The following is a 56,288-nucleotide window of genomic DNA, read 5'->3' as shown; positions in this document are numbered from 1 at the left end:
CGTGGCCGGGCTGGAGCTTTCCCGGCTGTGGGGAGTGCCGCTGGTGCACACCATGCACACCATGGCCAAAGTCAAGAACCTCCTCCTGCAGTCCGGCGAGAAACCGGAACCGCGGCGGCGCGAGGACGGCGAACACCGCATCGTCGACGGCGCCACCCGGCTGATCGCGAACACCCCGGCCGAGGCTGCCGAACTCGTGTCGCATTACGATGCCGACTTCGACCACATCGACGTCGCTCCCCCGGGTGTGGACCTGAGTGTCTTTACACCCGCCTTCCGCCCCCGGTCCCGGGCACAGTTCGGGGTGCCCGCCGGCAAGTTCCACCTGCTGTTCGCCGGACGGATCCAACGGCTCAAGGGCCCGCAGGTCCTCGTCAAGGCAGCTGCCCTGCTCCGCTCGCGCCGCCCGGACATCGACCTCCAGGTGACCATCCTGGGGGCCTTGAGCGGGGCCAAGGATTTCGACCTGAAATCGCTGATCAGCGCTGCCGGAATGGACGACGTCGTCACCCACCACCCGCCGGTGAACGCACCGGAGCTGGCCGGCTGGTTCCGCTCGGCCGACGTCGTGGTGATGCCGTCCTACAGTGAATCCTTCGGCCTGGTGGCGCTGGAAGCCCAGGCGTGCGGAACTCCGGTAGTGGCAACCCGGGTGGGCGGACTGTCCCGCGCCATCTTCGACGGACGGACCGGGCTGCTGGTGGACGGGCACAAAGCCGCTGACTGGGCCGACGTCCTGGAAGCGCTCTATGACGACCCCGTCACCCGCGGGGACATGGGGCGGGCTGCAGCCCTGCACGCCCAGGGCTTCGGCTGGCAGCGGACTGCCGCCATCACGCTGGAAAGCTACCACGCCGCCGTCGACCAGTACATTGACAGTCACAGAATTCCGGTGGGCCACACGCCATAGCCGGGCAGCGCCGGGCGGGACCTCCAACCGGCTTTCCCTGAAGCCACGAACTGAAGGACAACGATGTCTGACAACAACGTCATGAGTGACCTGGAAATCGCCCAGCGCGCCACCATGCGGCCCATCGGCGATATCGCCGCCGCGGCAGGCATCAACGCCGACGCCCTGGAACTTTATGGCCGGTACAAGGCGAAGATCGATCCGGCGAAGCTTGTGGATCCGGCAGGCGCACCGGACCGCCTTCCGGGCAAGGTGGTGCTCGTCTCGGCGATGTCCCCCACTCCGGCGGGCGAGGGGAAGTCCACCACCACGGTGGGCCTGGCGGATTCCCTGGCCCGGGCGGGCCGGAAGGTGATGATCGCGCTGCGTGAGCCGTCCCTGGGTCCCGTCCTGGGCATGAAGGGTGGCGCCACCGGCGGGGGCTACTCCCAGGTGCTGCCCATGGAGGAAATCAACCTGCACTTCACCGGCGACTTCCACGCCATCACCTCGGCGAACAACGCACTCATGGCCCTGGTGGACAACCATATTTTCCAGGGCAACGAACTCAACATCGATCCCCGCCGGATGACGTTCAAACGGGTCCTGGACATGAACGACCGCTCCCTCCGCGAAGTGATCATAGGCCTCGGCGGACCGGCCCAGGGCGTCCCGCGGCAGGACGGCTTCGACATCACGGTGGCCTCGGAGATCATGGCGGTGTTCTGCCTGGCTACGGACATCGCCGATCTCCGGGCCCGGCTGGGCCGTATCACCTTCGGCTACACCTATGACCGTGAACCCGTCACGGTGGCGGACCTCGGCGTCCAGGGTGCCCTGACCATGCTGCTTAGGGATGCCATCAAGCCCAACCTGGTGCAGACCATCGCCGGCACTCCGGCCCTGGTGCATGGCGGCCCGTTTGCCAACATCGCGCACGGCTGCAACTCGCTGATCGCCACCCAGACCGCCCGCCGGCTCGCTGACATCGTGGTCACCGAAGCAGGTTTCGGCGCCGACCTGGGGGCCGAAAAGTTCATGGACATCAAGGCGAGGGTGGCAGACGTGGCACCGTCCGCCGTCGTGCTGGTGGCCACGGTGCGGGCCCTGAAAATGCACGGCGGGGTGGCCAAGGACCGGCTGAAGGAACCCAATGTGGAGGCGCTGGCTGCCGGAACTGCCAACCTCCGCCGGCATATTCAGAACGTGGAGAAGTTTGGAATCACGCCCGTGGTGGCCGTCAACAAGTTCGCCTCGGACGCCCAGGAAGAGCTGGACTGGCTGCTGGAGTGGTGCGCCGGCGAAGGGGTGCAGGCTGCCGTGGCCGACGTCTGGGGCCGGGGCGGCGGCGGGGACGGCGGTGACGATCTCGCGGCCAAGGTGCTCGCAGCGCTCGAGGCACCGCACAGCTTCCGGCACCTGTATCCGCTGGAGCTGTCTGTGGAGGACAAGATCCGCACGATCGTGCAGGAAATGTACGGGGCCGACGGCGTGGACTTCTCGGTCCCGGCGCTCAAACGCCTGGCCGACATCGAGAAGAACGGCTGGGCCGGCATGCCCGTCTGCATGGCCAAGACGCAGTACTCCTTCAGCGACGACGCCACGAAGCTGGGTGCGCCGAAAGGCTTCACGGTGCATGTGCGGGACCTCATCCCCAAGACCGGGGCGGGTTTCATCGTGGCGCTGACCGGCGCGGTGATGACCATGCCCGGGCTTCCCAAGGTCCCGGCTGCCCTGCGGATGGACGTGGACGATACCGGCAAGCCGCTGGGCCTCTTCTAGACGCTCTCTCACTTCCTGCCGGTTTTTCCCAGACGCTCTCTCACTTCCTGCCGGTTTTTCCCGGACGCTCTCTCACTCCCTGCCGCCTTTTCCCAGACGCTCTCTCACTCTCTGCCGACTTTTCCCAGACGCTCTCTCACTCCCTCTCGACTAAACAGCTGCCTGTGGATAACTTCTGCGGCGTTGTCCGGTTTCGGGTCACAATGCCAGCATGCAAAAGCGCACCGATCTACCTGCTCACCTGGCGGCGGCTCCATTCACGTTGGATTCAGCGCGGGCGTCCGGAGTTTCCAGGGCCAGGCTGCGGCGGAAAGATGTGGTTCATGTGGGCCGCGGACTCTACCGCCCGTCAGACTGGAACTTCGAACTGGAGGCCGCGGCAAGGGCGTTGTCCACCGCGTCGCCAGGGGCTTGGATATCCCACGTCACGGCAGCTCGGCTTCACTGCCAACTCCTGCCACCCTGGCTAGCTGACTCGACGGAGTTGCACTTGAGCAAGCCCCGGACCCTGCCCTCTGTGCGCCGCAACGGCGTTATCGGCCACACGGTGGTGGCCCTCGAGGACGAGATTGAATCGATCGATGGCCTCCGCGTCAGTACCCGTTCGCGGACCTGGCTGGATCTGGCGCGACGGCTGCCGGTGAGCGATCTGGTGTGCATGGGGGATCAACTAATCCGTGTCCCGCGAGTGGCGTTCGAGGGACGCACCCGGCCTTATGACACTTTGGACGGTCTCCGCACCTTAGTTGGCCGCCACCCAAACCTGCAGGGTGTAGTACGCGCCCGGGAGGCGCTGCACCTCATGCGGGTCGGTGCGGACTCCGCGCCTGAATCGCTTCTCCGCCTGGCGATGGCCGACGCCGGCCTCCCTGAGCCGGAGCTCCAGTTGGCGTTGCGCCCAACGGATGCCGTTTCGCCGACGGCCGATCTGGCCTACCGTCACCGGCGTCTCGCCATCCAGTATGACGGTGAACATCACCTTCTCGACGCCCAGATCTTCAGCGACCGACGGCGGGACAAAGCATTTGAATCGGCTGGCTGGACGGTCCTGATCCTCGGCAAGGACGATCTTGTTGATGGTTGCCGGCCGGCCGTCAGCAAGATCAAACGACTGCTGCGCACCGCATGGCTCGATCATCCCCAAGCGTCCGGTTTTGCCGACGCCGGGTGAGAGAGCGTTGCGCCAAAACCCGCCAAAAGTGAGAGAGGATCAACCTTAAACCTGCAGGGAGTGAGCGAGCGTTTGGTCCTTCACCTTGGCCCCCACCCCCGCACGGCCACCGCGCTTGAGCGAAACGAAGACCACCACGACGCTTAGCACCACCAGACCGGCAACGTACGCCGCGGTGGCGGGGTCCTCGGCAAGAAGTTGCGGGATCGCCCGTCCCGGGACGGCGACGGCAAAAATGAACGCCACGGCAATGCCGACGTAGCTGCCCACCATGTTGCCCAGGTGCGACGGAACGTTACGGCGAATTGCACTGACAAGGCCGAGGGTAACAGTCACGATGGTGAAGGCGGACAGCCCGTGCAACCAGCTGAAATGTCCTGCGGTCACAATCCAGAAACTACTGAAGCAGACGTAGTACATGGCCGCCACCCAGAGGTATCCCATGGTGCGGTGGATGCGGTCGCGGCGCCGTCGAAGAATCTGAAAGGGGCCAATCACAAGGACGAACAGCGCTGCGATCACATGGCTGACTAGCAGTACATTCCAGGGCTCCATAGCTTTAGGATAGAGGCACTATCCAGACTGTGTACATCAGGATAGTTGCCGCCGGACCCACTATCCAACGGACCCGGCTTCCGACCAAAGAAGGCGCGGATGCAGCTTAAGGAACTCAGCGAGCGGTCGGGAGTCTCGGCCGCCAGCATCAAGTACTACCTGCGCGAGGGCCTGTTGCCCGCCGGGGCCGCCGTCCACGCAACCCGCGCGCAGTATTCGGCGCGGCACGTCGAGCGGCTCGAATTGATCCAGGCGCTCCGCCGGATAGTCGGACTGAACATCGAACAGATCCGCGGCCTCCTCGGAATGGCCGACGACGGCGCACCGCGGCTCGACCTGCTGGCGGCAGTCCAGCGCGTGGTGCTGGAGCTGGACACCTCCGCCACAGCGGGTGGCAGCGTCGGCACACCGGCGGCTGACGCCGTCGTACGTCTTCGAGGCTGGCCCGATTACCCGAGTGACGCCCGGAACGCACTGAATGCCCACCTGGCGCTCATGGAAAGCCTCAACATCCGTGTCTCGCCTGAGGTGCTGGACACGTACAGCAAGGCTATGGATGACGTCGCCGGGATCGACATCGCGGCCACGACGGCCCCGGACAGCGTCGACCAGCTTATTCTCACGGCCGCAGTCGGGATGCACATGCACAGCCGGCTGCTGCTCAAGCTCCTTGCTTTCGCACAGGCCAGCCACGCCATCCGCCGATATGAGAATGACGTTTAAAGCGCGACGCTCCCCCACCAGAAGTGAGAGAGCATCGCGCCAAAACCGACCAAAAGTGAGAGAGCATCGCGCCAAAACCCACCACAAGTGAGAGAGCATCGCGCGGGGGAAACGGAAGAGCTTAGCGCTCCAGGTCTCCGCGGATGAAGGCCTCAACCTTTTCACGGGCGAGGTCGTCGTTGAACTGCTCCGGCGGGGACTTCATGAAGTAGCTGGACGCCGAGAGCAGCGGGCCGCCGATGCCGCGGTCCAGGCCGATCTTGGCCGCACGGATGGCGTCGATGATCACGCCGGCGGAGTTGGGTGAGTCCCACACTTCGAGCTTGTACTCCAAAGAAACGGGGGCGTCGCCGAAGTTGCGTCCTTCGAGGCGCACGAAGGCCCACTTGCGGTCATCGAGCCACTGGACGTAGTCGGACGGGCCGATGTGCACGTCCTTGGCAGCCAGTTCGGCTTCAACGTTGGAGGTCACGGCCTGGGTCTTGGAGATCTTCTTGGACTCCAGGCGGTCGCGCTCCAGCATGTTCTTGAAGTCCATGTTGCCGCCGACGTTGAGCTGGTAGGTGCGGTCCAGCGTGACGCCGCGGTCCTCGAAGAGCTTGGCCATGACGCGGTGCGTAATGGTGGCGCCGATCTGGCTCTTGATGTCGTCGCCCACGATCGGGACACCGGCGGCGGTGAACTTGTCCGCCCATTCCTTGGTTCCGGCGATGAAGACCGGCAGGGCGTTGACGAACGCCACGCCTGCATCGATTGCGGCCTGTGCGTAGAATTCGGCGGCTTCCTGCGATCCAACGGGCAGGTAGCAGACCATGACGTCAACCTTGGCGTCCTTCAGGGCCTGGACAACATCGACCGGCTCTTCCGGGGACTGCTCGATGGTCTCGAGGTAGTACTTGCCGAGGCCGTCCAGGGTGTGGCCGCGCTGGACCGTTACGCCGGTGGGGGGAACGTCGGCGATTTTGATGGTGTTGTTTTCGCTAGCCAGGATGGCGTCGGCCAGGTCAACGCCGACCTTCTTGCCGTCAACATCGAAGGCTGCAACGAATTCGACATCGTTGACGTGGTACTTGCCGAACTCCACGTGCATCAGACCGGGAATCGTGGCCTGGGGGTCGGCATCCCGGTAGTAGTGGACACCCTGGACCAGGGACGCGGCGCAGTTACCCACACCGACGATGGCAACACGAATCGGATTTGAAGACACGGAACTCCTTTGAGAACAAACTTCAGTGCCCGGCGCGGCAGCACTCTGATGAGCGACGGCGGCTGATGGGCACGGCGCCATTGGGCGCCCTTGCATTGTAGCCAACGCCGCCGGGGCCGGAGTTGTTCCCGGCCCCGGCTTTGTGACATAGACGGTTCTGTTGGGCGGCCCGGTTGGCCCGCTGGGTCCTGTTTAGGGGCGCGCTACTTCTGGGCCCAGAGGTTGATGTCGGACTCGACGGCGAACTCGTCGATCGCCTTCAGTTCCTCGTGCGTGAACGCCAGGTTGTTGATGGCGGACAAGGTGTCCTCCAGCTGTTTGACGCTGGACGCGCCGACCAGTGCGGACGTCACGGGTGAGCCCTTGGGCTGGTCGCGGAGGATCCAGGCGATGGCCATCTGCGCGAGCGACTGCCCGCGGCCGGCGGCGATGTTGTTGAGCCCGCGCACCCGGTCCAGCTTGTCCTCGGTGAGCGCCGACTCGGACAGGAACCGCTCCTTGGCTGCCCGCGAATCGGCCGGGATGCCGTTCAGGTAACGGTCCGTCAGCATGCCCTGCGCCAGCGGGGAGAATGCAATGGACCCCGCGCCCACCTGGTCCAGCGTCTCGTAGAGGTTCGGTGAACCGTCCTCGGTCCAGCGGTTCAGCATGGAGTAGCTGGGCTGGTGGATGAGCAGCGGGGTGCCGAGGTCCTTCAGGATCCGGGCGGCCTCGAGGGTCTGTTCCGGAGTGTACGAGGAGATGCCCGCGTACAGGGCCTTGCCGGAGCGCACGGCGTAGTCGAGCGCGCCCATGGTTTCCTCCATGGGCGTTTCCGGATCCGGACGGTGGCTGTAGAAGATGTCCACGTAGTCCAGGCCCATGCGCTGTAGCGACTGGTCCAGGCTGGAGATCAGGTATTTGCGGGAGCCCCACTCGCCGTACGGGCCGGGCCACATGTAGTAACCGGCCTTCGTGGAGATGACCAGTTCGTCGCGGTAGGGCTTGAAGTCGTCCTGCAGGTGGCGGCCGAAGTTGGTTTCTGCGGATCCGTCCGGCGGACCGTAGTTGTTGGCCAGGTCAAAGTGGTTGACGCCCAGGTCGAAGGCGCGGCGGAGGATGGCGCGCTGCTCGTCAAAGCGCTTGTCGTCACCGAAATTGTGCCAGAGCCCAAGGGAGATGGCCGGAAGTTTCAGGCCGCTGCGTCCGACGCGGCGGTAGGGCATGGATTCATAGCGGTTGTCCGCTGCAGAATAAGTCATACCTGCAATCCTGCCAGCTGTGACGCAGGCTACAGGCAACAAATCCGTTGTTACGCCGCGGGCTGACACAAACAGCCCGCGGCGCGGCAACAGCGGTCAAGTGGCCAAGCGGTCAGGCCTTCAGAATGGCAGCGCTCCACGGCGCCAGCATCAGCGAGCCGCCGTCGGGAACTGAGGCCTCGTCGGTGGAGAGCAGCAGCGTGCCGGCAGCGTCCTCGAGCTTGACCGATTGTTCGGAGAAGTTCAGTGCCACGTGCACGTCTCCGCGCCGGAACCGCAGCCAGCGGTCCTCTTCGCTGAACTCCACCGCGGTGTCCGTGAACCCGAGGCCTGCGAGTTCCGGGGTGGAACGGCGCAGCGCCGTCAGCGTCCGGTAGAGGTCCAGGAGCCGTGCGTGGTCACCCTCGGCGGCCTCGGCCCAGTTCAGTTTCGAACGGTTGAAGGTCTCCGGATCCTGGGGATCGGGCACGACGGCGGGATCCCACCCCATGCGCTCGAACTCCTTGATTCGTCCTTCCGCGGTCGCCTTGCCCAGCTCCGGCTCGGGGTGGGAGGTGAAGAACTGCCACGGCGTGGTGGCGCCGTATTCCTCCCCCATGAAGAGCATGGGCGTGAACGGGGACGTTAGCGTGAGGACGGCCGCCAGCGCCAACTGGCCGTAAGACAGCGACTGGGAGAGCCTGTCGCCGGTGGCGCGGTTGCCGATCTGGTCGTGGTTCTGGCTGCACACCACCAGGGCCGCGGGGTGCACCAGCCCGGTGTTGATGGGCCGGCCGTGGTGCCGGCCGCGGAAGCTGGAGTAGCTGCCGTCGTGGAAGAACCCGTCGCGCAGCACCTTGGCCAAGGCGCCCAGCGAATCGAAATCGCTATAGTACCCGTCCGTCTCGCCGCTGATGTTCACGTGGACGGCGTGGTGGAAGTCGTCGCTCCACTGGCCCTCCAGCCCGTACCCGTTGACGTCGCGGGGGTAGAGCAGGCGGGGGTTGTTGAGGTCCGACTCCGCGATCATGGTGATCGGCCGGCCGGTTTCCGCGGCAATCGTGTCGCCCAGGGCGCCGAACTCCTCGAGGAGGTGGACAGCGCGCTCGTCCTTGAAGGCGTGCACGGCGTCGATCCGCAGACCGTCAACGTGGTAGTCCCGGAGCCACATGGCAGCGTTGTCCAGGATGTAGCGGCGGACCTCGTCTGATCCGTTCCCGTCCAGGTTCACCGAGTCGCCCCAGGTGTTCCCTTCCCCTGACTTCAGGTAGGGCCCGAACTTCGGCAGATAGTTTCCGCTCGGACCGAGGTGGTTGTAGACGACGTCCTGGATGACCCCCAGGCCGGCGCCGTGGGCGGCGTCAACGAAGCGCTGGTACGCGGCAGGGCCGCCGTAGCCCTCATGGACGGCGTACCAGAGGACTCCGTCATAGCCCCAGTTATGGGTACCGTTGAAGCCGTTGACCGGGAGGAGTTCCACGAAGTCGACGCCGAGGTCCTTGAGGTAGCCCAGTTTTCCGGCTGCTGCCTCCAGGGTTCCTTCGGGCGTAAAGGTGCCGATGTGCAGTTCGTAGATGACAGCACCCTGAAGCTCCCGCCCGGCCCAGTCCCCGTCACCCCACTCATGGGCGGACGGGTCAAAGGTGCGGGACAGGGAGTGGACGCCTTCCGGCTGGCGGCGGGACCTGGGGTCCGGCAGCGGGGTGGTGTCCGTCCCGGGCAGGTAGCCGTAATCCACTTCTCCCCCGGCCGGGGCATCGGCTGCCGTCCACCAGCCCTCGCCGCGCTGGCTCATGGGGTATTCAGCGCCGTCTGCCAGCAAGGTGATGGCAGTGACCTCGGGGGCCCAGATGTCGAAGCGTCCGCTTCCGCTTGCGGGGTACGTCATCCGTGGTTCTCCGATCCGTGAGTGGGTACCAGCAAGGCAACCGGGTAGCTTGCCAGGATGTCCGCAACGTGCACCGGTCCGGGCCCGAAGCTGTTGCCGGTGAGTTCGTCCGTCATTGCCGCCGGCAATGCCACGGAAGTGTCCCGCCAGCCGCCGGACTGTTCCAGCCGGCGCGGCAGCCTGGTGGCCAGCGTCACGGCGCCGCCGGACTCACCGGCACCGCGGCTGAACGCCACGAGGTGCGCGGCCGCGGGACCGCTCGGCACGACTGCCGTGTAGCCGGTGAAGAGCTCGGGCCGGTCGCGCCGGAGCCTGAGCGCCCGCGAGGTCACCAGCAGTTTGGCGGCGTCGTCCTGGTACGACGCCGGACGCTCGCCGGAGTCGAGTTCGGCCAGCGCCTTCCGCCGCGCGGCAAAGTCGACAGTGCGGCGGTTGTCCGGATCGGTGAGGGAACGGTCCCAGAACTCGGTGCCCTGGTACACGTCCGGAACTCCCGGCATGGTCAGCTGCACGAGTTTCGCGGAGAGCGCGTTTGCCGCGCCGTAGGGTTGCAGGAGCGCCACGAAGGCCTCCAGTTCCGCCCGGACTTCCGGGTTGTCGAACGCGGCGTCGACGGCGGCAGCCAACTTCTGCTCGAACTCTTCGTTCGGGTCAAGCCAGTCGGTCGAATTGCCGGCCTCGCGGGCCGCCTTGGTGGCGTACTGCTGGAGCCGCTCACGGGACGCGGGCCACGCGCCGGCGATGGCCTGCCACAGAAGGCTGGCGAGCGGCCCGTCGGGCAGCGGAACCAGTTCCTGCAGCCTGGTCAGCACCTTGTCCCACTCCGCAACGAACTCGGAAATCACGGAGATCCGGGCCCGGGTGTCCTCGCTGCGTTTGGTGTCGTGCGTGCTCAGCGTGGTCATGGACAGCGGCAGTTCGGCTTCCCGCCGCGCCATCCGTTGGTGGAACTCCGCCGGGTCGAGGGCGAACTCGGTGGGATCGGCCCCCACTTCCGTCAGTGTGCCCAGCCGGGTGTAGCGGAAGAAGGCCGTGTCTTCCACGCCCTTGGCCATCACCATGCCGGAGGTCTGCTGGAACCGCTGTGCCAGCGCCGACCCGGCGTCCAGCAGCAGCGGCTGCAGCAGTTCAATGGCCGGAGCGAGGTCCCGCCGGTTCCGTGCGGCCAGGCTGCAAGCTTCCGTGAGGACTTCCTCGCCGTGCGGCAGGTAGGTCCGGTAGACGGGGAAGGAGGCGATGATCTCGGAGATGGCGTCGGCCGCGAGTTCAGCATCCAACGCCGTGCCGGCAAGCTCCGTCCCGGCCGGAACCAGCCTTCCCAGCCGAAGGATCTCGGAGTGCAGGATGCCGTCGGTGATCCGGCGTTTGGTTCCGCGGATCATTTCCTCATAGTCTGCGGGCTCTCCGCCGCGGAGCCTGCCGTCGAGCTGGTCCAGGGCCTTCTGCGCCGAGGCGTCGACGAAAAGTCGGTCCACGTCAGCCAGCGCGTCGTAGCCGGTGGTCCCTTCACACTCGAAGGACGCCGGTAGCTCCTCCCCCGGTTCCAGGATCTTCTCGATCAGCAGGTAGCTGCCGTCGGTCGCTTCGCGGAGCCGCCGGAGGTAGCCCTCCGGATCAGCCAGCCCGTCCGGGTGGTCGATCCGCAGCCCGTCCGCCAGCCCCTCGCGGAACCAGCGGAGCACTTCGGCATGGGCTTCGTCGAACACCCGGGGAACTTCCACCCGGACGCCGGCCAGCGTATTCACGGCGAAGAAGCGGCGGTAGTTGAGGTCCGTGTCCGCGCGTCGCCAGCCCACCAGTTCGTAGTTCTGGCGGGCATGGACGTCGCGGGGGTCATCGCCGTCGGCAAAGCTCCCCTCGGCCAGCGGGAACCGGTGGTCGTAGTAGCGGAGTTCGCCGTCGCGGATCTCCAGCTTGTCCAGGTCGTCGTCGGTCCCCAGCACAGGGAGCCGGACGCGTCCGTGGCCGAAGTCCCAGTCGACGTCGAACGCTTCGGCGTAAGGTGACTTCCGGCCTTCCTTGAGAAGTGACCACCACCAGGGGTTCTGGTACGGCGACGCGACTCCGACATGGTTAGGCACAATGTCCACGAGGACGCCCATGCCGGCGGCACGGGCAGCCCGGGACACCGCTTCCAGGCCCTCAGGGCCGCCGCGGTCGGCGTCCACCGTGGACGGGTCCGTGACGTCGTAGCCGTGGTCCGATCCCTTTTCCGCCGTCAGGATCGGGGACAGGTAGATCCAGTCCACGCCCAGCGACTTCAGGTAGGGCACCTCGGCGGCGGCGTCCTGGAGCGTGAAGGAGGGACGGATCTGCAGGCGGTACGTGGAGACCGGCGTCCTCATGAATCCTTGCCCTTCGACCTTGCCCTCGTTGACTGGGCGGGCTCGGCGATGGCCGGCGAGGTCAGCGCCGCTGTCTCGCTGGTGGCGGTCTGCGTTAGGGCCGCGAGCGATGCCGCCACGGAGTGGTCCGGCTCGGTTTCCGGAACGCTGTGGGCGCGGAGCACCACGAGGGACTTCGCGTCCACGGGGAGGACTCCGCCGGCTTCAACCGGTTCGGTGTCGGCGTTATGCCCTGCGGTGTCGATGATGATGTCCCAGGCGGGAGCATATTCGTCCGAGGGAAGCGTGAACTTGACCTCGTCGTCGTGCGCGTTGAAGTAGAGCACGAAGTTGACGTCGGTGATGCGGCGGCCGCGTTCGTCCCGGCCGCGGATGCCGTCGCCGTTGAGGAACATGCCCACCGAGCGGCCGAAGCCGCTGTCCCAGTCTTCCGGCTTCATCGTGGAGCCGTCCACGTCCAGCCATTCGATGTCCGGAAGCCGTTCACCCTCGCCACGCAGGACCGGCCTGCCGTCGAAGAAGCGGCTGCGCCGGAAAGTGGGGTGCTTGTGCCGTAGGGCATTGACGGCGGCGGTGAACTCCACCAGCGGCTGGTCCACGTTCTCCCAGTTGATCCAGGTCAGTTCGGAGTCCTGGCAGTAGCCGTTGTTGTTGCCCTGCTGCGTGCGGCCCATCTCGTCTCCGTGAAGCAGCATGGGCACGCCCTGCGAGAGCAGCAGCGAGGCGATGAAGTTGCGCTGCTGCCGGGCGCGGAGGCCCAGGACCTTGGGGTCGTCGGTGGGGCCTTCAGCGCCGCAGTTCCATGAACGGTTGTGCGATTCGCCGTCGTTGTTGCCTTCGCCGTTGGCGTCGTTGTGCTTCTCGTTGTAGGACACCAGGTCCTGCAGGGTGAAGCCGTCATGGGCGGTGACGAAGTTGATCGAGGCGACCGGACGGCGGCCGGAGTGCTCGTAGAGGTCGGCGGAGCCGGTGATCCTGGAGGCGAATTCGCCCAGGGTTGCCGGTTCTCCACGCCAGAAGTCGCGGACGGTGTCGCGGTATTTTCCGTTCCATTCCGTCCACTGCGGCGGGAAGTTGCCCACCTGGTAGCCGCCCGGGCCAACGTCCCACGGCTCGGCAATCAGCTTGACCTGGGACACTACCGGGTCCTGCTGGATGAGTTCGAAGAAGGTGGACAGCTTGTCCACGTCATAGAATTCGCGGGCCAGGGTGGAGGCGAGGTCGAACCGGAAGCCGTCCACGTGCATTTCGGTGACCCAGTAGCGCAGGGAGTCCATCAGGAGCTGCAGGGAGTGGGGGTGCCGGACGTTGAGCGAATTGCCGGTGCCCGTGTAGTCCATGTAGTGCTTCTCGTCGCCGTCCATGAGCCGGTAGTAGGCGGCGTTGTCGATGCCCTTGAAGGACAGGGTGGGGCCCAGGTGGTTGCCTTCGGCGGTGTGGTTGTACACGACGTCGAGGATCACTTCGATGCCCGCCTGGTGCAGGGAGCGGACCATGGCCTTGAAGTCCTGGACCTGCTGGCCGGTATCACCGGTGGAGCTGTAGGTGTTGTGCGGGGCAAAGAAGCCGATGGTGTTGTAACCCCAGTAATTGCTCAGGCCCTTGTCCTGCAGGATGCCGTCGTTGACGAACTGGTGCACCGGCATGAGTTCGATCGCGGTGACGCCCAGCTTCTGCAGGTGGGAGATGACCGAGGGGTGCGCAACGCCGGCATAGGTGCCGCGCTGGTCCTCGGGAACTTCGGGGTGCAGCTGCGTCAGGCCCTTGACGTGGGCCTCGTAGATGACGGACTTGTGGTACGGAATCCTGGGGTTGTGGTCGCCGTCCCAGTCGAAGAACGGGTTGATCACCACACCCATCATCATGTGCGGGGCGGAATCTGCGTCGTTGCGGGAATCGGGATCGCCCATGTTGTAGGAGAACAGCGCGGGGTCCCAGTCGATCTGGCCGTGCACGGCCTTGGCATAGGGATCCAGGAGCAGCTTGTTCGGGTTGAACCTGTTCCCGGAGTCGGGATCGTAGGCGCCGTGGACGCGGTATCCGTACTTCTGGCCGGGCTGGATGTGGGGCAGGTAGCAGTGCCACACATAGCCGTCTACTTCGAGGAGCTCGATGCGGGTTTCAACACCCTCGTCGTCGAAAAGGCACAGTTCCACCTTGTCCGCCCTTTCGCTGAACAGCGCAAAGTTCGTGCCAGTGCCGTTAAAGGTGGCTCCCAGCGGGTATGCCGATCCGGGCCAGACTTCCATGTGTACTCCTCGTGCGTAACGAATAAATCTCTAGACAGACTACTAGTAAGCAGGTTTAGTAATTGTTTGTTGCCGCGGTTTGCGCAGAATGATTACGAGGTGCGCATCACCTCGGGCAGGAATTGGGCGATCGCGCCGGCGGTCACCGGACCGCCGGCTGAGGCAAGCGTCCCGGCACGGCCGTGCAGGCTTGCCGCCATGGCACCGATGGCCGCCCAACGCTGGTCCGCGGAGATTCCGCAGGCCGCAAATCTTTCTTCGTCGTCCGAGTGCTGGGCCAGCAGGGACCCGAGCACCCCGGCCAGCACGTCACCGCTGCCGGCAGTGGCCATCCACGGCGTGGCTTCAGCCTGGCTGAAGACCGGGCCGTACGGCGCGGCCACCAACGTGGTGGCGCCCTTGAGCAGGACTGTGGCGCCGGTCCTTTCAGCCGCCTGGCGCACGGCGTCGAGGGTGGCACCGTCAACTCCCTGCCGCCCCAGGTCGATCCCGTAGCGCTGCAGGACGCGCGCCAGCTCCCCGCCGTGCGGTGTCAGCACCACATGGGGAGGCAGCGCATCCGGGAGGGCCGGCAGCGCACCGGCGTCGGCGGCCACGGGCAGCCCCGTCTCCACGGCGTCACGCACCCGCTGCAGCTGTTGGTCGTCACCGTCAGCGATCCCCGAACCGACCAGCCACGCCTGGACGTGCGCGTCAGCCACGTTGTCCGGTCCGCACACCACTTCCGGGCAGGCCTGGCGCACCAGCCGGGTCGGCTCGGGCGGACCGAGGTACCGGACCATCCCGGTGCCCGCTGCGAGGGCACCGCGGCAGGCGAGGACTGCAGCACCCGGATATTGTTGCGATCCCGCCACGACGCCGAGGACGCCCCGGGTGTATTTGTGGGAGCGTCGCGTCGGCGGGGGCAGCAGCCTGGCAAGGTCGGCCGCTTCCAGGCGCCGCAGCACCGGCGACGGCAGTTCGGTTTCCATGCCGATGGGGATGACCAGCACGCGCCCGGCATTGTCGGCACCGGGATCGGCAAGCAGGCCGGCCTTCGCCCCCCCGAACGTCACGGTGAGGTCGGCCGGCAGGACCGGGTCATAGGCCTCGCCGGTGTCGGCGTTCACGCCGCTGGGAATGTCGCACGCCACCACGAAGCCGTGGGCGGCGGCGCGCAGCTTCCCGACGAGGGAGGCCGCTGCGCCGCGGAGCCCGCCCTGGGCTCCGGTCCCCAGCACCGCGTCGATCACGACGTCGGCACTGGCGGCAGCCGCTGCAAGCTCGCCCGAGTTGTGGTCGGTAAGGGTCCGGGTGCGCCCGCCGGCCCGTTCAAAGGCAGCCAGACCGTCAGCGTGGGCCTCCCCGGCGGTGAGCACCGCCGTCGTACGCATTCCGCGGGCGGCCAGGAAGGCGGCGGCGAAGAGCCCGTCTCCCCCGTTGTTGCCCTTCCCGGCAAGAACCGCCACACTGGCGCCGTAGGGTCGGATTCCCCGGTCGACGAGTTCACGGACAACAGCGTTGGCAAGCCCGTAGGCAGCCCGCTGCATGAGGACAGCGCCCGCGTCAGGACTCAGGCTTGCCTGAAAAAAACGCTGTTCGGCCTCGCGAATCTGGGTGCCGGTGTAGGCGCTGATCATTGGTTCAGTCCAATCGGTGCTGGGTCCGCTGCTGGCCGTCAGGTGGGGAGTGCGCGCTTACCCTTCAGCGATGACGGTCGCCGTGGCGATTCCGCCGTCATGGCTCATCGACAAGTGCCAGCGTTTGACGCCCTTGGACTCGGCGACAGCCAGCACGGTGCCCTTGACCTGGATCGTGGGGCCGTTCTGGTCCAGGCCGATCCAGCAGTCCTGCCAGTTCATGCCGGCGGGAGCGCCCAGGACCTTGGCCACGGCTTCCTTGGCCGCAAAGCGCGCGGCCAGGGAGCGCGTGTTCAGCTCGCGCTCGGCAGGGACGAACAGCCTGTCCCTAAGCCCGGGGGTCCGTTCCAGCTGCCTGCCGAACCGTTCAATGTCTACGACGTCTACGCCAATGCCAACAATCATGCGGCTTATTCTACGGTCACGCTCTTGGCCAGGTTGCGTGGCTGGTCCACGTCGTATCCCTTGGCGGTGGCAAGTTCGAGGGCGAAGATCTGCAGCGGCACGGTGGCCAGCAGGGGCGCCAGGAGGGTGGGCGTTTCGGGGATGTAGAAGACGTGCTCGGCGTACGCCTTGACGGCTTCGTCCCCCTCTTCGGCGATCACGATGGTCTTCGCGCCGCGGGCCCGGACCTCCTGGATGTTGGAGACCACCTTGGCGTGCAGCGAGTTCCGGCCGCGCGGGGAGGGGACCACCACGAACACGGGCTGGCCTTCCTCGATCAGCGCGATCGGGCCGTGCTTCAGCTCACCGGCGGCGAAGCCTTCGGCGTGGATGTAGGCCAGCTCCTTGAGCTTGAGCGCGCCTTCCATGGCAACCGGGAACCCGACGTGGCGGCCCAGGAACAGCACCGATTTCGCGCCGGCCATGGAGCGCGCGAGTTCCTTGATCTCGTCCGCATGGTCCAGGATCTGCTGGATCTTGGCCGGGATCTTGCCGAGGTCGGCCAGGATGTCCTTGATCTCGCCCTGGAACTTGTTGCCGCGCAGCTGTGCCAAATAAAGGCCCAGCAGGTAGGCTGCGGCGATCTGCGCCAGGAACGCCTTGGTGGAGGCCACGGCGATCTCCGGACCGGCGTGCGTGTAGAGCACGGCGTCCGATTCGCGCGGGATGGTGGAGCCGTTGGTGTTGCAGATGGAGAGGGTCTTGGCGCCCTGTTCCTTGGCGTACCGGACGGCCATCAGGGTGTCCATGGTCTCGCCGGACTGGGAGATAGACACCACCAGGGTGTTCTCGTCCACGATCGGGTCGCGGTAGCGGAACTCGTGGGAGAGCTCCACCTCGGTGGCGATCCGGCACCAGTGCTCGATGGCGTACTTGGCCACCTGCCCGGCGTACGCGGATGTGCCGCAGGCGAGGACGATGATTTTGGTGATGTTCTTCAGGTGCTCGGGGTCGATGCGCATTTCATCGAGCGTGAGCTTGCCGTCCAGGTCATAGCGGCCCAGCAGGGTCTTGGCCACGGCGTCCGGCTGGTCATGGATTTCCTTCTCCATGAAGGACGGGTAACCGCCCTTCTCCGCCGACGCCGGATCCCAGTCCACGTGGTACTCCTTGCCGTGGGCAGGGGCGCCGAAGAAGTCGGTGATCGCCACGGTGTCCGCGGTGATGGTCACGATTTGATCCTGGCCCAGCTCCACGGCCCGGCGCGTGTAGTCGATAAAGCCGGAGACGTCAGAGCCGAGGAAGTTCTCCCCGTCGCCCAGCCCCACCACGAGCGGGGAGTTGCGGCGCGCGGCGACAACGACGTCGGGCTGGTCCGCGTGCACGGCCAGCAGCGTGAACGCGCCTTCGAGGCGCTGGCAGGCAAGCTGCATGGCCTTGGTCAGGCCGCCGTTGGAGGCGTCGCCGTTGAGCTGGTTCCGGAAGATGTCGCCCAGAAGCGCGGCAGCCACCTCGGTGTCCGTCTCGGAGGTGAACACGGTGCCCTTTTCGAGCAGTTCGAGCTTGAGCTCGGCAAAATTTTCAATGATGCCGTTGTGGATCAGTGCCAGCTTGCCGCCGTCGGAGAGGTGCGGGTGCGCATTCAGGTCCGTGGGTCCGCCGTGGGTGGCCCAGCGGGTGTGCCCGATTCCGGTGACGGCGTCAGGCAGCGGGGACTCGTCCAGTTCAGCGAGCAGGTTGCTCAGCTTTCCGGACTTCTTTCGGGAAGAAATGGTTCCGTCCGCCACCACGGCAACGCCTGCGGAGTCATACCCCCGGTATTCCAGGCGGCGAAGTCCCTCCAGGACAACGTCCAACGCGCTGTGGCCAACATTTACCCGGCCTGACGAATGACCTACGTATCCTACGATTCCGCACATAGAGCCAAGCTTATATGGCGGAGCGGTCCGCCGACGTAGTTGCAGCCGCCGCGCGGCTGCCGCCGGGCCCCGTTACAGCGGATGCGACGGCCTCCATTTCGCTCTCAGCGTCGCGGAGGGCAGAATCTCTAACGTGACTTTGCAACGCAACGAAGCGAATGGAGAGGGTGTCTCCCCGTTCGTGGAGCTGGACAGGCAGACCTGGTCCCGGCTCGCAGCCCAGATGGAACAGCCTCTGAATGAAGAGGACGTGGTCCGTCTCAGAGGGCTCGGCGATCCGCTGGACATGAAGGAAGTCCGCGAAGTCTACTTGCCGCTCTCACGGCTGCTTCACCTCTATGTGGAGGCCGCGGGCCAGCTGCACGCAGCCACCACCACCTTCCTCGGCGAACAGACGCAGCGCACACCCTTCGTGATCGGTGTGGCCGGTTCCGTGGCCGTTGGCAAGTCCACCATCGCCCGCGTGCTCCGCGAGATGCTCCGCCGCTGGCCCGGTACGCCCAATGTGGAGCTCATCACCACCGACGGTTTCCTGTACCCCCTGGCCGAACTGAAGCGCCGGCACCTCCTGGAGCGCAAGGGCTTTCCGGAGTCCTATGACCGCCGCGCGCTCCTTCGCTTTGTGAGTGAGATCAAGGGCGGCGCTGAAGAGGTGCGGGCGCCCTGGTACTCCCACGTCACGTATGACATCGTGCCGGGCAAGGAAGTGGTGGTCCGCCGGCCCGACGTGCTGATCGTGGAGGGGCTGAACGTGCTGGCTCCCGCCCGCCCCCGTCACGACGGGAAGCAGGGGCTGGCCCTGAGCGACTTCTTTGACTTCTCCATCTATGTGGACGCCAAGACGTCCTACATCGAGGAATGGTACGTGGACCGGTTCCGCAAGCTGCGTACAACCGCCTTCGCCCAGCCGGAATCCTACTTCCACCGCTATGCCACGCTGTCCGATGAGGAAGCCGAAAGCACCGCCCGCGATATCTGGAAGCGCATCAACGAGCCCAACCTCGAGGAAAACGTGCTCCCCACGCGGGGCCGGGCGCAACTGGTGCTCACCAAAGAGGCAGACCACTCGATCCGCCGCATGCTGCTGCGGAAGGTCTAGCACGCGTGTGCCAAAACTGTGCCGCCAAGGCCGCCGCCACGGCGCCGAGCAGGCGGTCTGTCGCCAGGTTCCTGGCCGCCGGCGCAGGGCTGACCGCCTTGGCAGCCTGCACGCCCGACGCCGGAACCCGTCCGCCGTCGTCGTCCTCCCCCGCCGCAACCAGCGCCTCCGCCTCGCAGGCGGCAACGCCGTCCACCACAGCGCCAGCGACGTCCACCGCTGCCGGTGAACCGAGTGCGGTGGCGACGCCGACTCCCACTTCCGCGCCGACACCCGCCTCGCCCGCGGCCGGCCTGCCCCAACAGCATTCGCTGACCGATCCGGCCAGCCCGTGGCTGGTAGTCAACAAGCACCGTCCGCTCTCCCCCGCCGACTACGTTCCGGCGGACCGGGTGCAGCCGAACGTCGCGCTGGCAGTTTCGGGCGAAGCTGCCCAGCTGAACGGCACGACGGCGGCGGCCGCGGAGCAGATGTTCGCCGCGGCAGCGCGGGACGGCGTCACCATGACCCTGGCGAGCGGCTACCGCTCCTACGCCACGCAAGTGGCGACGTACAACGGCTACGTAGCGTCCCGCGGGCAGGCAGAAGCGGATACCGCCTCGGCCAGGCCGGGCTTCTCGGAGCACCAGACCGGCTGGGCCTTTGACATCGGCGACGGCGGCGGAGCGTGCAGCTTCCAGCCGTGTTTCGCCGACCAGCCGGCTGCAGTGTGGGCCAAGGCCAACGGGCACCGCTTCGGTTTCGTGGTGCGGTACCCATGGATGTTCCACGAGATCACGGGTTACTACTACGAGTCCTGGCACCTGCGCTTCATCGGCGTGGAGGCGGCAACGGACATGTCCGCCAAGGGCATTGCGACGCTGGAGCAGTACTTCGGACTGGAAGCGGCACCGGGGTATTTGTAGGGCTGCGCCTCCATCCCGCTGACCGGCGACACACCTCCGGGAAATTACTTTGTTGTCACGCCGTGTTCACAAGCCGGCGCTAGTCTGGGTCGCATGTTGACCGGATTCAAGAATTTCATTATGAAGGGCAACGTCGTAGACCTTGCCGTCGCCGTCGTCATGGGTGCGGCGTTCGGCGCCGTCGTGACCTCAATCGTTGAAGGCCTGCTGACCCCGCTGATCGGCCGCCTGTTCAATGCCAAGGGCATTGAAGAGATGCAGTGGGAGGGGTTCATGTATGGCTCCGTCATCTCCTCCATCATTTCGTTCCTGCTGGTGGGCGCTTCCATCTACTTCGTGGTCGTCCTGCCGATGAACCACATGATCGAACGCCGCAACCGCCGGCTAGGAATTGGCACCGAGGTCAAGGAAGAGGCGGCCGAGGACCCGCAGATCGCGCTCCTCACCGAAATCCGCGACTCACTCCGGAGCGGCAGCCCCCGGGCGTAGTTCGTCAGCACAACGAAAAAGTGGTCCGCCTCCGGATGGGGGCGGACCACTTCTTTGTTAGTGAGGCTTGGCTCAGACCGCAGGCGCGACCGCCAGTCGTTCCTCCACCACGCCGGCGAGGTGCTTGCAGATGCGTTCGGCGGTGGGCATGTCCGCCGCCTCTACCATCACGCGGACCAGGGCTTCGGTTCCGGACGGGCGCAGGAGCACACGGCCGGACTCGCCGAGTTCCGCGGACGCTTCAGCCACGGCGGCCAGGACACCCTCGTCGGTGCCGGCCCGCGCCTTGTCCACGTTCTTGACGTTGATCATGAGCTGGGGAAGCTTGGTCATCACCGTGGCGAGTTCTTTCAAGGACTTGCCGGTGAGGGCCACTTGGGCGGCCAGCTGCAGTCCGGTCAGGAGGCCGTCGCCCGTGGTGGCGTGGTCTGCGAAGATCACGTGGCCGGACTGTTCGCCGCCGAGGTTATAGCCGCCGTCGCGCATTTCCTCGAGAACGTAGCGGTCCCCCACTGCCGTCTCTCGGATACTGATCCCGGCGCTGCGGAGGGCGATCTTCAGGCCGAGGTTGCTCATGACGGTGGCCACCAGGACGTTGTCCTTGAGCTTGCCGGACTCCTTCAGCGCCAGGGCGAGGATGGCCATGATCTGGTCACCGTCCACCTCGTTGCCCTCATGGTCGATGGCAAGGCACCGGTCGGCGTCGCCGTCGTGGGCAATGCCCAGGTCGGCGCCGTGCTCCACTACCGCCCGTTGGAGTGCCCCGAGGTGGGTCGAGCCCACGCCGTCGTTGATGTTCAGGCCGTCGGGTTCAGCGCCGATGACCACGATCTCGGCGCCGGCGTCGTTGAAGAGCTGCGGTGAACAGCCGCTGGCCGCACCGTGGGCGCAGTCCAGAACGATCTTCAACCCGTCGAGGCGGTGCGGCAGGGTCCCGAGCAAGTGGACGATGTAGCGGTCCTCGGCATCGGAGAAGGTCTGGATGCGGCCTACCTCGCTGCCTGTGGGCCTGACGGGATCCTTACCCATCTGCGCCTCGATGGCATCTTCCACCTCGTCAGGGAGCTTCTGGCCGCCCTTGGCGAAGAATTTGATGCCGTTGTCCGGGGCAGGGTTGTGGGAGGCGGAGATCATGACGCCAAAATCGGCGTTAAGGTCGGCCACCAGGTACGCGGCGGCGGGAGTCGGAAGGACGCCGGCGTCGTAAACGTCGATGCCGGAACTGGACAGTCCCGCCGAGACGGCTGCCGAGATGAACTCGCCACTGGCACGCGGATCGCGGGCCACCACGGCGCGCGGCCGGGAGCCGTTGGTGCTGCGGTCGTGGCCGAGGACGACGGCGGCCGCTTGCGCCAACTGCATCGCCAGCTCTGCTGTGAGCAGGCCGTTAGCCAGGCCCCGGACACCATCTGTTCCAAATAATCTAGACATCGGGTCAAGTTTAGACGATGGACCCGCGGGGGCTGTCTTTGGCTCGCACCGGGGCATTGGTTCACACCGCTGCGAGGCTGGCTTCACGTCCCCTGCCGAAACAGCACTTAACGGCCGAAGCCCGCCCCGCCGAATGGCGGGACGGGCTTCGGTAAGCGCCACAGGCGCTTGCAAGCGGATTTAGCGCTTGGAGTACTGCTGAGCCTTGCGGGCCTTCTTAAGACCGGCCTTCTTACGCTCGATGACGCGTGCGTCACGGGTGAGGTAGCCGGCCTTCTTCAGCGTGGCGCGGTTGTTCTCGACGTCGATCTCGTTCAGTGAACGGGCGATGCCGAGACGCAGTGCACCGGCCTGGCCGGAAGGGCCACCGCCGTGGATGCGGGCAATGACGTCGTAGGCGCCGTCAAGATCGAGGATCTTGAAGGGCTCGTTGACGTCCTGCTGGTGCAGCTTGTTCGGGAAGTAGTTCGCCAGCTCGCGGCCGTTGATGATCCACTTGCCGGAGCCCGGCACAACGCGAACGCGTGCAACGGCTTCCTTGCGGCGGCCAACAGCTGCGCCGGCAACGGTCAGTGCCGGGCGCTCCTTCTTCGGCGCAGCAGCTTCAGCAGCTCCGCTTTCCGAGGTGTAGCTGGTCAGGGTTTCCTCTGCCTCAACGGCTTCGGTGGTCTCTTCGTTCTGAGCCACGGTTCTCCTTGTATAGATAAGTTGTTTGGTGGCCAGGACTACTGGGCGACCTGGGAAATTTCGAAAGTCTTGGGCTGCTGGGCGGCGTGCGGGTGCTCTGCACCGCGGTAAACCTTCAGCTTGCCCAGCTGCTGTGCAGCGAGGGAGTTCTTCGGGAGCATGCCCTTGATGGCCTTCTCCACGGCGCGAACCGGGTTGGATTCCAGCAGCTCCGCGTAGTTGACGGAGGTCAGACCGCCCGGGTAGCCGGAGTGGCGGTAAGCGCGCTTCTGCTCGAGCTTGGCGCCGGTCAGGGCAACCTTCTCAGCGTTGATGATGATGACGAAGTCGCCCATGTCCATGTGGGGAGCAAAGGTGGCCTTGTGCTTGCCGCGCAGCAGGATTGCGGTCTGGCTGGCGAGACGACCAAGGACAACGTCGGTGGCGTCAATGACGTGCCACTGGCGGTTGATATCGCCGGGCTTCGGGGTGTACGTACGCACGGTGTTTGCCTCGTTCTTGTTCTGGCGTTCTTGTTTAGGTGTCACGTAAGCGTGTGCACCTACTATCTATGCGCTACCGGAACAGAGGTGAGGGCTCTATGAATCCAGTGGTCCAGAAGTCTCGAATGTGCCCGAGGAGTAGTTATCCTGCAACCGGATTCTCAGCGGGCACGCATCATCGAGAAAGGACACGCACAACGACTATCAAGAATAGCGGGTACAGAGGCCGCTGGTCAAAATAGGCTCTAGGTAGCCAGCCTGCGCCGGTCCCGATGCGACGCGGCCCCATTCGTCCCAGGAGTCTCAGTGTCTTTGTTTACTGATGCCGGAGCCACCCAGCCCCTGTTCGTCCTGGCGGCGGGCGTCCTTGGCATAGTGCTGGGGCTAGTAGCAGAGCAGGTCATCGCTTGGACTCTCCCCCGGTTGGGGAGCCGTCCGGCTGTTTGGGTAAGAATCACGACGGCGGCACTCACCGGGGCGCTTTCGGCCCTGCTTGCGTCGCGTTTTGGTATTTCCTGGGATTTGCCGGCGTATATCGTCTTGGCTGTCCTGGGCGTGCAGCTCTCCCGCATTGATATTGCACAGAAATTGCTACCCAACAGAATCGTTTTGTTCCTGCTGCTGGCCGGCACTACGTTGCTCTGTATCGCCGCAGCGGCCGCCCCAGAGTGGGGCGCCCTCCTTCGTGCCGTGGTTTCGGCCGCGATCCTGTTCGTTGTCTACCTGATTCTGGCGATTATTTCGCCAAACGGCATCGGAATGGGCGATGTAAAGCTGGCAGCGCCACTGGGACTGTACTTGGGCTACTTGGGCTGGACCCAGCTCTTCTATGGCGGCACCCTGGGATTCGTTGTGGGCGGCTTTGCCACGTTCGTCCTGATGCGCCTCAAAACCAAGGGAACGCTAAGCGAGGTGGCCTACGGACCCTCGATGCTGGCCGCCTGCCTCGGCGTCATTTTGTCGCTTCCGTAACAGGAGCCTCGACGTCAACAGGGCACCCAAAGGTAACCCGCAACCACACCCTTCTAAGTATCTCCCAAGGGTGTCTTCCAGAAACATGAGTACTCGGCCGTGAGCACTAAGTAGCATCCCGCTCACCCCTCACAAAAGTCGAGTACAGGTACGCATTGTCGCGGAATAATTCGCCATGCCAATGTTGTCCCAACGGAACTCCGGACTCTTAGCAAATAAGGGGGGCGCTGGGATTCCGTAACCGAATTCAAAACTCTGGAAAAGGAAAATTCAAATGACTTCTCTCATGGTCTCAATGATCGCTTTTGTCGCCGGCGTAAAAGATCGCCTTTCTTCCGAAAAGGGCGCGACGGCAACTGAGTATTCGCTGCTCATCGCATTCATCGCTTTTCTCATCATCGCCGGCGTAACAGCCTTCGGCGGCGCACTCAACACCTGGTTCTCCGATCTCGGCACGACCGTTAGCACCTGGAAGATCAAGCCGTAGGTAAACTCGTCGACTTGCAGCCAACTGAGAGTCCGTTTGGCTGCAACCTACGTAGCATCCGGTGTGCCGCGTCCGCTGAACGCGGAGGCGGCACACCTCTTTCATATCCGAGCTGCATCCACCCTGGGGGGATCCCTTGAAACGCAGCAATTCCCAAAAGCAGGAGCATTCCCGCGGGGCAGTGGCCGTCGAATTCGCCTTGGTAGCACCGATTCTGTTGGCACTTGTTGCCGGCATTGTGGAGTTCTCCTACACCTATAACCTTCAGATCTCGGTTACCCAGGCTGCTCGCGAAGCCGCTAGGACCATGGCCATTACAAATGATCAGACCCAAGCCCAGACGGCAGCGGCAGCCGGCGCCCCCGGCCTAAATGCCGGTTCATTCGTCTATACCTTCAACCCTGGGTCCTGCGCCGCTGACACCAACATGTCCGTTGGCATCTCGTATACGGCCAACACCATGACCGGGCTCTTCGGCAGTTCAGTAACCCTCCATGGAGTAGGAGCAATGCGATGCGGAGGCTAAAACGGCCCAATGACAAAGAACGCGGCGCCGCTGGCGTTCTCGTCGCGGTGATGATGCTGGTTCTCATCGGCGCGGGCGCAATGGCGGTGGATGTCGGCCAGATCTACGCCGAACGTGCACAGCTGCAAAACGCAGCCGACGCGGGCGCCATGGCCGCGGCGCACCAATGCCACAAGGCCGGTGGGTGCACCGTAACCCAAGCCACTGCTTGGGCCCAAGAGCTGGCCGGCCCAAACTCCAACGATGGAGCGACCGATATTGCTTCTGTGGATTTATCAGTCGCCAAACAGGTGACGGTGGCAACATCAACGCGTAGTGGCTCCAACGGATTCCTAACGAAGATGTTTGCCAGCGCGTTGAACGCTCCTCCGGTCACGGTCGGCGCCCATGCCACCGCTTCATTCTTCCCGCCCGGCGGGGGCTCCGGATTTCCGCTGGCCATTTCCGACCAGTGCTACAACCTCTCTGCAGCGAGTCCAACCGGAGTGGTTCAGAAAATTTCCTACAAGCCCGGTGGAACTTGCACCGGTCCCTCCGGAACGCAGATTCCAGGAGGATGGGGTTGGCTGGACCAGGATTCCCCATGTGAGGCGACAACTCAAACCGGCACCAATCTGATGGGATCAGATCCGGGCAACAATCCTCCTAGCGGATGCAAGGAGATCCTCGATGGATGGGCGGCCACGATTCTGGCCGGAGGGGAAGTCAATGTCGCATTTCCCATCTTCGACGATGCCACGAACAAGGGACAAAACGGCAATTACAACATCGTCGGCTACGCAACCTTTAAGATCTGGGGCTGGAAATTCGGCAACAACCACGTCTACGAGTTTCGAAACACCAAAGACGACCCCGGCATGAATAGTTCTCTGGCCTGTTCGGCAGGCAATGACCGCTGCATCATTGGTCAGTTCGTAAAGTACGAGTCCATCGAGTCCTATACCGGAACACCGGGGAAGGACTTTGGGACCGTCGCCATCCGTCTCATCAACTAGCAAATGCATTAACCATTTTCTAAGGGGATAAAAGTGAAAACACGCCTACTGGGAGGCATCGCCGCACTGCTTGTGGCTATTATCGGAACGGTTTTGCTCGTATCTTATGTTCAGAATGCCGATAAGCGCGCTTTGGCCGGCACTGAAACTGAAACTATTTACGTAGTGCAGCAGGCAATTCCGGCCGGTACTCCGGCCGACAAGATGGCCGCCTCCGTGACCAAGAAGGAAGTGCCGAAAGTGGCACTCGCGGACAACAATGTGACCGACCTTGGTTCTCTCGGTTCCAAGGTAACGGCCGTTGCTTTGGTGCCAGGCGAGCAACTCCTCACCAGCCGCATGGTGGACGAAAATGCGTTCCTTGGTCCGTCGCGGATTCAGGTACCTGCGGGACTTCAGGAAATCACACTGAAGCTACCCATTGAGCGTGTCGCAGGCGGGAAGGTCAACGCTGGGGACACAGTGGGCATCTTCCTTTCTTTGGAGGAAGCCACAACTACGGGGACGGATGGGCAGGCCGGCTCCAAGTCCAGCAAGACCCAGTTGAGCTTCCACAAGGTCCTCGTGACCGCCTCTCAGTTCAGTGACGGGGCAGCCGCACAGACCGAAAGCTCCACCACCTCTTCCGGAACAAGCCAAGTGTCATCCACCACGACTGCCAAGACGCAGACCGACGACATGTATTTGATTACGATCGCAAGGAACTCGGCGGATGCAGAGCGGATCGTTTATGCCGCAGAGTTCGGCAAGGTCTACATGTCCAAGGAACCATCCGACGCAGTCGAGGCCGGGGCAAGCTACGTGGACTCCTCAAGGTTGTTCCGATGAGCCGCTTCGTACTGATCACGCCGAACCCTGATTTCGAAAAGCTAGTCCGCCTGGCCACCACCGGAATTCACGGCGAACTACATGTCTTCCAAGTCGACTACCTGCCTGAGAGTCCCGGTGACATCCTTCGGCAGATGGTCGGCGAGCCACCAGAAGTCCTGATTCTGGGTCCTGGGTTGTCGGTGGAAGGATCTCTGAAGCTCGCAGCCGTCATGGACCTCCAATACCCGGAAATAAGTGTGGTCCTGGCCGTCCCGACAACTCCTGAAACTGTGCTGCAAGCAATGCGAGCCGGTGTCAGGGACCTGCTGGACCCCGGTGCCGATCCGGACACGATCCGGGTCATGTTGGAGCGCGCAAGCCTCGCAGCAGCAGGTCGGCGGCGTGGACTCGCACCACAGGCCACCGAACATGCCGATCATGGCGCGGGGCGGGTCATTGCGGTGATGTCACCCAAGGGAGGCGTAGGCAAGACGACTATCGCCACCAACCTCGCCGTCGGACTCGGAAAGACCGCCCCGATGAGCGTGGTGATTGTCGACCTCGACCTACAGTTCGGCGACGTGGCCAGCGGACTTCTGCTCAAACCCGAGTTCACCATCACGGACGCTGTCATGGGGGCTGCGAGCCAGGACTCCATGGTCCTCAAGACCTATCTCACCGTGCATCCGGCCGGCATCTATGCGTTATGCGCTCCGAGCACACCCATCGAGATGGACCAAATAAGCGCAGCCAACGTCTCGCATCTGCTGGAGCAACTGAGGCAAGAGTTCCGCTACGTAGTCGTAGACACTGCTCCAGGCTTGGGCGAACACGTTCTGGCCACCTTGGAACAGGCAACCGACGCAGTGTGGATCTGTGGGATGGACGTACCGAGCATTCGAGGAATGCGAACCGGATTCCACATCCTGGATGAACTGAACCTCGTTCCGGAACAACGCCACATCGTGCTCAACATGGCGGACCGCCGGGCAGGGTTGAGCCTGAAAGACGTAGAGGCCACGATCGGCGCACCAGTGGACGTGGTCCTGCCGCGCTCCAGGACTCTGCCCTTTTCAACCAACAAAGGTGTTCCTGTGCTGCAGGACAGCAGCCGCGACTCCGCAGTCAAAGGTCTCCGCCAACTCGTGGATCGCTTCAAGCCAGATTGGGAAGCAAGACCCCATAAGCAACTCCACAGAAGGGCGGTAGTCCAGTGAGTCTCACAGATCGTTTCCAGCAGCTGCGCGGAGGAGTGCCGCTCGCTCCGGAGAAAGACCAGCCAGTTAAGAGCGACGTCTTCGCGTCCCCTGTGCAGCCCGCAACGCTAGGGCGAATCCTGGAAGCAAAGACGGCGGCAGCCACGCAGACTGACTCGACGGATGTCCAGCAGACGGCGTCCATTGCGAGCGAGGCACTGAACTCGCTCAAAGAGCGTGCCAGCCAGGCACTTTTCGAGCGGCTGGGGTCGAGGATTACAGATTCCTCGATCGACGAGGCGGAGCTTCACCAGTCCGTCAAAGACGAGCTCAAAGCGGTAGTGGAAGCCGAGCAGATCCCCCTGACTTCGCTGGAACGCCAGCGTCTCGTTCGGGAGATCACCGACGACGTCCTCGGCCATGGTCCCATCCAGCGGTTCCTCGACGATCCCGCCGTCACGGAAGTCATGGTGAACCGCTACGACCAGATCTATGTAGAACGCCAAGGGCAGCTCCATCTGACCGACACGAAGTTCACGTCCGATGATGCACTCCGACGTGTGATCGAACGGATTGTCACCAACGTTGGCCGACGAATCGATGAATCCTCGCCTCTCGTGGATGCCCGACTTGCCGACGGGTCCCGCGTCAATGCCATCATTCCGCCGCTCGCTGTCAACGGGCCGGCTCTCACCATACGCAAGTTCGGCCGTGACCCGCTTACCGTTCACAACCTCATCTCGATGGGAAGCCTTTCTCCTGAGATGGCGGAGCTCTTGAACGCCTGTGTTCTGGCCCGGCTCAACATCATCGTCTCTGGCGGCACAGGCACCGGAAAAACGACTCTGCTCAATGTACTCTCCTCCTTCATCCCGAGCGATGACAGAATCGTCACAATTGAGGACGCTGTGGAACTGCAACTGCAGCAAGACCACGTCGTCCGCCTTGAGAGTCGCCCGCAAAACATCGAAGGAAAGGGCGAAGTCTCCATTCGCGATTTAGTGCGCAACTCACTGCGTATGCGGCCCGATCGGATCGTGGTCGGCGAAGTTCGCGGCGGCGAGTGCCTGGACATGCTTCAGGCGATGAACACCGGACACGACGGCTCCATATCCACGGTCCACGCGAACTCACCCCGCGACGCCATTGCACGATTGGAGACTTTGGTTCTCATGGCTGGCATGGACCTTCCACTACGGGCGGTCCGCGAGCAGGTGGCCTCGGCGGTAAACCTGATCGTTCACATTTCACGACTCCGCGACGGGACCCGGCGGGTTACGCACATCACGGAAGTCCAGGGGATGGAAGGAGACGTCGTCACGCTGCAGGATGCGTTCGTCTTCGACTACTCTGCGGGCGTTGATGCCAGTGGACGATTTCTGGGTAAACCGATCCCGACCGGTGTCCGCCCGCGGTTTACCGACCGGTTTGCTGAACTCGGAATTCCTATTTCTCCATCAGTGTTTGGCATGCAGCCGGTCAGGGGACGGTAGCCATGCCAATCGACCAGTCCCCTCTCGTATTTGTTGCAGGTCTTCTTCTGGCTTACCTCGCACTGGCAATCACCATCTCAATTGCGTTCAAGTCCAACGAATTGCCGTTGTCGAGGCGGCGCCCGGCAGAGACTCCGATCCATTCCTCGAACCTGACCAAGTTGACCAATCAAGCTGTCGACACCATTAACAAAGGCCTGCGCAGCCGCGGCTCTGCACTTCTTAGCCGTGAAAAGCTTGAAAATGCGGGACTGAAAAAACAACCGGGCGACTACCTCCTGACGGCAGGGTCCGTTACGTTCGTCGCCATGGTGCTTGGGTTCCTCCTGGGCGGCGTGCTTTTTGCCGCGCTGATGCTCATTCTGGCTCCGGTTGGGCTGATCCTGTTTCTCAATGTCCTGGTCGCACGGCGGCGGAAGAAATTCGATGAGCAGGTGCCAGACACTCTGCAGATGCTCGCCGGCGGTCTGAGGGCCGGGCACAGTCTCCTGCGCTCGATCGACGCGGCCGCCGAAGAGAGTGAAGCTCCGATAAAGGAGGAACTGAATCGCGTAGTCAACGAAACCCGGATCGGACGTGACCTTGGCGAGTCCCTGAACGAGGTGGCTCGACGCACGGCCAACGATGACTTTGCTTCCATAACCAGGGCCATCGATATTCACCGTGAAGTCGGCGGTGATCTGGCCCATGTACTAGACAACGTGAACGAAACCATCAGGGACCGGAATCAGATCCGGGGACAGATCCGGGCCCTGAGCGCTGAGGGCCGGATGTCCGCCATAGTACTCATGGCGCTGCCGATCGTCATGTTCATCGGTCTCACCCTCTTCAACCCGATGTACTCAAAGGTATTCCTTACCACCGTCCCGGGCTACCTGATGATCTTGGTTGCTATTTGCCTTCTGGTTGTCGGCGGATTCTGGCTCAACCGACTCATCAAACCAAAGTTCTAGGAAGCAGGGAGAGAACAATGCAGATAATTGCTTACGCCGCTATTCTGGCGGTGATCGCCCCGCTTTCAATCATGACTTGGTTGGTTGTCACCGGAGACCGGGTTGGACTCCGGAATATCCAGTCGAACCTTGGCCACATTTCCCGGCCCAGGGGGTCGTCGCTGGCAGCCAGCGGCCAACTCGAGGAACTAAGCAGGCGAGTTACGCCTAAGGGGTACGCTGCGTGGCTCGACAAGCAGCTGGCCGGAGCCGGCCGGCCGAAGGACTGGCCGCTGGGCAGGGTCATCATGCTGAAGCCGTTGCTTGCCCTCGCTGGCGCCATCATGGGCATCCTCCTTGTGATGGCTGATCCGTCCGGAATCAAAGTCCTTCTGATGGTAGGGATAACAGTTCTTTTGTACTTCGTGCCTGACATCCTGATTCGGAACTATGCCCAAAAGCGTCGGGAGAAGATCAAGCTGGAGCTCCCGGATGCGCTGGACCAAATGCTGATCTCAGTCCAAGCCGGCCTCGGCTTCGAAACGGCCATGGCCCGTGCCGGGCAAAACGGCAAGGGGCCGCTGGCCGAGGAGCTCATCAGGACCCTGCAGGACATTCAGGTGGGACGTTCCCGCAAGGAAGCGTACCTTGCCATGGCGGAGCGGGTTGACGTACCGGACCTTAGATCCTTCGTGCGGGCAGTTGTCCAAGCGGACACCTACGGAATTGCTATTGCCAACGTACTCAATTCCCAGGCAAAGGATATGAGGGTCAAGAGGCGTCAGCGCGCTGAGGAACATGCCATGAAAATGCCGGTCAAAATGCTGTTCCCGCTCATCTTCTTCATCCTCCCCACGCTGTTCGTCGTGGTTCTCGGACCCACGGTCATGAGCATCATGGAAGTTTTTGCCAGCAAATAACGCCCCGGGCTTCCCTAAGTCCCCAGGCCCAGTACCGGACCCCCTCAGAACCCAGAGCTGAGGGGGTCCTCTTGTGTGTCGGCGGCACGACAACCGCAGCGTATCCGCATGAAAGGCGCAGGCCCACCCCAGCCCGGACGCAAGACGGGCAGGCTTGGCGCAGGATGCTCAAAGTTCCGTCAAAAAGCCGGAGGGTAGTTGCTAGTTTTTTGGCAGAGCTGGTGCAGGACCAGCCACCCAAACTCGCTCAGGAGTCCCAATGCTTTCCGCACTCAAGTACCTCGCCTCCCGCCTCCGCCGTGAAGAAACAGGCGCCACCGCCGTCGAATACGGCATTATGGTTGCCCTCATTGCCGTCGTGATCATCGTTGCCGTCACTCTTCTTGGCGGAACTTTGACCGACATGTTCACTCAAGTGTCGTGCTCCGTTAGCAGCGGCACCTACGCCGCCGGAGCGGATGCGGGCGCTGGCACTTGCACGCCGAAGGTAGTCACCCCGTAACCCTCCCACACCCTCCCGACGCGCCCCTGGCACGTCACCAGGCAAAGTGGCGGCGGCATCCAAGCCGCCGCCACTTTGGCTGTCACCACCCCCGTCGGCCTGAACGAAAGGCACCACCATGTCCAGGGCATCCGAGCGCGGAGCCGTTGCGGTCGAGTTTGCGATCCTGGCGCCTGTCCTCGTCATGCTGCTCCTGGGCATCATGGAGTTCAGCCGGGCCTACAACGTTCAGGCTTCCCTCTCCGCAGCCGCCCGCGAAGGTGTGCGCGTCATGGCCATCTCCAACAGCGTCTCCGCTGCCAACAAGGCCGCGAAGGATACTGCGGTATCCCTTCAGCCCGTGCTGAAGGACACCGACATCAAGTTCAAGAATCTCGATACCGGCACCACCAGCTGCGCGCCGGGTAACCGCATGACCATCACCATCAGCTACAACCTCTCCACCATGACCGGCATCGCCGGCCCGTTCCCCATGACCGGCAAGGGAGCCATGCTGTGCGGCGGCTAGAAAAGCACGACGGCGAGCGCGGCGCCGTGAGCGTGATTGTGGCCATCATGCTTGTGGTGCTGTTGGGCTTCGGAGCGATAGCAGTGGACGTCGGGATGCTCTACGCCGAGCGGACCCAGCTTCGAAACGGCGCGGACGCGGCTGCCCTCGCCATAGCCCAAAAATGCGCAAAGAGCGCCACTGATCAAGACTGCTCCGCCACGTCCACCCTGGCAGCGACCCTCACCAACAGCAATGCCAACGACGGCCTCAGCCACATCAAATCCATAGCGCTCAGTACGACCAATCGCACCGTCACTGTCACGGCCGGCGCGCAGGAAGCCGGCAAAACTGCCAACGAAGTTTCCCTCTTCTTCGCCCGCGTCCTGGGCATGGACTCCGCCGAAGTCAATGCCCCTTCAACAGTGGTGTGGGGCAGCCCCGAAAAGGGGACGACTCCCTTTCCGATCACCGTATCCATCTGCCAGGTCCGCAACAACACGAACATCATGCAGCTACTCCAGTTGCACGGAAAAAACGCCAACATCGACTGCAATTACGGGCCATCGGGTGCATTCGTAGAGGGCGGCTTCGGGGGCCTTAAGCAGGATCCCGGTCAGTGCGGCGCCTTCATCGACGTCGCAAAGAGCACCGCCGGCGGAGATACCGGCAACAACGCGCCGCCAAACTGTGAGGCCACGCTGAACGGCTGGGCGGCGGACATGAACGCCGGCAAGGACGTCATCGTTTTGCTGCCGATCTTCAATTCAGTGACCGGAACCGGAACCAACGCCATCTACGGACTGACAACGTTCGCCGCGTTCAAGGTGGCCGGGTGGAAGGTCGGCAGCTCCGGGCTTCCCTACACCTTCCGCAACCGGACCCCGGACGTCCCGGCCAGTCTTGAGTGCAAGGAACCTTGCCGAGGAATCATCGGAACCTTCGTCAAGTACGTTTCCTTGGCCAATGGCTACACTCTCGGCCCCATAAACCCGGACGGCGCAACCGTCGTTGCGCTCAGCAAGTAGCTCATGAACCCCCACAATTCCCGCAAGCACAGGAGCAGTCAGTGAAGTCACGTTTGTTGGCAGGAGTGGTGGCAGTCCTCCTGGCCATCGTCGGGGCGGTCCTCGTCGTCACCTATGCCCAGGGCGCTGACCAGCGCGCCGTCAAGGACTTGGACCCGGTGGGCGTACTGGTGGTCACCAAGGCCGTCCCCGCCGGCGCAACCGTAGACACTGTCAAAGCATCGGTGGCCCTGGAACAGGTGCCGGGCACCGCCGTCGCAAAATCCGCGCTGGACACCCTCGACGAATCCGCCGGGAAGGTGGCCGCAGCAGACCTTGTCCCGGGCGAACAGCTGCTGGCGGAGAAGCTGGTCGCCCCCGAAGACCTCCAGACGTCCGGTTCGGTGAAAGTACCGGCCGGCCTCCAGGAAGTCTCCTTCCAGCTGGAGCCGCAGCGTGTGGTGGGCGGGCGCCTCCAGCCAGGCGACCACGTGGGCATCTTCATCTCGATGAAAGCCGGCGGCATCGAGGCAAAGGCTGACAAGGAAACCACACAGCTCTCCATCCACAAGGTCCTGGTCACCGCGGTCCAGCGCGCTCCCGAAGGAGCCGCCGCCAAACCGGCGCCGTCGGCGAGCGCCGGACCAGAACCCGACCCCCGGGACGTGAACCTCCCCACCGGTTCCCTGATGATCACGGTGGCGGTCAACGACGTCAACGCCGGCAAGATCGTGTTCGCGTCCGAGTTTGGCGACTCCATCTGGCTCAGCCGGGAACCGCTCGATGCCCAGGACAACGGTCCGCGCATCATGATCCGGCCGGACGTCTACAAATGAGCCGCTTCGTCCTCATCACGCCCGACGTCGACTTCGACGGCCGCCTCCGGCAGGCCGTTGCCGGGGGCCTCCAAGGAGGCGTGCAGACCTTCTTCACCAGCCTGCTCCCCGCCGACCCGAACGACCTGTTCGCCCACCTGAACCAGGAGCGGCCCGAGGTGCTCATCCTGGGTCCGGAGGTTCCCGTGGAGGAATCGCTCCGGCTCGCCACGGTCATGAACGTCCGGTTCCCTGAGCTCAGTGTCATCCTCGCCAGCGAACCGGACCCGGACTTCATCCTGCAAGCCATGCGCGCGGGCATCCGGGACATCCTCTCCCCCGGCTCCGACCCGGCGCAGATCCGGGTCCTCCTGGAGCGTGCCGGCCAGCAGTTCACCAATCGGCACCGCGTCCAGGCACCGCCGCCGATGACGGAAACCAACAAGGGCCTGGTCATCGGCGTTTTCTCCCCCAAGGGCGGGGTGGGCAAGACCACCATCGCCACCAACATCGCCATCGGCCTGGGCAAGATCGCCCCGATGAGCGTGGTGATCGTGGACCTGGACCTCCAGTTCGGCGACGTCGCCTCCGGGCTCTACCTGGACCCCCAGCACACCGTCACGGACGCCGTCTCCCCCGCCGCGAGCCAGGACTCCCTGGTCCTCAAGGCCTTCCTGACGGTCCACCCGGGAAGCATCTACGCACTGTGCGCTCCGCCAACGCCCGTCGACGCGGACGAGATCACTCCGGAACAGGTCAGCCGGCTGCTGGAACAGCTTTCCGAACAGTTCCAGTACGTGGTGGTGGACACCGCTCCCGGTCTTCCGGAAATAGGGCTCGCGGCCATGGAACAGTGCACGGACGTGGTGTGGGTCAGCGGCATGGACATCCCCAGCGTCCGCGGCCTGCGCTCCGGCCTGGACGTGCTGCGCCAGCTGGACATCCTCCCGGAATCCAGGCACGTGGTGCTCAACATGGCCGATTCCAAGCTGGGGCTCACCGTCCAAGACCTCGAGTCGACCATCGGCGCACCCGTCGACGTCAGCATTCCGCGGTCCCGCGCCGTGGCCCTGTCCACCAACCGCGGCATCCCCGTCCTGCAGGAGTCAGCCAAGGACCCGGCAACCAAGGGGCTGAACCAGCTCGTCAACCGGTTCAACCCCGCCTGGCGGGCAACATCGCAACGCAAACTGCACCGAAGGGTAGTGGTCTAGATGAAACTTTCAGAGCGCATCAGCGCAGCCCAGGCCAAAACGCAGTCGCGCACCCAGACCGTTGCGCCGCTGTCGCCGGTTTCCCGCAGCGCCACCGCCACACTCGAGCTGGATCGGCCGGAACCGCCCGCCCGGAAGCCGGAACCGTGGGCCCCGGCAATGCGGGAAAAGCGGACGACGACGGCGGCACCGGCTGCCGCCGTCGTCGCACCTTCAGCGGTGGCCGACCACGCCGACGAGGCTAAACCGAAAGCCCAGCAGCCTGTTGACGCTTTTGCCGCGTTGAAGGAGCGGGCCGCCACGGCGCTGTTCGAGCGCATGGGTGCCCGTTTCAATGACTCGGCCATCACCGAGCTGGAGCTGCGGACGTCCGCCCGCGAGGAGCTCACCCGCATCATCGACGCCGAGCAGGTGCCGCTGTCCACGGAGGAACGCACCCGCCTGGTGCAGGATGTCGCCGACGACGTGCTGGGCTACGGCCCCCTGCAGCGGCTGCTGGACGATCCCGCCGTCACGGAAATCATGGTCAACCGGATGGATCAGATCTATGTGGAGCGGAAAGGCCACCTCACGCTGGCGGATTCCCGGTTCAGCTCTGAAGAACACCTGCGGAAGGTGATCGAGCGCATTGTGTCCAAAGTGGGCCGCCGCATTGACGAGTCCTCTCCCCTGGTGGATGCCCGGCTGGAGGACGGTTCCCGTGTCAACGCGGTGATCCCGCCGCTGGCCGTCGGCGGATCGTCGCTGACCATCCGGAAGTTCAGCAAAGTCCCCCTCACCGTCCGGAACCTCATCGACTTCGGAACGCTGACCCCGGAGATGGCGGAGCTCCTCAACGCCTGCGTCAAAGCGAAGCTCAACATCATCGTCTCGGGCGGAACCGGAACAGGGAAGACCACCTTGCTGAACGTGCTCTCTTCCTTCCTGCCTTCGGACGAACGGATCGTCACCATCGAGGACGCCGTGGAGCTGCAGATCCAGCAGGAGCATGTGGTCCGGCTGGAGAGCCGTCCGCCCAACACTGAAGGAAAAGGCGAAGTGACCATCCGCGAACTGCTGCGGAACTCGCTGCGTATGCGGCCCGACCGCATCGTGGTGGGTGAGGTCCGCGGCGGCGAGTCGCTGGACATGCTCCAGGCTATGAACACCGGCCACGACGGATCCCTGTCCACCGTTCACTCCAACTCCCCGCGTGACGCCGTGGCGCGCCTTGAAACCCTGGTGCTCATGGCCGGGATGGACCTCCCGCTGCGGGCCATCAGGGAACAGATAGCGTCCGCGGTGAACCTGATCGTCCAGATTTCACGGCTGCGTGACGGCAGCCGCCGCATCACCCACGTGACCGAGGTCCAGGGCATGGAGGGCGACATCGTCACACTGCAGGACGCGTTCGTCTTCGACTACTCCGCCGGCGTCGATGCGCAGGGCCGCTTCCTCGGACGCCCCGTAGCTACAGGGATCCGGCCGCGTTTCATCGACCGCTTCGAGGACCTCGGAATCCATGTCTCCCCCGCGGTCTTCGCCACGCCCGGCAGCTCCACCGGGCCCGCTGGCCAGTCCGGCCACCCCGGCCAGGGAATGGCCTAGGTACACTGCCATGCTCATGACCGTAGGAGCCGCGCTCCTCTTCCTCGCCCCGCTCCTTCTGGGGGTGGCGCTGCTGATACCCGGTGCTCCGGAGATCGCCCTGAGCCGCCGCCGTCCCTACGACTCCGACCCGCCGTCGCGGTTGACGCGCCTGGCAAATACCACCGTCGGAGCGCTGGACCGCTTCCTGGCCGCCAGGAACCTTCGCATCTACAACCGGGAGACCTTGGAAACTGCCGGCGTCCGGCTCAGCCAGGCCGAGTTCATCGTCCTGGTGATTGCCGGTGCCGTCGTGGGGGCACTGGTTGGACTGGTTATCGGCGTGCCCGTCGTCTCTGTCCTGCTCGTCATTCTCGCCCCGTTCGTGGGGAATCTGGTGCTCGGCTTCCTTGCCGGGAAGCGGCGCGCGAAGTTCGACCAGCAGCTCGGTGACACCCTGCAGCTCCTCGCCGGCGGGCTGCGGGCGGGCCACAGCATCCTCCGCGCCATCGACGCCGCCGCTGCCGAGTCCCAGAGTCCCACGTCGGAAGAGATGCGCCGGGTCATCACGGAAACCAGCCTGGGCCGCGACCTGCTGGCCTCCCTGACCGACACCTCGGAACGCATGAAGAACGAGGACTTCGTCTGGATCGCGCAGGCCATCCAGATCAACCGCGAGGTGGGCGGCAACCTGGCGGAGGTCCTGGACCAGGTCAATGAGACGATCCGTGAGCGGTCCGAAATCAAGGGCCACATCAAGGCGCTGGCGGCGGAGGGCAAGTTCTCCGCGTACATCCTAATAGCCATGCCCATCGGCATTGTGCTGATGCTGATGGCGGTCAATCCCGGCTACATGGACGCGATGTTCACCCATCCGCTGGGCTGGGCGATGATCGCAGCATCGGTGGTCTTTATGACCATCGGCAGCCTGTGGATGCGCAAAATCATCGATCTGAAGTTCTGAGGCGCATATGAATCCAATAGTGCTGTCCTCGCTCCTCCTGGTATGCCTCCCGATCGGCTACCTGGCATGGTCCGTCCTGTCCGTGGACCGCAAGGCCCGAAGCGCAACAGTGGCGATCCTGACCCGAGGCAGGAGGGCGGCCGAACTCCCCGGGAAGACCCCGGGACGCTCCCTCAGCAGGATTGGCTTCGCGCTGACCCCCGCAGCCTATGTCCGGAAACTCGACCGGCTGCTTTCCCTGGCCGGACGGCCCGCTGCATGGCCCCTGGGCCGCATCCTGGCGGCAAAACCCGCCCTCGGCCTGGTGGGCGCGTCCCTATTCATCCTCATCAGCATGAGCAGCCCCAAACCGATCATCAAGCTTGCCGGCCTGTTCCTGCTCTTCCTGGGCTACTTCATCCCGGACCTGCTCCTCTACAGCAAGGGCATGGAGCGGCAGAAGGCTATGCAGCTGGAACTCGCCAACACCCTGGACCAAATGCTCATTTCCGTAGAAGCCGGCCTCGGCTTCGAAGGTGCCATGGCCCGGGCAGGGGAAAACGGCAAGGGTCCCCTGGCGGATGAAATCATCCGCACCCTACAGGACATGCAGGTGGGACGCAGCCGCCGGGAGTCATACCTCGCGCTTGCCGAACGCACCAACATCCCGGAGCTCCGGAGCTTCGTCCAGGCGATTGTCCAGGCTGACACCTACGGCATTGCCATCAGCCGGGTCCTCCGGATACAGGCCAAAGTGATGCGGGTGAAGCGACGGCAGCGTGCCGAGGAAAAAGCCATGAAGCTCCCGGTGATGATCCTCTTCCCGCTCCTGTTCTTCATTTTTCCGGTCCTGTTCATCGCAATTCTCGGTCCCGCCGTCATCAACACCGTTGTCACATTCAGCGGCCAATAGGGTGCCAAAGTGACAGCTGTCACCCCCTGATAACCCAAGAGACTCAAGGTTTCCACAAGATCTGCCGAAGTCGAGTAAATTGACAGATTCAGGAAGTAGCGTTGTCATATGTCCATTTCAGGCAGTTACACCGAAGGCGAGGGAGCGGACCACATCCCCGCCCTGTCCCCGGCCGCAGCTGCCCCGGGCACTGAAGCCGGCGCGGCTTTTGAGGAAATCCCGCTCGTGGACCTCCTGGTGCTGCAGGATCTCGAGAGCCAGCTGGCCCAGCCGGCCATTGCAAGGAAGTTCGCCCTGGACTACATCGAGATCTGGGAACAGCGCTTCCTCAACCTGACGAACGCCATCATCGACCAGGACCTCACCACCGCCCTGGACGCCGCCATCAGCCTGAAGATCGGCTCGGCGATGGTGGGCGGCCTCCGCCTTGCCCGCCTCGCGGAAGACATCGAGAGCGTGATCCGTTCAGGGAGCTGGGACGCAGGCCAGTCAATGCTGGCAGGCGTCTCCAACCTCGGCCACGAAACGGTTACCCAGCTCCGCCTCAGCTACCTGCCGGCGGCCTAAGCCACCGGCACGCCGCCCGGGCAAGCTGCTGGCGGTGCCCCCCTAGAGTTTGCCTGCTCCGAGACGGTACCCGACTCCCCGGACCGTCTGCAGGAATTGCGGCGAATGGGTATCTTCCTGCAGTTTCCTCCGAAGGTTTCCGATGTGCACTTCCACGGCACGCTCGTCAGCCTCGCTGATATATGTGTTGTCCTGGTAGTAATCGCCCCGGACCACCTTCACCAGCTCCGCCCGGGTGCATACTGCTCCGCCAGCCCGCAGGAGTTCCTCCAGCAGGACAAACTCGCTGCGGGTGAGCTCCAGTTCCTTGCCCGCCAGTTCAGCCGAGCGGGTCCGAGGGCTCAGCCTCAGGTCCCTGTGCTCCAGGATGTCCCCTGATTCTGCTCCCGTTGCTGCAAGCGGTACCGGCTTCGCGGCCGGCGTCGGCCTCTGGGCGTCGCCGTGCCGCGGCCGCCGCATCATGGCGGCCACCCTCGCCCGGAGCTCCAGCGGACGGAACGGCTTGGTGATGTAATCATCCGCGCCCGAGTGCAGGGCAGTCAGCATGTCCGGCTCCTCGGTCCGTCCAGTCAGCATCACCACGTACGCGTCGCTGAATTGCCTGATGCGCCGCAGCACCTCGTATCCGTCGATATCCGGCAGGCCAACGTCCAAGGTGACAACATTCGCGTGCTGATGTCGCACCAATTCCACGCCTTCGCGGCCGTCCGAAGCGCTATGCACCTCAAAACCCGCCTGAAGGAAGACCGATTCCAACAAGTTGCGAATGTCCTTGTCGTCTTCGACAACCACAGCTACACCCAGATCGCTCATGGCCAAACCCCATACATCCCCAGAGACCCCATGCAGGCACCTGCCCATCGCAAATGCCTGTTACACCCCCCGAGGGACTACGCTACAAGAAATCTCGCTTTTAGTCGGCTGTTTTTGCGGGGTAAATTCCTAAATGTCAATTGGCGTGACTTTCCCGTTAACTTTGTCCGCCAGGAAAGGGCCGGTCGCTTTATGCACTGCCCCGTTGATATCTATTTGCGCAGCGCCCTGGTCAATTCGGCCCGGGCCAGCAGCTCGCTGTCCGACGGGTACGCCACTTCCTCGAGCACCAAGGGGTGCGGCGCTGACAACACAGATTTGGCGTCGCGCTTCTGCTCCAGCAGCCGCTCGTAGAGCCACCCCGGTTTCTCGGCCCCGGAACCGACGTACAGGGCCGACCCCACCAGCGCGCGCACCATGTTGTGGCAGAACGCGTCAGCCTGCACGGTGGCCACGATCACGCCGTCGGTCCCGCGTGCGAACTCAAACCGCTGCAGCTCCCGGATGGTGGTGGAGCCTTCCCGGGGCTTGCAGTAGGAACGGAAGTTCTGCAGCCCCAGGAGCTTGGACGCCCCCTCGTTCAGCAGCGACACATCCAGCTGTTCCTTGTGCCACAACGTGGAATACCGGCCCAACGGGTCCCACAACGCCGGACCGTCCGCGATGCGGTAACTGTACCGGCGCCACAGGGCAGAGAACCGCGCGTCGAACCCCTCCGGAGCCACGGTGACGCTGTGCACCTCAATCGCGCCGGTCAGGTCGCCCAGCCCCCTGCTCAGTGCCCCGCGCAGGCGCCGCAGGAGGGCGACGGCGGGATCCAGCTCAACGCCGCGGTTCAGCCCCTGCCACTCCTCTTCCGTGAGGTCCAGGTGGACCACCTGTCCGCGGGCGTGCACGCCCGCGTCGGTGCGCCCCGCCACGGTCACCCGAACTTTGCGCCTGATCAGGAGCGCCAGGGCGCTCTCAAGCACCCCCTGGACTGTCCGCAGGCCGGGCTGCACTGCCCACCCGCTGAAGGGGCCGCCGTCGTACGCCAAATCCAAACGGATACGCAAAAACCCGCCGCCCCCCAAAACGGGGGCAGCGGGTTTCTGGTGGTTCATAGACTTAAGTCTAAGCCAAGGATTTAGCGAATTACTTCGCGTCCTTTTCCTCAGCAGCGGGCTTCTCAGCAGCTTCGGTGGCTTCTTCCGCAGAAGCAGGGGCCTCTTCGGTTTCAGCAGCCTCAGCCTTGGGGGCTTCCGCAGCTTCGGCTTTCGGAACAGCTTCGGTCTCAGCGACCTCAGCCTCGGCGGCCGGAGCAGCAGCAGCTTCCTTCTTGTCGGCGTCGCGCTTGGCGGCGGACGTAGCCTCAGCTACAACAGCCTGCTTGGCGGAAACCGGCTCGAGGACCAGTTCGATGACAGCCATGGGAGCGTTGTCGCCCTTGCGGTTGCCGATCTTGGTGATGCGGGTGTAGCCGCCATCGCGGTTCTCCACTGCCTGTGCAATGTCGGTGAACAGCTCGTGGACAACGCCCTTGTTGCTGATCAGGCCGAGTACACGACGGCGGGAAGCGAGGTCGCCGCGCTTGGCGAAGGTCACCAGACGCTCTGCGTACGGCTTCAGGCGCTTGGCCTTGGTCACCGTGGTGGTGATCCGCTTGTGCTCGAACAGTGCTGCTGCCAGGTTCGCGAGCATAAGACGCTCGTGAGCCGGGCCGCCTCCGAGGCGCGGACCCTTAGTGGGGGTAGGCATAATTGTTTCTCCTCATATGGAAGCCGGTGGGCTGCGCACACCATGGTGCATCCAGCCAGCCGGCCAAGATCTGCTTGTTAGAGCTCGTCGTCGCTGAACGCGGCGTCGTCCTCTTCGATGGCTGCGGCACGTGCTGCCAGGTCGAAACCGGGAGGCGAGTCCTTGAGGGACAGGCCCAGTTCAACCAGCTTGGCCTTGACCTCGTCGATGGACTTCGCACCGAAGTTGCGGATGTCCATCAGGTCGGCCTCGGAGCGGGCAACGAGTTCACCCACGGTGTGGATGCCCTCACGCTTGAGGCAGTTGTAGGAACGGACGGTGAGGTCCAGATCCTCGATCGGCAGGGCCATGTCAGCTGCCAGGGCAGCGTCAGTCGGCGACGGGCCAATCTCGATACCTTCAGCTGCGGTGTTCAGCTCGCGGGCCAGACCGAACAGTTCCACCAGGGTGGTACCTGCGGAAGCTACGGCATCGCGCGGGGCGATGGCCTGCTTGGTCTCGACGTCGACAATCAGCTTGTCGAAGTCAGTGCGCTGCTCAACACGGGTGGCTTCCACGCGGAAAGTAACCTTCAGCACCGGCGAGTAGATCGAGTCGACCGGGATGCGGCCGATCTCGGAGTCGCCGGACTTGTTCTGAGCTGCCGAAACGTAGCCGCGGCCGCGCTCGATGGTCAGTTCGAGTTCGAACTTGCCCTTCGAGTTCAGCGTGGCAATGTGCAGATCCGGGTTGTGGAATTCGACGCCGGCCGGCGGAGCGATGTCCGCGGCGGTGACGACTCCCGGGCCCTGCTTGCGCAGGTAAGCAACAACCGGCTCGTCGTGCTCGGAGGAAACCGACAGGTTCTTGATGTTCAGGATGATCTCGGTGACATCTTCCTTGACACCCGGAACCGTGGTGAACTCGTGCAGCACGCCATCGATCCGGATGCTGGTTACAGCAGCGCCCGGGATGGAGGAGAGCAGGGTACGGCGGAGGGAGTTTCCGAGAGTGTATCCAAAGCCCGGCTCCAGCGGTTCAATGATGAAACGGGAGCGGTTTTCGGAGACGACCTCTTCAGAGAGGGTGGGGCGCTGTGCAATGAGCACTTAGGTTTCCTTTCGGCGAGCATCCGCTATATGACGCAACACAGGTGGTGGAAATTCGGTCTGAAGACTTAACGCGGCTGGGCCTGCCCGGACCCGTTAAGGTCCGGGCAAGCTCCAGCTGCTGGAAACGTCTTAGACGCGGCGGCGCTTCGGCGGGCGGCAGCCGTTGTGCGCGGCGGGGGTGACGTCCTGGATGGAGCCAACCTCCAGGCCGGCGGCCTGCAGCGAGCGGATTGCGGTTTCGCGGCCCGAACCCGGTCCCTTGACGAACACATCAACCTTCTTCAGGCCGTGCTCCTGGGCGCGCTTTGCAGCAGCTTCGGCAGCCATCTGGGCAGCGAACGGGGTGGACTTACGTGAGCCCTTGAAGCCAACCTCACCGGCAGAAGCCCAGGAGATGACAGCACCGTTCGGATCCGTGATGGAAACGATGGTGTTGTTAAAGGTGCTCTTGATGTGCGCCTGGCCAAGCGCGATATTCTTCTTGTCCTTCTTACGCGGCTTGCGAACCGCGCCACGAGTCTTCGGGGGCATTATTTCTCCTACAGAAAGTTATCGGGGGAAAGTCAGCGGCTATTTCTAGCGGCCGGCTTTCTTCTTGCCGGCGACGGTGCGCTTCGGACCCTTGCGGGTACGAGCGTTGGTCTTCGTACGCTGACCGCGTACGGGCAGGCCCTTGCGGTGACGCAGGCCTTCGTAGCTGCCGATTTCAACCTTGCGGCGGATATCAGCGGCCACTTCGCGGCGAAGGTCACCCTCAACCTTGTAGTTGCCTTCAATGTAGTCACGCAGCTCAACCAGCTGTGCGTCGGTCAGGTCCTTGACCCGAACGTCAGCGCTAATGCCGGTAGCAGCCAGGGTTTCGTGTGCACGGGTCTTGCCCACGCCGTAGATGTAAGTAAGCGCAATTTCCAACCGCTTTTCGCGGGGAATGTCTACGCCAGCGAGACGAGCCATAGTGGCAGTACTCCTTGTATAAACCGGAGGTCGTAGGCAGTACACCCGCACTTTCAGTGCGGCCCCAGCCTCCGACCGGGGGTTAGCTGTCCGGGCTCTGTCGAGCTAATGTCCCAGTTCAGCTTGTGCTGCCTTTATTTACTTGCGTGGGTTAGCAACCCAGGGTTTTCCCGTGAAGGAAATTAGCCCTGGCGCTGCTTGTGGCGCGGGTTCTCGCAGATCACCATGACCCGGCCATTACGGCGGATCACTTTGCACTTTTCGCAGATCTGCTTGACGCTCGGCTTGACCTTCATGGCGTTCCTTTGCGTGTTGCAGTTGGTCAGCTGGACCGGCCTTCGGCTAAAGCTCTGGCCGCCCAGTGTTTACTTGTAGCGGTAGACGATACGACCACGTGTGAGGTCGTACGGGCTCAGCTCCACCACTACCCGGTCCTCAGGGAGAATCCTGATGTAGTGCTGGCGCATTTTTCCAGAGATGTGCGCCAGAACGATGTGCTTGTTGGTGAGCTCAACGCGAAACATCGCATTAGGCAGCGCCTCAGTCACAACGCCCTCGATCTCAATGACCCCGTCCTTCTTGGCCATACCCTCCGCTAACTGTTGTTGTCACAGCCTTCCGATTGGCACCGGACATGACTGCGAACGTTTTTGATTGATTGGCTTCTGCCTTTTGACCGCAAAAGGGCACAAACAGGGCAGACAACCAACAGACAACACTACGCCATCTAGGCAGGAATGTTAAATCGGACCATGGTAGCGCACCACCGGGCCATACGCAGCAAATACCCCCGCCGGGGTTGAGATGCCTTCAGCCCGGGAGACGCCGTCCAGGATGGCTTCAGTCACGACGTCGGCCGCCGCGCTTTGCAGCGCAATGAGGCTGAACTGCCGGGGGACATCCGGGCTGCTGTGAAGTTCGACGGCGCCGGTCGCCAGAGCGAACACGGTGTCACCGTCCGCGAGGGTATGGGACGGATTCAGCGCCCGGGCCAGCCCGGCATGGCAGGCGGAGGCGGTCCGCTTGCACTCCACTTTGTTCAGGACTGCATTGGTGGCGACGACCACCAGGGTGGTGTTGAAGGGCGGCATTGCCCGCTCTTCCGGGTCCGCGCCCGGCGGCGGTGTGCCATATGGCAATCCCACCGCGTTAACGACCGCTAGTGCCCCAACAACCACGCCACTGTCCAAGGTAATGGAAGCCGTGCCCACTCCCCCTTTGTACGCCCCCCTGCCGAGGACGGCTCCGGTGCCGGCCCCCACGTTGCCGCGTTCGACGTCGTGCCCGTCCGTTTGGGCGGCTGCAGCGGCAGTTGCCGCGTAACCCATCTCCTCATCAGGACGGGCGGAGAAGTCGCCGCCGCGGCCCAGATCGAAGATGGCGGCGGCCGGAACGATCGGCACCAGCCCTCCGGGCACGGTGAGTCCCCGGTCGTTTTCCTCGCACCAGCGCTTTGCCCCGTGAGCGGCCACCAGGCCGAAGGCGCTCCCGCCCGTGAGCACCACAGCGTCCACGCGCTGGGAAAGCGTGGCGGGGTCCAAGGCATCCGTCTCATGGGTGGCCGGCCCTCCGCCTCGGACGTCAACAGAACCGACGGTGCCGGGCGGCGGCAGCACCACGGTCACCCCGGTGAGCCAGCCGCTGTCCGACTCCCCGCCGTCGGACGCGTGGATAGCACCGGCTCTTTGTACTTGGCCCACCCGGATTCCGGTGACGTCGGTGATCGCTCCCATGGCTCTATTGTGCGCCTACGCCAAGTGAGTGTCCGCTCCCGGGCATTCCGCGACCCGCTGAGCCAAGTCCGGCCGGCAAAACAAACGTTATGCAATACTGCAAGCAACACAGCGTTAACGGGCAAGGAAGCCTTGACTAACAATCCTCTGACGAGGTCTTGTGCGGGATTCTGCCCACCAACCATGTGGTGAAGTGAAGCTACCCCCCACATCCATCGGCCTGCCATCCGCGGGCCCGGAACCGTTAGAGACCGCATGACAAGACAACTTACCGACAGGCCGTCCGCCGTCGCGGAAGCCGGTCCGGCCCTTCGGCGCCGGCCCAAATGGTCCGGAAGGACCCGCCGGGATTTCTTCGTATTCCTGGCCCTCGCACTGCCCAACCTGGTGCTGATCGGGGTCTTCACGTACCTCCCGCTCATCAACAACATCTACTACTCCACCCTGGATTGGACGCTGGGATCGGCGTCCGCCACCGTGGTGGGGCTGGACAACTACGTCACGTTCTTCACCAGTTCCGATGCCGCCAAGGTGCTCGGCACCACGGCCATCTTCACGGTGGTCACCGTCGGCGGTTCCATGGTGCTGGGACTGCTGATCGCACTCGCGCTGAACTCCAAGGTCCGCGGCACCACCTTCGCCCGTTCCGCGGTTTTCGCCCCCTATGTGCTCAGCGGCGTGGGCGTGGGCCTGGTCTGGTTGTTCATCTTTGATCCCGGCTACGGGGTCCTTGCGTGGGTCCTCCGCGGGTTGGGCCAGCAGAGTCCGCAGTGGATCAACGATCCGCAGCTCTCTCTGGTCATGGTGATCATCGTGTACGTCTGGAAGAACCTGGGCTACTGCGCGGTGGTGTACCTCGCGGGGCTGCAATCGCTCCCGCAGGACGTCATGGAGGCAGCATCCCTTGACGGTGCCAACGGATTCCGGCGCTTCCTGAGCATGTCCGTTCCGCTGCTCTCCCCCACCACCTTCTTCCTGCTGATCACCACCATGCTGAGCTCGCTGCAGGCCTTTGACCTGATCAGGATCATGACGCCGCTGGGCAACGGCACCAGCACGCTGATCTACGAGGCCTACCTCCAGGCATTCGGTGCCTTCAACCGGGCCGGATACTCGGCATCCATCTCGGTGGTGCTCTTCGCCATCCTGCTCATCATCACCGTGCTCCAGCTGCGGTTCGTCGAACGGAAGGTGCACTACTCATGAGCACGCACCGGCCACTGTCCCGCGCCAACATTGTCCAGACCATTGCCGGCGGCTACATCCCGCTGATCCTGGCCACCCTCGTGGTGTTCCTGCCGCTGCTCTGGATGATCCTTAGCTCGTTCAAGCAGCCCGGCGAGATCATCACCATGGACCTGAAGATCCTCCCGGAGAGCGTGAACCTGGAGAACTACAACATTGCCATGACAACGGTGCCCTTCGCGCAGTTCTTCCTGAACAGCACCATCGTCACGCTGGTGGGCGCCACCGTCAAAGTGCTGCTGGCCATCCTCACCGCCTACGCCCTGGTTTTTGTGCGCTTCCCGTTCAAGAACGCCATCTTCGTGCTGATCCTCGTCGCCCTGATGGTTCCGCCGCAGGTTTCCATCCTGCCCAACTACATCCTCATCGCCGGGATGGGCGGCAAGAACACTCTCTGGGGGATCATCCTTCCGGGCCTTGGGACCGCCTTCGGCACCTTCCTGCTGCGGCAGCACTTCATGACACTGCCTGCCTCCATCCTTGAATCCGCTGAGATCGACGGCGCAGGCCACTGGCGCAGGCTCTGGCGGATCGTGGTCCCGGTGTCGGTTCCCTCGATCGCCACTGTTGCCCTCGTCACCGTCGTCAGCGAGTGGAACGACTACATCTGGCCGCTCATCATCACGGACCGCCCCGAAACCATGACCCTTCCCGTGGGCCTGACGCTGCTGCAGAACTCCGAGGGGAACGGGTCCGGCTGGGGAATCCTCATGGCCGGCGCCGTGCTGGTGATCGTCCCCATCCTGGTGGTGTTCGCAGCCCTCCAGCGCTACATCGTGGCCGGCCTCACCCAAGGCAGCGTCACCGGTTAGCGCCGCGTTACCTGGCCTGCGCACCACAGCTATCCCGGCTCCACCCCTCACCCAACCCGTACAACGAGTCAGCACGAGCAATCACCTTTGAGAGGATCCACAATGGGTATGAATCTTGACCGCAGGCATTTCCTGGGGCTGGCCGGCGCAGGCGCCGGTGCCGCTGCGCTGGCAGCGTGCGGCGGCCCGTCCACCGGCGGAACAACGCCTGCGAGCGAAGCCGCCGAGATCGACTTCAGCGGCGTCAAGCCCGCCGCCTCCATCGACTTCTGGACCAGCCATCCGGGCAAGTCCCAGGACGTGGAGAAATCCATCATCGCCAAGTTCCACGCCAAGTTCCCGGACATCAAGGTGAACCTGGTCACCGCCGGCGCCAATTATGAGGAAATCGCCCAAAAGTTCCAGACCTCACAGGCGGCCAAGGAGGCACTGCCCGGCGTTGTGGTGCTTTCCGATGTCTGGTGGTTCCGCTACTTCACCAACGGCAACATCATCCCGCTGGACGGCCTGGTGAAACAGCTGGACATCAAGGTGGACGACTTCCAGAAGTCCCTCGTGGCCGACTACCAGTACGACAACAAGCAGTGGGCCCTCCCCTACGGCCGGTCCACGCCGTTGTTCTACTACAACAAGGACCACTTCAAGGCTGCCGGCCTGCCTGACCGGGCACCGAAGACCTGGCAGGAATTCGCCGAATGGGCGCCCAAGCTGAAGGCAAGCTCCGGCGCTCAGTACGCCTACATCTACCCGGCCCTGGCGGGCTACGCCGGCTGGACCCTGCAGAACAACCTCTGGGGCTGGGGCGGCAGCTGGTCCAACGAGTGGACCATCAACTGCGACTCGGAGGAATCGGTGGAGGCACTGCAATGGGCCCAGGACTCCATCTACAAGGACGGTTGGGCGGGTGTTTCCTCGAAGGAGGCGGCGGACGACTTCGCAGCCGGCATCACGTCCTCCACCATCTCGTCCACCGGGTCCCTGCTCGGCGTGCTGAAGTCCGCCAAGTTCAACGTGGGCGTGGGCTTCCTTCCGGGCGGCCCCAAGGTGGAGAGCGGCGTATGCCCCACCGGCGGTGCAGGACTGGGCATTCCCAGCGGCGTAAGCAAGGAAGTGCAGCTGGCTGCGGGTACCTTCCTGAAGTTCATGACCGAACCGGAAAGCACCGCTGAATTCTCCGCGGCAACGGGCTACATGCCCACCCGTGTGTCCGCCGACATGACTTCGGTGCTGGCCAAGACGCCGCAGATCAAAACGGCCATGGACCAACTGGCGGTAACCCGGGTCCAGGACAATGCCCGCGTGTTCCTGCCCGGCGCAGACCAGGAAATGGCCAAGGCCGCGGCGAAAATCCTCACCCAGCAGGGCGACGTCAAGGCCACCATGACGGCGCTGAAGTCCACGCTTGAGGGCATCTACACGAAGGACGTCAAGCCCAAGCTCAAGAGCTGACGACGCGCCTTCGGTCCCGCGACGCGCAAAATCCCTGACGCACCCGGTATTCCGGGTGCGTCAGGGATTTTCTGTGTCGCAGGAGGATGTGCGCGTCGCTACGGGATCGGGACGGGAACCACGCCCAGCGGCGCAAGGCGCGCCGCACCGCCGTCGGGCGCGGAAAGAACCCAGATGCCCTTTTCATGGACGGCCACGGAGTGCTCCCACTGGCACGAGCGCTTGCCGTCGGTGGTCACGACGGTCCAGTCGTCCTCAAGGACGGCCGTGTCAATGCTGCCGCGGACCAGCATGGGCTCAATGGCCAGGCACAGTCCGGGGCGGATCTTGGGCCCGCGGTGGCTGGTCCGGTAGTTCAGCACATCCGGTGCCATGTGCATTTCGGAGCCGATGCCGTGGCCCACGTAATCCTCGAGGATGCCCAGCGGCTTACCCGGGACGGAGGAGACGTAATCGTCCACGGCGCAGCCGATGTCTCCCACGAACTTTCCGGTGGCCAGTGCGGCAATGCCACGCCACATGGCTTCCTCGGTGACTTCGGACAACCGGACGTCTTCGGGGTCGGGGGTCCCCACAATTACCGTGCGGGCGGAGTCGGAGTGCCAGCCGTCCACAATGGCGCCGCCGTCGATCGAGATGATATCGCCGTCGTTAAGCACACGGCTGCCCGGGATGCCGTGGACCACTTCCTCGTTGACCGAGGTGCAGATCGTGGCCGGGAACCCGTGGTAGCCGAGGAAGTTGGACTTGGCCCCCGCCTCGTCGAGGACTGCGCGGAAGACTGCGTCCAGCTGGGCCGTGGTGGTACCGGGGACTGCGGCGGCTACGGCGGCGTCCAGCGCGCGGCTCAGGACCAGGCCGGCCTCATGCATGATGCGCATTTGGGCGTTGGTCTTGTATTCAATCCGGGGCTGTCCGAATGCCATGTATACCTCTGTGCTTCGTCTCGCTGGCGGGATGCATTCATCCCAGGTCTCTGATCCATTCTCCCGCACTTGCGAAGCTGCTCGGGACAGGGACGACTCCAAGTTCCTCCCGCAGGCGGCGCGTGGAGTAGGTGCGTTCGAAGCCGAGCTGGCTCACGGCGTAGCGGGTGAGCCGCGGCGGCCTGCGTGCCACGCCTGCCACCGCCTCGAGGGACGCCGCCAGCGTCATCGCCGCGCGCACCGGGATGAAGGCGAGTTCGACGCCGGACCGGCCGGTATTGTCCAGTACCTCGCGCAGGACCTGGCCGAGTGCCACCGGCCGGTGGTCGGCGACGTTGACGGGTCCGGTCGCCTCCGAGGTGCAGGCCGCGAGCGCCGCCCGGGCAAGGTTGCCGATGGACGTGAGCTGGTGCCGGACATCCGGGCCTCCGACGCTCAGCAGCCGTCCATGCCTCACGTTGCTGATCAGGCGCGGCAGCAGGGTCCGGTCGCCCGGACCGTAGACGCCGTGCGGCCGGAGGATCAGCGCGTTGCCGTGCCGCGCTGCCGCGGCCTCCGCCAGGGCTTTCGAACTTGAGTAAGCGTTCAGGTACCGGCCTGCTACCGGGTCCTCCGGCCGGTCCACGCACGGCTGCCACCACGGGTAGACGCTGGAGCTTGAAATGTGGACCAGCCTCACACGTGGGAACGTCGCTGCGACGGCTTCGGTGCCGAGCACATTGACGCGGTGGAAGAGCTGCGGCAGCCCCCAGTCCGCCACGTGCGCGCCGGCATGGACGACGGCGTCGACCGCCGGCGGGGAGGACAGCGCGCCGGAACCGAGGTCCCACACGCTGAGTCCGGGGAGAAGGCGCCGGCCGTAACGGATCACGTGCCAGCCGCGTTCCTCCGCAGCCTCAGCAACAGCTCCGCCGACGAAACCGCTGGCGCCGGTGACGGCGATCCTCACGATGTCCCTTCCGGCGGCCTGTCTCGTGACCCCGGGTCTTCGAAAAGTGTGCGTAAGGCAATCCGGTCGGGTTTGCGGTGCCGGCCGGAAACCGGCAACCGGGACATGATTTCTATCCGGTCCGGAAGTGCCGATTCGTCGATGAGTTTCGGCAGCTGCCGGCGCAGCGTCTGCAGGAGCGCCTCCTGGTTCCGTCCGTGTTGCGGTTCGACGGCGAGCCACACCGTTTCGTCGCCGAGGCCGTCCGGGACGCCGACCATCACGGCCTGGCCAACACCGTCGATGCCGGCAATGACGGGCTCGTATAGCCCGGGGTAGATGTTGGTCTTGCCGCGGATGATCATGTCCTTCTTGCGCCCCAGCAGAACCAGCCGGCCGCGGTCCACCCTCACCAGGTCCCCGGTGGCATGCTCATCCATGGCACCCCCGCCTAGATAGCCCAGGCACATGTTCGGTCCGGAGACAAGGAGCTCATGGTCCTCAGCCACCCGGATTCGGACGCCCGGCAGGGGTTCGCCGAGGTAGTCGCCCTCGCCGGCGCCGTCCGGGGTCCGGAACTCCGCGGTGCGTCCGGAAGCGAAGTCCAGCTTTTCGTGCCCGGCCGCGATGGCGATGGGCAAGACTTCCGTCATCCCGTAGATGCAATGGAAGCGCACCTCTGGCAGGAGCCCGGCAGCGCGCTCGAGGAACGGGGCGAGGACGGGTGCGGCGCCCAGCATCACCGTTTTCAGGGTGCCCGGCCACACCAGTTGTCCTGATTCCACGGCGTCAAGGATCGGCGCCAGCTGGGAGGGCACCAGGAACACGTGGGTTGCCGCCTGCTGCCCGGGAGAGGATCCCAGCTCGGCCGCGAACCGCAGCGGATCGATCGCAGCGGACAACCCGTACGCCGGCATGGTCCAGTGGGCGCCGGCGATCAGGGCCGGCAGGCCCATCATCAGCTGTTCCGAGTGGATGCGGTCGCCGGCCGCGAACGTGCAGTGTGTGCTCAGCTGTCCAAATCCGGCTGCCAGGGTCCCGCGGCTGTGCACCACCCCTTTGGGATTCCCCGTGGTGCCGGACGTAAAGATAATGACCGCTTCCTGCCCGGGGGCGGCCTTCGGAGCCGGCATCCCGCCCGGCCGGCCGGCGTCGGCGTCGTGAGCGCCGGCGTCGGCATCCCGAGTGCTGCGGGGAGCTGCACTGCGGGACAGGGAGCGGATGTTGGTGGACTTCAGCGGGACGCCCGGAAGCCACGGACCGGAGTGCAAGTGCCGGACCTTCATGGCCCCGTAGTCCGGAAGCAGGAGGCCGCGCCGCCGGGCAAGGGGCCGCAGCGGGCCGCGCGCGCTAAGCGCATAGAGCAGCGACTCGGACGCTGCCCATCGCGGCGAGGCCAGGGCCGTCCTGTTCCGGAATAGTTCGGGCCCAATCCCGGGATCGATGAACACAATTGCCCCGCCTGCCCGGACGGCCGCCAGCGCGAGCGTGAAGGCGGCCGGACCCGGCCGAACCGAAAACAACAGGCGCTCCCCCGGGCCGAAACCCTCACGCCGCAGGCCCGCAGCGGTGGATTCGATCCCCGCGACAAGCTCCCGGTATGTGATGGTCTTGCCCGGCCTGCCCCTGCGCCCGCCGGGTGCCGTAATGGCCGGACGGTCCGGGTACTTCGAGGCGGCATCGTAGACGGCAGCGATAAGGTCGTCCGGCGGGTCAATCGGCACAGGTCAGCTCCAAGGACTTGTAGTGCGGAATGAGCACGTTCCGGCTGACGGTGCGGGACCTGATGCGCCACGGGCGCCGGCCGTACTCGTCCAGCAGCACGGTCATGGCGGAGTTGATTTCGGCCATCGCCAGCGGCATGCCGATGCAGAAGTGGGCACCGGCCCCGAACCACAGCTGGCGTGCCGCCGGCGGGACGGGCGTCCCCGGGTCAAAACCGCCCAGGCCCTTGACGGCGTGCACGGTGGACAGGAGGACGCGGTCCCCCGGCCTGATCCGCACGCCGCCGAGCCGCCCGGCCGCTGTCGCCTCGCGGAGCATCATCGGCGATGGTGCGGTGTAGCGCAAGCCCTCGTTGACGGCGTCCGGGAGGCCACGCCGGTCAGCCGCCAGGCCGGGCAGCCTGCCGTCGTCGAACAGCATTGCGGCGAGCCGCGGTACATAGGACACCAGGGTTTCGGTCCCGGCGATCACAAAGGCGCTGACAATTCCCACGGCTTCGTCCTCGCTGAGCCCCAGCGCCCGGAGGCGGCCGGGAAAGGTGGACGGGTCGTCGCTGCGGTACGCGTTCCGCACGGGTCCGGCGAGACGTTCGACGGCGGTCCTCGCCTTTGCCACCTGCGGCGGCGTCAGGCGTGGCCGGCCCAGCCGCACCAAGGAGGTGATGGAGGTGCCCAGGTTGAAGAGCTCGGTGTCCGGCAGGCGTCCGGGCGCATCGTCCCTGACTCCCAGTAGCCTGCTGATCACTCCCCCGGACAGTTCCTTTACCAGTTCCACAAACTCCACCGGGCCTCCGTCCTGCAGCCCGGCAACCAGCCGTTCGCGGAGCCGTTCACCCGCCGGGGCGACGATGGCCTCAACGGCGCGGGGAGTGAACAGACCGTTGAGGCGACGACGCAGCTCCAAGTGCTCCTCCCCATGCATGTTCAGCAGGACCCGAGAACCCACCACGGGTGTCCACAGCGCACCGGAAGCCTTGGCTCCGGACTTCGAATAGCTCGCATCCATCAGGACCTCCCTGACGAGCGAGGCCTCACTGACCAGTACCCCCAGGCCCGGCAGCCGCACGACAGGCGTCAGTTTCCCCAGCCCGCGGATCAGCGGATAGGCCACAGGATGTGCTGCAGTGTGCAAGCGCCGCTCCCACAGGGCCGGGCCATCCGCGGCCCCGGCTTGGGTGGCCATGGCGCTCACCGGATGTCAACGTGGTCAGGGCGGAACCGGTGGTCCGCGTACCAGGCGAGGGTGTTGGGCAGGCCCCAGGCCTGGACCCGGCGGGAGGATCCGAACACCACCACGTTCCGTCGGAGGGCATATGACCGCGTCAGCTTTCGGACGCGATTGGAAAGCGCACGGTCCTCGTGGAGCTCCTCGATGCTGGTACGGGGAAAGCCGCCCGCCCGCAGGTACAGTTCCGCGGTGATGGCCATGTTGCAGCCGGGCAGCATCTGGTAGGGGCCCAGGTAGCCCTCACCCTTGTTGCCCGGCCGGATGCGGCCAAAAAACGAAGCGACCTCCACGGCCAGCAGCATCAGCCAGCGGCTTGCCCGGCCCAGACCTTCGTCCAACCGGGGGTTCAGCTGCCCGGCAATCATCTCCAGGCCGTCGTCGAACGCCTCCATGATGCGCCGCGTCCAGTCCCGCGCCGGCAGACAGTCCGCGTCCGTGCGCGCCAGCCAGCGGGCGCCGTTCAGGGCGCCGAAACGCATGCCGGTATCGGCAGCGGCGCCGGTCCCCTTCTGCGTCTCATGGACCAGACGGATGTCCATTGCCGGGTGCAGCCCTGCAAAGTCAGCCACGATTGTCAGGGTGGCGTCCGTGGACCCGTTGTCCACCACCACCAGAGTGAAGTCTTTGTGCACCTGCTCGGACAGCGCCTGCAGCGCTTGGCGGATCAGCTTCTCCTCATTCAGGGCCGGCATAGCGATGCACAGCGCCCGCACCGGCGGTTCGCTCCCGGGTACGTGCGGTGTCACAGGCGCACCACGGCGATGCCCAGGCTGACCCCGCCGGCAAGACCCACCAGCGCCACCAGGTCACCGGGGCCGCACCGGCCCAGGTCCTGGGCCACCTTCAGCTGCAGGGGCAGGCTTACCGAGGCCGTGTTGCCGTACTCTTCGACGGTCCTGACGAGCTTGTCCTGCGGCACCCCGGCACCGCGGGCAAAGATGTCCCGGTACGAGGCACTGACCTGGTGGACACAGACGACGGCGAAGTCCGCCCACTCGAGGCCAAGCCGCTCCAGGGTCTCATCCAGGATGCCCCGCCCCAGATCCAGGAACGCGTCCTTGAGTTTTTCACCGTCCATATTGAAGTACGTCGCCTCGGGGTCCCGTGGAGCTACCGAACCGCCGGTGGCGAGCGTTCCCACGGCCCAGTGGCTGCTCTTGGCGGTGAAGCCCGTTCCCAGCACGCGGGACCCGGCCTCGTCGTCGGGGTCTGCCGGTTCCAGCAGCAGCGCGCACCCTGCGTCACTCATGGTGTAACCCGGAAAGGCTGCGGCGAACGTCTCCTGGTCCGGAACCGACCACCGCACGGCCCGGGAGGGCGACTCTCCGCTGACCAGGAGCACGCGCCGGTAGCGGCCGGCGCCTATCAGCGCATCGGCCACCTCCAGGCCGTTAAGAACGCTGTTGCAGGCATTCTTGATGTCCATCACCGGGCAGCCCATGCCGAGCTTTGCGGCCACCATGTGGCCGGTGGCGGGTTCCACCATGTCCTGGCTCGCCGAGGCAAAGATGAGGAGGTCGACGTCGGCGGCCTGGAGTCCGCGATCTGCCAGCAGTTTTGCGGCGGCTACCGCCGCAAGGTCGGACGCCTGCTCTGTCGCGGCCATCACCGACCGTGTCCGGATCCCGGTCAGCCTGCCGATCAGGCCCGTGGGGACGCGGAAACCGGGGCTGGCGGCAGCGAGCTGCTCTTCCAGTTGCCCGGTGCCCATCCGTCCCGGCGGCACATAGACTTCGAGGCCGGCGATCCTCGCCGCCCCCGGAAGGGTCTGGTTCATGCAGTATCTCCCCACAGACAATGCGTCCGGTGATCCCCGGCTCCGGTCCTGATCCCCAAACAAGGAAGGGCGCGTCCCGTACACGATGGTACGGGACGCGCCCTTCCTGGCGCTGAAGGCAAGCCGGGTTTGGCGGCCCCGGTGTGCGGCTAAGGCTGGATCAGGCTGCCTGCGCTGCCTTGATGGCCTGCATGACGCGGTCGGTAACCTCGTCGATGCCGCCGATGCCGTCAACCTGGGTCAGGATGCCGCGCTCGGCATACTTGGCCACAACGGCCTCGGTCTGCTCGTGGTAGAGATCCAGGCGGTGGCGGATGACGGCTTCGTTGTCGTCGCTCCGGCCCGTTTCCTTGGCACGGCCGAGCAGCCGGTGGACAAGTTCCTCGTCATCGGCAGTCAGCTGCAGGACAACGTCCAGCTTCTGCTCACCGTTGGCCAGGATCTCATCGAGGTAGTCCACCTGCGCGGTGGTGCGCGGGTAA

Annotated in this window: 56 protein-coding genes (2 of these 56 only partly in view); 28 read left to right on the top strand and 28 right to left on the bottom strand. The window is 64.3% G+C overall.

Features of this window, described 5'->3' with window-relative positions:
- The 3 genes from mshA to ACFVWT_RS02900 all read left to right on the top strand — a co-directional run.
- Positions 1 to 910, top strand: the 3' portion of a protein-coding gene (gene mshA / locus ACFVWT_RS02910; protein ID WP_390245045.1) for a D-inositol-3-phosphate glycosyltransferase. 356 nt of this gene lie to the left of the window's left edge; only the last 910 of its 1,266 coding nucleotides appear in the window; the start codon falls outside the window, past its left edge; its stop codon occupies positions 908 to 910.
- Positions 911 to 973: 63 nt separating this feature from the next.
- Positions 974 to 2,671 (top strand): formate--tetrahydrofolate ligase, encoded by a 1,698-nt coding sequence (locus tag ACFVWT_RS02905; protein WP_390245043.1) that lies wholly within the window; start codon positions 974 to 976, stop codon positions 2,669 to 2,671.
- A gap of 490 nt (positions 2,672 to 3,161) precedes the next feature.
- Positions 3,162 to 3,842: a hypothetical protein gene (locus ACFVWT_RS02900; protein ID WP_390245041.1), complete on the top strand. Its 681-nt coding sequence runs from the start codon at positions 3,162 to 3,164 to the stop codon at positions 3,840 to 3,842.
- 45 nt (positions 3,843 to 3,887) lie between these two features.
- On the opposite strand, the gene ACFVWT_RS02895 is transcribed toward ACFVWT_RS02900, so the two are convergent.
- Positions 3,888 to 4,397 (bottom strand): DUF2306 domain-containing protein, encoded by a 510-nt coding sequence (locus tag ACFVWT_RS02895; RefSeq protein WP_390245039.1) that lies wholly within the window; start codon positions 4,395 to 4,397, stop codon positions 3,888 to 3,890.
- A gap of 99 nt (positions 4,398 to 4,496) precedes the next feature.
- On the opposite strand from ACFVWT_RS02895, the gene ACFVWT_RS02890 reads away from it, so the two are divergent.
- Positions 4,497 to 5,120, top strand: a complete 624-nt coding sequence (locus ACFVWT_RS02890) for a MerR family transcriptional regulator (protein ID WP_390245037.1) — start codon at positions 4,497 to 4,499, stop codon at positions 5,118 to 5,120.
- 121 nt (positions 5,121 to 5,241) lie between these two features.
- On the opposite strand, the gene ACFVWT_RS02885 is transcribed toward ACFVWT_RS02890, so the two are convergent.
- The 8 genes from ACFVWT_RS02885 to glmS form a co-directional block, all read right to left on the bottom strand.
- Entirely contained in the window at positions 5,242 to 6,327 is a 1,086-nt protein-coding gene (locus tag ACFVWT_RS02885) for an inositol-3-phosphate synthase (RefSeq protein WP_390245035.1), read from the bottom strand.
- A gap of 203 nt (positions 6,328 to 6,530) precedes the next feature.
- Positions 6,531 to 7,568 carry an L-glyceraldehyde 3-phosphate reductase gene (gene mgrA, locus ACFVWT_RS02880; RefSeq protein WP_390245033.1) on the bottom strand — a complete coding sequence of 346 codons (1,038 nt, stop codon included), beginning with the start codon at positions 7,566 to 7,568 and terminating at the stop codon, positions 6,531 to 6,533.
- A gap of 112 nt (positions 7,569 to 7,680) precedes the next feature.
- Complete coding sequence (treZ, locus tag ACFVWT_RS02875) at positions 7,681 to 9,435, bottom strand: malto-oligosyltrehalose trehalohydrolase (protein WP_390245031.1); 1,755 nt, start codon at positions 9,433 to 9,435, stop codon at positions 7,681 to 7,683.
- Entirely contained in the window at positions 9,432 to 11,780 is a 2,349-nt protein-coding gene (gene treY / locus ACFVWT_RS02870) for a malto-oligosyltrehalose synthase (protein ID WP_390245029.1), read from the bottom strand. Before treY ends, treZ begins: the two co-directional genes overlap by 4 nt.
- A complete protein-coding gene (glgX, locus tag ACFVWT_RS02865) occupies positions 11,777 to 14,029 on the bottom strand; it encodes a glycogen debranching protein GlgX (RefSeq protein ID WP_390245027.1) in 2,253 nt (750 codons plus the stop codon). Before glgX ends, treY begins: the two co-directional genes overlap by 4 nt.
- A gap of 92 nt (positions 14,030 to 14,121) precedes the next feature.
- Positions 14,122 to 15,648 carry an NAD(P)H-hydrate epimerase gene (locus ACFVWT_RS02860; protein ID WP_390245025.1) on the bottom strand — a complete coding sequence of 509 codons (1,527 nt, stop codon included), beginning with the start codon at positions 15,646 to 15,648 and terminating at the stop codon, positions 14,122 to 14,124.
- A 57-nt stretch (positions 15,649 to 15,705) separates the two neighbouring features.
- Entirely contained in the window at positions 15,706 to 16,053 is a 348-nt protein-coding gene (locus ACFVWT_RS02855) for a holo-ACP synthase (RefSeq protein WP_390245023.1), read from the bottom strand.
- A 5-nt stretch (positions 16,054 to 16,058) separates the two neighbouring features.
- The gene (gene glmS / locus ACFVWT_RS02850; protein WP_390245021.1) at positions 16,059 to 17,951 is read right to left on the bottom strand and encodes a glutamine--fructose-6-phosphate transaminase (isomerizing); all 1,893 of its coding nucleotides are present in this window, start codon (positions 17,949 to 17,951) and stop codon (positions 16,059 to 16,061) included.
- 124 nt (positions 17,952 to 18,075) lie between these two features.
- On the opposite strand from glmS, the gene coaA reads away from it, so the two are divergent.
- The 3 genes from coaA (at position 18,076) to mscL (ending at position 20,444) form a co-directional block, all read left to right on the top strand.
- Positions 18,076 to 19,050 carry a type I pantothenate kinase gene (gene coaA, locus ACFVWT_RS02845; RefSeq protein WP_197024893.1) on the top strand — a complete coding sequence of 325 codons (975 nt, stop codon included), beginning with the start codon at positions 18,076 to 18,078 and terminating at the stop codon, positions 19,048 to 19,050.
- Between the two features lie 5 nt (positions 19,051 to 19,055).
- Positions 19,056 to 19,955, top strand: a complete 900-nt coding sequence (locus tag ACFVWT_RS02840; protein ID WP_390245019.1) for a D-alanyl-D-alanine carboxypeptidase family protein — start codon at positions 19,056 to 19,058, stop codon at positions 19,953 to 19,955.
- Between the two features lie 93 nt (positions 19,956 to 20,048).
- Positions 20,049 to 20,444, top strand: coding sequence for a large conductance mechanosensitive channel protein MscL (gene mscL / locus ACFVWT_RS02835; protein ID WP_390245017.1), 396 nt, complete (start codon positions 20,049 to 20,051; stop codon positions 20,442 to 20,444).
- A gap of 72 nt (positions 20,445 to 20,516) precedes the next feature.
- Here mscL and glmM read toward each other — a convergent pair whose 3' ends face one another.
- The 3 genes from glmM to rplM form a co-directional block, all read right to left on the bottom strand.
- On the bottom strand, positions 20,517 to 21,875 hold the full coding sequence (glmM, locus tag ACFVWT_RS02830) for a phosphoglucosamine mutase (RefSeq protein ID WP_390245015.1): 1,359 nt from the start codon (positions 21,873 to 21,875) through the stop codon (positions 20,517 to 20,519).
- 180 nt (positions 21,876 to 22,055) lie between these two features.
- Entirely contained in the window at positions 22,056 to 22,562 is a 507-nt protein-coding gene (rpsI, locus tag ACFVWT_RS02825) for a 30S ribosomal protein S9 (RefSeq protein ID WP_043482963.1), read from the bottom strand.
- A 38-nt stretch (positions 22,563 to 22,600) separates the two neighbouring features.
- Positions 22,601 to 23,044, bottom strand: coding sequence for a 50S ribosomal protein L13 (gene rplM, locus ACFVWT_RS02820; RefSeq protein WP_011692756.1), 444 nt, complete (start codon positions 23,042 to 23,044; stop codon positions 22,601 to 22,603).
- Between the two features lie 306 nt (positions 23,045 to 23,350).
- Here rplM and ACFVWT_RS02815 point away from each other — a divergent pair, with 306 nt between their 5' ends.
- The 18 genes from ACFVWT_RS02815 to ACFVWT_RS02730 all read left to right on the top strand — a co-directional run bounded on the left by ACFVWT_RS02815 (position 23,351) and on the right by ACFVWT_RS02730 (position 39,389).
- On the top strand, positions 23,351 to 24,016 hold the full coding sequence (locus ACFVWT_RS02815; protein WP_390245012.1) for a prepilin peptidase: 666 nt from the start codon (positions 23,351 to 23,353) through the stop codon (positions 24,014 to 24,016).
- A 274-nt stretch (positions 24,017 to 24,290) separates the two neighbouring features.
- Entirely contained in the window at positions 24,291 to 24,503 is a 213-nt protein-coding gene (locus ACFVWT_RS02810) for a Flp family type IVb pilin (protein ID WP_390245011.1), read from the top strand.
- A gap of 136 nt (positions 24,504 to 24,639) precedes the next feature.
- Positions 24,640 to 25,029 carry a TadE/TadG family type IV pilus assembly protein gene (locus ACFVWT_RS02805; protein WP_390245009.1) on the top strand — a complete coding sequence of 130 codons (390 nt, stop codon included), beginning with the start codon at positions 24,640 to 24,642 and terminating at the stop codon, positions 25,027 to 25,029.
- A complete protein-coding gene (locus ACFVWT_RS02800) occupies positions 25,017 to 26,024 on the top strand; it encodes a pilus assembly protein TadG-related protein (protein ID WP_390245007.1) in 1,008 nt (335 codons plus the stop codon). Before ACFVWT_RS02805 ends, ACFVWT_RS02800 begins: the two co-directional genes overlap by 13 nt.
- A 33-nt stretch (positions 26,025 to 26,057) precedes the next feature.
- Positions 26,058 to 26,852, top strand: coding sequence for a Flp pilus assembly protein CpaB (locus ACFVWT_RS02795; protein ID WP_390245005.1), 795 nt, complete (start codon positions 26,058 to 26,060; stop codon positions 26,850 to 26,852).
- Positions 26,849 to 28,051 (top strand): CpaE family protein, encoded by a 1,203-nt coding sequence (locus ACFVWT_RS02790; protein WP_390245003.1) that lies wholly within the window; start codon positions 26,849 to 26,851, stop codon positions 28,049 to 28,051. Before ACFVWT_RS02795 ends, ACFVWT_RS02790 begins: the two co-directional genes overlap by 4 nt.
- Entirely contained in the window at positions 28,048 to 29,523 is a 1,476-nt protein-coding gene (locus ACFVWT_RS02785; RefSeq protein WP_390245001.1) for a CpaF family protein, read from the top strand. The genes ACFVWT_RS02790 and ACFVWT_RS02785 overlap by 4 nt, the downstream gene beginning before the upstream one ends.
- Before the next feature lie 2 nt (positions 29,524 to 29,525).
- The gene (locus ACFVWT_RS02780) at positions 29,526 to 30,476 is read left to right on the top strand and encodes a type II secretion system F family protein (RefSeq protein ID WP_390244999.1); all 951 of its coding nucleotides are present in this window, start codon (positions 29,526 to 29,528) and stop codon (positions 30,474 to 30,476) included.
- Between the two features lie 17 nt (positions 30,477 to 30,493).
- A complete protein-coding gene (locus tag ACFVWT_RS02775; protein WP_390244997.1) occupies positions 30,494 to 31,375 on the top strand; it encodes a type II secretion system F family protein in 882 nt (293 codons plus the stop codon).
- Between the two features lie 259 nt (positions 31,376 to 31,634).
- A complete protein-coding gene (locus ACFVWT_RS02770) occupies positions 31,635 to 31,877 on the top strand; it encodes a Flp family type IVb pilin (RefSeq protein WP_390244995.1) in 243 nt (80 codons plus the stop codon).
- Between the two features lie 118 nt (positions 31,878 to 31,995).
- Entirely contained in the window at positions 31,996 to 32,385 is a 390-nt protein-coding gene (locus tag ACFVWT_RS02765) for a TadE/TadG family type IV pilus assembly protein (RefSeq protein ID WP_390244993.1), read from the top strand.
- A complete protein-coding gene (locus ACFVWT_RS02760; protein WP_390244991.1) occupies positions 32,373 to 33,392 on the top strand; it encodes a pilus assembly protein TadG-related protein in 1,020 nt (339 codons plus the stop codon). The genes ACFVWT_RS02765 and ACFVWT_RS02760 overlap by 13 nt, the downstream gene beginning before the upstream one ends.
- Before the next feature lie 41 nt (positions 33,393 to 33,433).
- Positions 33,434 to 34,207 carry a Flp pilus assembly protein CpaB gene (locus ACFVWT_RS02755; protein ID WP_390244989.1) on the top strand — a complete coding sequence of 258 codons (774 nt, stop codon included), beginning with the start codon at positions 33,434 to 33,436 and terminating at the stop codon, positions 34,205 to 34,207.
- A complete protein-coding gene (locus ACFVWT_RS02750) occupies positions 34,204 to 35,400 on the top strand; it encodes a CpaE family protein (protein ID WP_390244987.1) in 1,197 nt (398 codons plus the stop codon). Before ACFVWT_RS02755 ends, ACFVWT_RS02750 begins: the two co-directional genes overlap by 4 nt.
- Positions 35,401 to 36,987: a CpaF family protein gene (locus tag ACFVWT_RS02745; protein WP_390244985.1), complete on the top strand. Its 1,587-nt coding sequence runs from the start codon at positions 35,401 to 35,403 to the stop codon at positions 36,985 to 36,987.
- Between the two features lie 10 nt (positions 36,988 to 36,997).
- Positions 36,998 to 37,930: a type II secretion system F family protein gene (locus tag ACFVWT_RS02740; RefSeq protein ID WP_390244983.1), complete on the top strand. Its 933-nt coding sequence runs from the start codon at positions 36,998 to 37,000 to the stop codon at positions 37,928 to 37,930.
- Positions 37,931 to 37,937: 7 nt separating this feature from the next.
- The gene (locus tag ACFVWT_RS02735) at positions 37,938 to 38,822 is read left to right on the top strand and encodes a type II secretion system F family protein (RefSeq protein WP_390244982.1); all 885 of its coding nucleotides are present in this window, start codon (positions 37,938 to 37,940) and stop codon (positions 38,820 to 38,822) included.
- Positions 38,823 to 38,930: 108 nt separating this feature from the next.
- Positions 38,931 to 39,389: an Hpt domain-containing protein gene (locus ACFVWT_RS02730; protein ID WP_390244980.1), complete on the top strand. Its 459-nt coding sequence runs from the start codon at positions 38,931 to 38,933 to the stop codon at positions 39,387 to 39,389.
- A 42-nt stretch (positions 39,390 to 39,431) separates the two neighbouring features.
- Here the strand turns inward: ACFVWT_RS02730 and ACFVWT_RS02725 are convergent, their stop codons facing one another.
- The 9 genes from ACFVWT_RS02725 to ACFVWT_RS02685 form a co-directional block, all read right to left on the bottom strand.
- Complete coding sequence (locus ACFVWT_RS02725) at positions 39,432 to 40,202, bottom strand: response regulator transcription factor (RefSeq protein ID WP_390244978.1); 771 nt, start codon at positions 40,200 to 40,202, stop codon at positions 39,432 to 39,434.
- 212 nt (positions 40,203 to 40,414) lie between these two features.
- The gene (gene truA / locus ACFVWT_RS02720) at positions 40,415 to 41,305 is read right to left on the bottom strand and encodes a tRNA pseudouridine(38-40) synthase TruA (RefSeq protein WP_198011514.1); all 891 of its coding nucleotides are present in this window, start codon (positions 41,303 to 41,305) and stop codon (positions 40,415 to 40,417) included.
- Between the two features lie 31 nt (positions 41,306 to 41,336).
- Positions 41,337 to 41,939 carry a 50S ribosomal protein L17 gene (gene rplQ / locus ACFVWT_RS02715; RefSeq protein ID WP_390244976.1) on the bottom strand — a complete coding sequence of 201 codons (603 nt, stop codon included), beginning with the start codon at positions 41,937 to 41,939 and terminating at the stop codon, positions 41,337 to 41,339.
- A 77-nt stretch (positions 41,940 to 42,016) separates the two neighbouring features.
- A complete protein-coding gene (locus ACFVWT_RS02710; protein WP_011692778.1) occupies positions 42,017 to 43,027 on the bottom strand; it encodes a DNA-directed RNA polymerase subunit alpha in 1,011 nt (336 codons plus the stop codon).
- A 132-nt stretch (positions 43,028 to 43,159) separates the two neighbouring features.
- Positions 43,160 to 43,561, bottom strand: coding sequence for a 30S ribosomal protein S11 (gene rpsK, locus ACFVWT_RS02705; protein ID WP_011692779.1), 402 nt, complete (start codon positions 43,559 to 43,561; stop codon positions 43,160 to 43,162).
- A 45-nt stretch (positions 43,562 to 43,606) separates the two neighbouring features.
- Complete coding sequence (gene rpsM / locus ACFVWT_RS02700) at positions 43,607 to 43,984, bottom strand: 30S ribosomal protein S13 (RefSeq protein WP_011692780.1); 378 nt, start codon at positions 43,982 to 43,984, stop codon at positions 43,607 to 43,609.
- Positions 43,985 to 44,166: 182 nt separating this feature from the next.
- Positions 44,167 to 44,280, bottom strand: coding sequence for a 50S ribosomal protein L36 (gene rpmJ / locus ACFVWT_RS02695; RefSeq protein ID WP_009358722.1), 114 nt, complete (start codon positions 44,278 to 44,280; stop codon positions 44,167 to 44,169).
- Between the two features lie 69 nt (positions 44,281 to 44,349).
- A complete protein-coding gene (infA, locus tag ACFVWT_RS02690) occupies positions 44,350 to 44,571 on the bottom strand; it encodes a translation initiation factor IF-1 (protein WP_009358723.1) in 222 nt (73 codons plus the stop codon).
- 153 nt (positions 44,572 to 44,724) lie between these two features.
- Positions 44,725 to 45,717 (bottom strand): P1 family peptidase, encoded by a 993-nt coding sequence (locus ACFVWT_RS02685; RefSeq protein ID WP_390244973.1) that lies wholly within the window; start codon positions 45,715 to 45,717, stop codon positions 44,725 to 44,727.
- A 255-nt stretch (positions 45,718 to 45,972) separates the two neighbouring features.
- Here ACFVWT_RS02685 and ACFVWT_RS02680 point away from each other — a divergent pair, with 255 nt between their 5' ends.
- The 3 genes from ACFVWT_RS02680 to ACFVWT_RS02670 all read left to right on the top strand — a co-directional run bounded on the left by ACFVWT_RS02680 (position 45,973) and on the right by ACFVWT_RS02670 (position 49,223).
- Positions 45,973 to 46,923, top strand: coding sequence for a carbohydrate ABC transporter permease (locus ACFVWT_RS02680; protein ID WP_390244971.1), 951 nt, complete (start codon positions 45,973 to 45,975; stop codon positions 46,921 to 46,923).
- On the top strand, positions 46,920 to 47,774 hold the full coding sequence (locus ACFVWT_RS02675; protein ID WP_390244967.1) for a carbohydrate ABC transporter permease: 855 nt from the start codon (positions 46,920 to 46,922) through the stop codon (positions 47,772 to 47,774). The genes ACFVWT_RS02680 and ACFVWT_RS02675 overlap by 4 nt, the downstream gene beginning before the upstream one ends.
- 102 nt (positions 47,775 to 47,876) lie before the next feature.
- Positions 47,877 to 49,223, top strand: coding sequence for an ABC transporter substrate-binding protein (locus ACFVWT_RS02670; RefSeq protein ID WP_390244965.1), 1,347 nt, complete (start codon positions 47,877 to 47,879; stop codon positions 49,221 to 49,223).
- 98 nt (positions 49,224 to 49,321) lie between these two features.
- Here ACFVWT_RS02670 and map read toward each other — a convergent pair whose 3' ends face one another.
- From map to ACFVWT_RS02635, 7 genes are all read right to left on the bottom strand, one after another.
- On the bottom strand, positions 49,322 to 50,149 hold the full coding sequence (gene map / locus ACFVWT_RS02665) for a type I methionyl aminopeptidase (protein WP_390244963.1): 828 nt from the start codon (positions 50,147 to 50,149) through the stop codon (positions 49,322 to 49,324).
- A 37-nt stretch (positions 50,150 to 50,186) separates the two neighbouring features.
- A complete protein-coding gene (locus ACFVWT_RS02660) occupies positions 50,187 to 51,098 on the bottom strand; it encodes an NAD-dependent epimerase/dehydratase family protein (RefSeq protein WP_390244961.1) in 912 nt (303 codons plus the stop codon).
- On the bottom strand, positions 51,095 to 52,801 hold the full coding sequence (locus tag ACFVWT_RS02655; protein ID WP_390244959.1) for a class I adenylate-forming enzyme family protein: 1,707 nt from the start codon (positions 52,799 to 52,801) through the stop codon (positions 51,095 to 51,097). The genes ACFVWT_RS02660 and ACFVWT_RS02655 overlap by 4 nt, the downstream gene beginning before the upstream one ends.
- A complete protein-coding gene (locus ACFVWT_RS02650) occupies positions 52,791 to 53,933 on the bottom strand; it encodes a cytochrome P450 (RefSeq protein WP_390244957.1) in 1,143 nt (380 codons plus the stop codon). The genes ACFVWT_RS02655 and ACFVWT_RS02650 overlap by 11 nt, the downstream gene beginning before the upstream one ends.
- 56 nt (positions 53,934 to 53,989) lie before the next feature.
- Positions 53,990 to 54,775, bottom strand: a complete 786-nt coding sequence (locus ACFVWT_RS02645; RefSeq protein ID WP_390244955.1) for a glycosyltransferase — start codon at positions 54,773 to 54,775, stop codon at positions 53,990 to 53,992.
- The gene (locus ACFVWT_RS02640) at positions 54,772 to 55,806 is read right to left on the bottom strand and encodes a 3-oxoacyl-ACP synthase III family protein (RefSeq protein ID WP_390244953.1); all 1,035 of its coding nucleotides are present in this window, start codon (positions 55,804 to 55,806) and stop codon (positions 54,772 to 54,774) included. The genes ACFVWT_RS02645 and ACFVWT_RS02640 overlap by 4 nt, the downstream gene beginning before the upstream one ends.
- Positions 55,807 to 55,966: 160 nt before the next feature.
- Positions 55,967 to 56,288 carry the 3' portion of an adenylate kinase gene (locus ACFVWT_RS02635; RefSeq protein WP_198011601.1) on the bottom strand. The gene runs 248 nt beyond the window's last position, so 322 of the gene's 570 nt are visible here — the last part of the coding sequence; the start codon falls outside the window, past its right edge; the stop codon is at positions 55,967 to 55,969.

It is taken from the genome of Arthrobacter sp. NPDC058288 (genome assembly GCF_042880995.1).
Lineage (GTDB): Bacteria > Actinomycetota > Actinomycetes > Actinomycetales > Micrococcaceae > Arthrobacter.
The sequence above is the reverse complement of the archived record's forward strand: the minus strand, read 5'-3'. Positions and strand labels throughout refer to the sequence as shown.

Excerpts from the sequence above, each read along its gene's own strand:
- glgX (WP_390245027.1), bottom strand. The coding sequence starts at position 14,029 with ATGGAAGTCTGGCCCGGATCGGCATACCCGCTGGGAGCCACCTTTAAC.
- ACFVWT_RS02895 (WP_390245039.1), bottom strand. The coding sequence starts at position 4,397 with ATGGAGCCCTGGAATGTACTGCTAGTCAGCCATGTGATCGCAGCGCTG.
- glmM (WP_390245015.1), bottom strand. The coding sequence starts at position 21,875 with ATGTCTAGATTATTTGGAACAGATGGTGTCCGGGGCCTGGCTAACGGC.
- infA (WP_009358723.1), bottom strand. The coding sequence starts at position 44,571 with ATGGCCAAGAAGGACGGGGTCATTGAGATCGAGGGCGTTGTGACTGAG.
- ACFVWT_RS02800 (WP_390245007.1), top strand. The coding sequence starts at position 25,017 with ATGCGGAGGCTAAAACGGCCCAATGACAAAGAACGCGGCGCCGCTGGC.
- ACFVWT_RS02740 (WP_390244983.1), top strand. The coding sequence starts at position 36,998 with ATGCTCATGACCGTAGGAGCCGCGCTCCTCTTCCTCGCCCCGCTCCTT.
- ACFVWT_RS02675 (WP_390244967.1), top strand. The coding sequence starts at position 46,920 with ATGAGCACGCACCGGCCACTGTCCCGCGCCAACATTGTCCAGACCATT.
- truA (WP_198011514.1), bottom strand. The coding sequence starts at position 41,305 with ATGAACCACCAGAAACCCGCTGCCCCCGTTTTGGGGGGCGGCGGGTTT.
- ACFVWT_RS02670 (WP_390244965.1), top strand. The coding sequence starts at position 47,877 with ATGGGTATGAATCTTGACCGCAGGCATTTCCTGGGGCTGGCCGGCGCA.
- ACFVWT_RS02860 (WP_390245025.1), bottom strand. The coding sequence starts at position 15,648 with ATGATCAGCGCCTACACCGGCACCCAGATTCGCGAGGCCGAACAGCGT.
- ACFVWT_RS02810 (WP_390245011.1), top strand. The coding sequence starts at position 24,291 with ATGACTTCTCTCATGGTCTCAATGATCGCTTTTGTCGCCGGCGTAAAA.
- ACFVWT_RS02640 (WP_390244953.1), bottom strand. The coding sequence starts at position 55,806 with ATGAACCAGACCCTTCCGGGGGCGGCGAGGATCGCCGGCCTCGAAGTC.
- ACFVWT_RS02680 (WP_390244971.1), top strand. The coding sequence starts at position 45,973 with ATGACAAGACAACTTACCGACAGGCCGTCCGCCGTCGCGGAAGCCGGT.
- treY (WP_390245029.1), bottom strand. The coding sequence starts at position 11,780 with ATGAGGACGCCGGTCTCCACGTACCGCCTGCAGATCCGTCCCTCCTTC.
- treZ (WP_390245031.1), bottom strand. The coding sequence starts at position 9,435 with ATGACGTACCCCGCAAGCGGAAGCGGACGCTTCGACATCTGGGCCCCC.
- ACFVWT_RS02750 (WP_390244987.1), top strand. The coding sequence starts at position 34,204 with ATGAGCCGCTTCGTCCTCATCACGCCCGACGTCGACTTCGACGGCCGC.
- ACFVWT_RS02775 (WP_390244997.1), top strand. The coding sequence starts at position 30,494 with ATGCAGATAATTGCTTACGCCGCTATTCTGGCGGTGATCGCCCCGCTT.
- ACFVWT_RS02745 (WP_390244985.1), top strand. The coding sequence starts at position 35,401 with ATGAAACTTTCAGAGCGCATCAGCGCAGCCCAGGCCAAAACGCAGTCG.
- ACFVWT_RS02770 (WP_390244995.1), top strand. The coding sequence starts at position 31,635 with ATGCTTTCCGCACTCAAGTACCTCGCCTCCCGCCTCCGCCGTGAAGAA.
- glmS (WP_390245021.1), bottom strand. The coding sequence starts at position 17,951 with ATGTGCGGAATCGTAGGATACGTAGGTCATTCGTCAGGCCGGGTAAAT.
- ACFVWT_RS02725 (WP_390244978.1), bottom strand. The coding sequence starts at position 40,202 with ATGAGCGATCTGGGTGTAGCTGTGGTTGTCGAAGACGACAAGGACATT.
- ACFVWT_RS02685 (WP_390244973.1), bottom strand. The coding sequence starts at position 45,717 with ATGGGAGCGATCACCGACGTCACCGGAATCCGGGTGGGCCAAGTACAA.
- ACFVWT_RS02890 (WP_390245037.1), top strand. The coding sequence starts at position 4,497 with ATGCAGCTTAAGGAACTCAGCGAGCGGTCGGGAGTCTCGGCCGCCAGC.
- rplQ (WP_390244976.1), bottom strand. The coding sequence starts at position 41,939 with ATGCCTACCCCCACTAAGGGTCCGCGCCTCGGAGGCGGCCCGGCTCAC.
- rpsM (WP_011692780.1), bottom strand. The coding sequence starts at position 43,984 with ATGGCTCGTCTCGCTGGCGTAGACATTCCCCGCGAAAAGCGGTTGGAA.
- ACFVWT_RS02730 (WP_390244980.1), top strand. The coding sequence starts at position 38,931 with ATGTCCATTTCAGGCAGTTACACCGAAGGCGAGGGAGCGGACCACATC.
- ACFVWT_RS02735 (WP_390244982.1), top strand. The coding sequence starts at position 37,938 with ATGAATCCAATAGTGCTGTCCTCGCTCCTCCTGGTATGCCTCCCGATC.
- ACFVWT_RS02790 (WP_390245003.1), top strand. The coding sequence starts at position 26,849 with ATGAGCCGCTTCGTACTGATCACGCCGAACCCTGATTTCGAAAAGCTA.
- ACFVWT_RS02780 (WP_390244999.1), top strand. The coding sequence starts at position 29,526 with ATGCCAATCGACCAGTCCCCTCTCGTATTTGTTGCAGGTCTTCTTCTG.
- mgrA (WP_390245033.1), bottom strand. The coding sequence starts at position 7,568 with ATGACTTATTCTGCAGCGGACAACCGCTATGAATCCATGCCCTACCGC.
- rpsK (WP_011692779.1), bottom strand. The coding sequence starts at position 43,561 with ATGCCCCCGAAGACTCGTGGCGCGGTTCGCAAGCCGCGTAAGAAGGAC.
- ACFVWT_RS02855 (WP_390245023.1), bottom strand. The coding sequence starts at position 16,053 with ATGATTGTTGGCATTGGCGTAGACGTCGTAGACATTGAACGGTTCGGC.
- map (WP_390244963.1), bottom strand. The coding sequence starts at position 50,149 with ATGGCATTCGGACAGCCCCGGATTGAATACAAGACCAACGCCCAAATG.
- mscL (WP_390245017.1), top strand. The coding sequence starts at position 20,049 with ATGTTGACCGGATTCAAGAATTTCATTATGAAGGGCAACGTCGTAGAC.
- rpmJ (WP_009358722.1), bottom strand. The coding sequence starts at position 44,280 with ATGAAGGTCAAGCCGAGCGTCAAGCAGATCTGCGAAAAGTGCAAAGTG.
- ACFVWT_RS02905 (WP_390245043.1), top strand. The coding sequence starts at position 974 with ATGTCTGACAACAACGTCATGAGTGACCTGGAAATCGCCCAGCGCGCC.
- ACFVWT_RS02765 (WP_390244993.1), top strand. The coding sequence starts at position 31,996 with ATGTCCAGGGCATCCGAGCGCGGAGCCGTTGCGGTCGAGTTTGCGATC.